Below are 57,671 nucleotides of genomic sequence, written 5' to 3' on the forward strand. Positions count from 1 at the left end.
TTACCAGAGGCCTTGCAAAATGCTCAAGTGGTCATCGACGTCGCGAATTCGCCTTCGTTCGACGACAAGCCAGCCATGGAGTTCTTCGAAAAGTCGGGGCGCAACTTGCTTGCGGCAGAAGCTAGCGCCGGCGTGAAACATCACATTGCCCTCTCGGTCGTCGGCACAGACCGCCTGCTGGCAAGCGGGTATTTCCGGGCAAAAATGGCCCAAGAGAACCTGATCAAAGCTGCGGCGATTCCCTACACCATCGTGCGCGCGACTCAGTTCTTTGAATTCGTTAACGCTATCGCCCAATCGGCCACTGAAGGACAAACGGTTCGCTTGTCATCTGCTCAGTTGCAGCCCATTGTTTCGGACGACGTCGCTGCCGCACTCGCTGAGTTTGCGGTCGAAACCCCATTGAATGACACCATCGAAATTGCGGGTCCCGAAAAGATTCCCCTTACCGATCTAGTCCAGAGCTACCTGAACGCAACCTCCGATTCGCGCCAGGTGATTACCGATGCCAAGGCACGTTACTATGGCTTGGAATTGAACGATCAAAGTCTCACTCCTGGCGAAAACCCGCGCCTGGGCTCGACACGGTTCGCTGATTGGCTGAAGAACTCAACCGCTCGATAAGCGAAGCAGCGACGGATTCTTGCCGAACCAACGAATCGCTTGGCGATCGATTCCATGGAGGCCGGCTTACGCGCCTCTGACGGCGCATCGGCCGTTTCGAGGTAACGCTTGCTTCGCTAGTTCTCCTCTGCCTATCGGCCGTTCTTACTACTTCATCCAGTTTGGGCCCGGCAGTGAGTTGGATCGGCCGCAGTAGTTGGCTACAATTAGCCTATGAAACACAACCTCTCTCTCAGCTTTGTTTTTGTCTGGCTCGCTTCACTAACGGCTCTGCAGGCGGCCGAATATGACCTCGTAATTTACGGAGGAACCTCCCCGGGGGTCATAGCGGCGGTGCAGGCCAAAAAGATGGGCAAGTCCATCATTATTGTCGGCCCCGACAAGCATTTGGGCGGCTTATCAAGTGGCGGCCTGGGTTTCACCGATACCGGCAACAAGGGAGTCATTGGCGGGCTGTCGCGCGACTTCTACCATCGCATTTGGAAGGAATACCAAAAGCCAGAATCTTGGAAGTGGCAGAAAGCCACCGAATATGGCAACAAGGGACAAGGTACTCCCGCGATCGATGGCGAGAACCGCACGATGTGGATCTTCGAGCCCAGCATCGCCGAACGCGTCTTCGAGAGTTACGTCAACGAGTTTGAAATTCCGGTCGATCGAGACCAATGGTTAGACCGCGAAAAGGGCGTTAAGAAATCCGGCTCGCGGATCACGAGCATCACCATGCTGTCCGGCAAGACTTACACCGGCAAGATGTTCATCGATGCCACCTACGAAGGTGATCTGTTAGCTGCCGCTGGGGTCGATTACCACGTCGGGCGCGAGGCCAATTCTGTCTACGGCGAGAAATGGAACGGCGTGCAGGTGGGCGTGCTGCACCACCGCCATCACTTCGGCGCGGTCAAAGAAAAGATCAGCCCTTACGTGGTTCCTGGCGATCCGAAGTCGGGCGTCCTTCCTCGCATCAGCACGGCACCGGTGGGCGAGTACGGCACGGGTGACAAACGCGTGCAGGCCTACTGCTATCGTTGGTGCGGGACCGATCACCCGGAAAATCGCGTGCCGTTTCCTAAGCCGGCAGGTTACGACCCTCAGCAATACGAACTGCTCGTCCGCATTTATGAAGCAGGTTGGCGCGAGACCTTCGACAAGTTCGATCCTGTTCCCAATCACAAAACCGATACCAACAATCATGGTCCGTTCAGCACCGACAACATCGGCATGAACTATGACTATCCGGAGGCAAGTTACGAGCGCCGCAAGGAAATTCTGGACGAGCATCGTACCTATCAGCAGGGCTGGCTCTACTTCATTGCCAACGACCCGCGCGTGCCGAAAGAGGTTCAAGAGAAGATGCGCAAGTGGGGTCTGCCCAAGGATGAGTTCAAGGACAATGGCAATTGGCCGCACCAAATCTATGTGCGCGAGGCCAGGCGGATGATCGGCCAGTTTGTCATGACCGAAAACGAACTGACCAAAAAGAAGCCGACTCCCGATTCCGTGGGAATGGGGAGCTACACAATCGATTCGCACAACGTGCAGCGGTACATCACGCCCGAAGGTTATGTGCAGAACGAAGGGGACATTGGCGTCGGCATCAAGCCGTATGAAATCGCTTATGGTTCGCTGGTGCCCAAGAAGGCGCAGTGCGAAAACCTGCTGGTCACGATTTGCGTCAGCAGTTCGCATATCGCTTTCGGCAGCATTCGTATGGAACCGGTCTTCATGATCCTCGGTCAAAGTGCTGCTGCGGCCGCTGCTATGGCGATCGACGGCAATTTAGCCGTTCAAGACGTTCCTTATGCCAAATTGCGCGAGCAACTGCTGAAAGATGGTCAAGTGCTGGAATACGCGGCGCCAGCATCAGCGCCCAAAGCAGGCCAGGAGTTTGTCGATCCGAAGAAACTGGGCGGCTATGTGGTCGATGACGATGATGCCAAACTGGCCGGCGACTGGACCAATAGTTCCGCTGCGACAACATTCGTAGGGAATGGTTATCGTCACGACGACAAAGTGAATGACGGCAAATCCATCGCTCGGTTCGAATTGACGCTGCCGCAGGCAGGCAAATACGAAGTGCGGCTGGCCTATCCGCCCAATGCCAATCGTTCTTCCAAAGTGCAAGTCGAAGTGCAGGGCGGCGGTTCGCCCAAGGTTCTGGAAATCAATCAGCGTAAAGATCCGCCGATCGACGGACGGTTTGTATCGCTGGGTGAGTTTCAATTCGACAAGGATGAGCTATCGGTCGTGATCGTATCGAATGCGGGTTCGGACGGCTACGTCGTGATCGATGCAGTGCAGTGGCTGCCCAAGTAAAGACTTCGGCTTGGTGCGTAATCTTAAACGAACAGTGACGTGAATTCGCCTCGTTGGCAATCGAACAGGCCGAGGTCGCTTAGCTTTAGTTCGGGTATGACGAGCAGCGCCATGAATGACAGAGTCATGAAGGGCGCTCGCAACAACGAGCCCAAGTGCTTCGCCTTGCGATCGAGGCGCGAGTAGTCGTCGGCGACTTTTTCATAGGGGTCCGTCGACATCAGGCCAGCCACCGGGAGGGGCAGCAGATCGCACTCCTCCCCATCAATGACGGCGAGACCACCACCAGCGGACATGATGGAGTTAATCGCCGCGGAGAGTGATTCATCGTCGACTCCCACAGCAACAATATTGTGCGAGTCGTGAGCCACAGACGACGCGATCGCTCCCCGCTGCAAGCCAAAGCCGCGGATGAAGGCAACAGCCGGTGGGGATGAGCGATAGCGATTGACGACGACCAGTTTAAGCAAGTCACGCGTTGGATCGGAAACGGCGCACCCCGCTTCAATGAGCGGCGCTTCGATCAAACTACGTGTGATGAGTTCGCCATCGATTGCTTCGATAACTCGCAGTTGACTAGTGAGTGCTGGTACGGCGTAAGCGCCGGGTTGTCGGATGGTGGGTGCAAAATGATTGATGATCGCCGACTCAACGCTCGGTAAGCAGGGCTGGCCCGCTTCGGCGACCAGGCGACCATTGATAAAGGTTCGCAGCACACGAAAGTTGATGAGGTTATCGAGTTCGATGAAGTCCGCCGGATCACCAACACGTAGCAGACCAACGGGTAACCGATAGTGCTCGACGGGATTCAAACAGGCGCACCGCAGAACCTTGAGCGGGTCATATCCTTTCGCCACCGCGCGGCGAACGAGCTTATCGATGTGCCCGGCGACGAGCGAATCGGGATGCAAGTCATCGGAGCAAAACATGCAACGGTCGCTGTGTGCCGCAAGCAAATCGCACAGAGCTTCAAAATTGCGCGCTGCTGAGCCCTCACGAATCAGAATCTTCACGCCGAGGGCTAATTTCTCGAGCGCTTCCTCGAGCGATACACATTCGTGATCGGTCGAAATGCCTGCCGCAAAGTAAGCCTTGGCATCTGCGCCACGCACTCGCGGCGCGTGGCCATCCACTGGTTTACCCACCTGACGCGCTACGGCAATCTTACTCAGGACATCGGCATCTCCCCGCAGCACGCCGGGATAGTTCATCATTTCGCACAAATAGCCGATGCGGTCGTCGGCAAGCAAACTCGCAATCTCTTCGACGCCGATGCTGGCCCCGGACGTTTCGAACCTGGTTGCCGGCACGCAAGGCGAGGCTCCGAAGCTGATTTTGAGAGGTGTTTGAGCTGCGCTGGCCAGCATATAGCGCACACCTTCCACGCCCAAGACATTGGCAATCTCGTGCGGATCGGAAACCGTCGCCACCGTGCCGTGAATCACTGCCGCGCGGGCGAATTCCGCGGGGACCAGCAACGAACTTTCAACGTGTACGTGGGCATCGACAAAGCCCGGCGTGAGATAAGTGACAGGCTCGTCGTTCGTGGGGTGAATGGCGGCAATGCGACCGTCCGCGACAGTCACTTCGGCCGGAGTAATTCGCTCCTGGAAGACATCGACGACATTGGCAACGAGGCGGAACGGGGCATGGCTCATAAGCTACTCGCGCCGCGGATGAAGCGGGCGCAATTGGCGTTGGTTATCGTTGGGAGTGAAGGTAATAATAGGACTCGCAGCGCCCGCTGCCAAACCCCTCCCAGTTTTGAGTTTGCATTTGCTTCAGCAGGCAGCCGGTTATGGACCAGGTTCAAGTAAGTATCGAGCTTCCCGCCTGGTTAGCGTCGCTCACTGCAGGGCCGGCTCCTCTTCCCGGCTCGTCCGACGCTGAACGCATGCAGTGGGCGATCGAACTCGCCGCGCGAAACGTAGCCGAAGGGACTGGCGGTCCCTTCGCAGCGATTGTGGTCGATGAAACGACGGGACTATATACTGCAGCTGGAGTGAATCTGGTCGTTGCCTCGGGGCTCTCAATCGCGCATGCAGAAGCGATCGCCATCATGCTAGCTCAGCAGCGGGCCGGTAATTTCGACTTAGCTGGCGACCCTCAAAAGCGATACTCGCTCTACGCGACTGGCCAGCCCTGCATTATGTGCTTTGGCATTCTGTGGTGGAGCGGCATCACCAAGCTGGTGTGTGCCGCTCGTGGTGAAGATGTCGAACGGATAACCGGCTTTCGCGAAGGTCCGCTGCAGGAGCATTGGCCGCAACTTCTCTCGGAACGTAGGGACCTACCCATCGAAGTAGTCCGCGATGTGAATCGCGCAGCGGCCTGCGATGTGCTGAGCGCCTACAAAGCTGCTGGACATCTGGTCTATAACCCAGGCTCGACCGTCAGCGAGTGATTCACTAGTTGCTGTGCGGCGAGTTAATCATCACAGCTGCTCTTGGTGCTACGGAGTTGGTAGCAGTTTCAACAGCATCGATCTCGGACTTCGCAACGTTTGCTCGCCGATACAGTTGCCGCAAGATCTCTTCACCGGTCGCGGGCAAACGGAGGTCTTCCGTTTCAACGGCTTGCGACAACGCCTGTTTGACCGCAGTCCAAACGGAGATGGCCAGCATTAGCGGTGGTTCGCCCACAGCCTTGCTGCGGGCCACATTTTCGTCGTTGTCGTTGTTTTCAAACAGATCGCAACGGAGTACCGGCGGCAGATCGGTGATCGCGGGAATTTTGTAGGTGGTGGGCGAATGCGAAAGCAATTCGCCGCGCTCGTTGTACACGAGGCATTCAGCAGTTGCCCAACCCATCCCTTGAATGAAGCCGCCGATGATCTGCCCCCGATCGACGGCCGGATTGATCGACCGGCCGATGTCCATTAACAGGTCAACGCGCGGCACTCGCAGCGAACCGGTGAAGCGATCAATTTCCACTTCGGCAACGGCGGCCCCCATGGTGTAATACAAGAATGGATTGCCGCGACCGGTTTCGCGGTTGTAGTCGACACCCGGAGTCGCATAAAAGCCGCGCGCACCCAGATCGATTCGCTCCAGCCTCGCTTGCAGGCAGAGTTGTCCAAAGGTCAGCTTTGCCGCAGGATTGCGGCGATCAAACACCAAGCCCGCTTCGAAGATGACGCACTCCGGCGATTCAGTAAGACCAAGTTCGACCGAAGCTAACTTCTTCGCCGCCAACTCGGCGAGTCGCCCGCGCAACGTTTCACAGGCTCGCACTGCTGCTGTGCCATTCAAGTCTGTCGACGCAGATGCCGCGGTGGGGGAGGTGTTCGGGTTCTTCTCGGTCGACGTCGGCATCAGCAACACGCGGTCGTAACCAATCCCGAACTCATCAGCCACGAGTTGGCGAATCTTCGTGTTCACCCCCTGCCCCATCTCCGTGGCCCCCGTCGACACTTGAATCGTGCCATCGGTATAGATATTCACGAGGGCGTTTCCCTGGTTGAGAAACTTCGTCGTGAATGAGATGCCGAATTTCATTGGCATGATCGCAATGCCACGCAGTAGGAGAACGTCGCTCTTATTCTGAGCTTCAATCGCCTGGCGTCGCTCACGATACTGCGAAGTGGCCGCCAGCTGCGACATGATCTCCGGCAGATGATTCTTCCGCACGAGTTGGCCGTACGGAGTCGTGTTGCGATCTTCGGTTCCGTACAGATTGTTTAGCTGGACCTCGTAGGGATCCACGTTCAGATCGCGGGCAATCTCGTGAATGATGTTCTCGATCGCGATCATTCCCTGCGGACCACCAAAGCCCCGAAAGGCCGTGTTCGATGGGAAATTGGTGAAACACACCTTCCCCACCATCTCGACATGCGGCAGATAATAGGAGTTGTCGAAATGAAGTAGCGATCGCTCGAGAACTGCGAGCGAAAGGTCAGCCGAAGCGCCGCCGTTGGAAAAGAAGTTGGCTCGGACCCCCTCAATCTTTCCCTGCAAGTCGAAGCCGACTTCCCACTCTACGCGATACTCGTGGCGTTTGCCGGTCGAACACATGTCTTCGTCTTTGGTCAAGACAAGGCGTGCGGTTCGTCCTGTTTTCTGGGCGACGAGTGCCGCCAGAACGGCTGGAAGTACTGCTTGTGTCTCCTTGCCGCCAAAGCCGCCCCCCATCCGTTTGCACAGACAAACGACCTGATGCTGGGCGACGCCTAAAGCTTCGGCAACCACGTGCTGTACTTCAGTGGGGTTCTGCGTCGAGGAATGAACGATCACTTGCCCCTGTTCGCCGGGATAGGCAATCGCTGCTTGCGACTCCAGATAGAACTGCTCTTGCCCGCCGCAGTGAAACACGCCAGCTAGCTTGCGCGGCGCCGCGGCAATTGCAGTCCTTGTGTCTCCGCGGGCAATGCGCCGGCCCGGACCAATAAATCGCTCTAACTTGATCGCGCGTTCGATACTGAGGATAGGTTCTTGCGCTTCGATGTTCAAAATGATCTGCGCGCGAGCCAGCGTAATCGCGTGCGCGGATTCCGCGGCAATCACTGCGACGGGCTGGCCAACGTAAAGCACCTGCTGATCGGCGAGCACAGGCTCATCGCGAAAGTGAGGGCCAAAATAATTGTGCCCGGGAATATCTGCAGCAGTGTAAATCGCCGCTACTCCCGGCACCTGCTTCGCTGCAGAAAGATCGAGCGAGGTGATCTTCCCGCACGCCACGGGGCTATAGACCAGACCAAGGGTCAGGGCATCGCTTGGCAGCGGTAAGTCTTCGAGAAAAGGAGCAGTGCCCGTGACATGCCCTTGTGCTGCGTCATGCTCGATCGATTGGCCGACGTTTTTCATGCTGACTTAGCCGCGGTTCGCGCTCGCTGGTGAAAGAACTTCAGGAAGACGTTGCGAGTCAACTGCCAGCGAAAATCGGCGCTGCCTCGTACATCGCTAATCGGCGAAATCTCTTTGACTGCAATCTCGCCCGCTGCCTGCATTACCGATTCGGTGAACGGTTTATTGCGCAAGTAGCTTTCGGTCTGACGCGCTCGCAGCACGGTTGGTCCCACGGCGCCCAAGGCGATTCGCGCTTCCAAAACTTGGCCATTTACCACTTCCAACAAGATCGCCGCGGTAAACGAGGAAATATCCAGATCTCGCCGTCGAGAAACTTTGTAAAGAGACAGCGACTGTGCGCGCGTCGGTAGCGGAATTTGCACTCCAGTTAACAACTCTCCCGCTTTCAAGTCCGTCTGGCGATAACCGTGATAGAAGTCGTTGATATCGACCGTCCGCACTCCCCGGGGACCGGCGATTTCAACTTGTGCTTCCATGGCGAACAAAAATGGGAGCGAATCGGCAATTGGCGAGCCGTTGACGATATTTCCACCGATGGTGCCAACGTGCCGAATCTGCGGCGAACCGAACACGGATACAATTTCGGCGAACTCTGGTGCATGCTCGTGACAGACCGGCTCTAGATCGACCCACCGCGCGCGAACTCCGCAGCGCAGAACGCTGCGCGACGAGCCGGTGGCGTCTTTGCTGCTGAGCGAGATCTCTTGCAGTCCCTGGAGGCGATTCAGGTCCAGGAAAATGGTAGGTGCAATCACTCGCTTATTGATTTGAACGCCAACATCGGTTCCACCCGCGACAATCTTGGCGGTCGGACTTGTTTCCAGGAATTCAATCGCCGCCTTCAGCTCAGTTGGACTGAACACGCTTCGCGAACCATCTCGAATCGCAACGGGCTCCTGTATAAGGAGTTGCAATTCGGCCGCGAGCGCTTCATTCGGATAACGTTCGGTCAAAGACTTGTGAGCTTGACTCGCGGCATGAGTTCCGGCGGCAAGGATCGAGGTGTAGCCCGTGCAGCGGCAGAGATTACCGGTGAGTCCGCAGCGCCAATCGTCTTCGCTCGGAGCAGGCTGGTTTTCCAGCAGCCCGGTCATTGCGACAACAAAACCGGGCGTGCAGTAGCCACATTGCGAGCCGTGGTGGGTCACCATTGCTTGCTGCACAGCCGACAGCTCGTGGCCGTTGCTCAACCCTTCGACGGTAACGATATGCGCGCCATCCAATTGAAAGAGAAATTGAATGCACGAGTCAATCGCTCGATAAACCAGCTTGCCACTCTCCGGTCGGCCAGCCAGCACGCTGCAAGAACCACAGTCACCCTCAGCGCAGACTACCTTCGTTCCCATTAGGCGAAGGCGGTTTCGCAGATAGTCGCTAAGCGAAGAGAACGCGTCGGCCCCCGCGACTTCGTGTCGCTGGCCGTTCACATAGAGCACCAGGTGCTGACGCATGGCGTGCCTCACGGTAGCCCGCCGCCAGGGAGCCACCGAATGGATTTCGTGGACAATCAGGATCGGCCTTACTATACTCCAGCCGTGCCCAATCACCTACCCGCGTCAGGTCGCGAGGCGTTCTGATTAGCGATGGACAACGCTCATCATGGAACTGACCACGAGTTGCTCGCCCAGCTGGCCCACCAGGCCTTTGCCCGCTGCCAGGAAGCAGCAGCAAATACGGAAATTCCAGGGCAGATCACGCGGACGTTTTGTTCTCCGGCTATTGCTCAACTGCACCAGCAATTGATTGGCTGGATGCAATCGCTGGGCATGACTTGCCGTGTGGATGGTGCGGGCAACCTTTGGGGAAAGCTCGCCTCGCACCCGCGGCCCGACGCCCCGTCTCTCATTATTGGCTCGCATCTCGACACGGTTCCCAATGGCGGTCGCTACGATGGCCTGCTCGGAGTGATCCTAGGTCTCGCACTCGCCGAAGTGGTCGTTCGCCGGCGTGCGACGCTACCGTTTGCGCTCGAAGTTGTCGGCTTTAGTGAAGAGGAAGGAGTACGTTTCGGAACTCCCTTCATTGGCTCACTGGCTGTTGTTGGCCAGTGCGACGACGCCTTGCTGCAGCGTACCGATGCCAACGGTCTTACCGTTCGCTCTGCCCTTCAATTGTTTGGCTGCCATCCCGATGAAATGAACTCCGCAGCCCTGCAGCCGGCTCGAGTCATCGCATATTTGGAACCGCACATCGAGCAAGGGCCCGTGTTGCAGAGCGCGCAACTGCCGCTGGGTGTGGTCACATCGATCGCTGGGCAGACACGTGCTATTGCTGAGTTCTGCGGCGTAGCTGGTCATGCCGGGACTGTTCCGATGCAACTTCGCCGCGACGCACTCGCCGCAGCTGCCGAATGGATCTTAGCAGTGGAACGAATCGGTCAATCAACCGCTGGATTGGTAGCAACCGTGGGGGCCATCGAAGTCAGTCCTGGTGCTGGGAATGTCATTCCCGGCGCGGCCCGAGCCAAACTCGATGTTCGCCATGCGGAAGACTCCATTCGTTCGACAGCTGTTACCCAATTGCGAGAGTTGGGTAATGAAATAGCCGCTCGACGAAATACCAGCTTCGAACTATCGATCGTACACGAGCATCGGGCCGCACCGATGAACGACGCAATTGCAGCCCTGATCGAGCAAAGCCTCGCCGATACTGGCATCGCCCCACTGCGCCTTGTCAGCGGCGCTGGTCACGACGCTGCCGTGATGGCCCGCCGCTTTCCAACCGGTATGCTATTCATACGTTGCCAAGATGGAATCAGTCACCATCCGGACGAAACAGTGACCACAGACGACATCACCGCGGCCCTCTCCACGCTGTGGTTCTTCGTCCAAAGACTGACTAGCCGGCAAGTAAACCCGTGATGAGAAGGACTCCTCGATGGAAGTTTTCGGCGCGACCCGTTCGCGCATCAGACGCAACTACGCTCTGATCACTCCCGATACACACGTCCCATCGCCACTGCTGGGCTGGGAAAGTGCGACTGCGTTTTTCCATATCACGCCCGAACTCGGAGCCCGGTTTACGCAATACACGGCCGTACTTGCACCAGGTGCCAAGAGCGCTCAGCCGCACGAGTCCGTTCAGCGTTTGATCTATGTGCTCGAAGGGGGCGTAGACGTTCATTGCTCGAGTGCGAGCAATGCGACCGCGCTGACTTCTGGCGGCTATGCCTATTTTCCTGCAGGAACTTCGCATTCGATCTCGGCAAGCGCGGCGGCGAAACTGATTGTTTTTGAGAAAGTTTATCGACCACTGAAGGGAACTGCGGCGCCACAAGTCGTCATCGGTCATGCGGCCGATGTCGAAGCGAAAGCGTTTCTCGGCGACCCCGATGCCCGATTGAAGACGCTGCTGCCGATCGAACCAGCCTTTGATCTGGCCGTGAACATTTTCACCTATCAGCCGGGCGCAACGCTTCCGTTTGTCGAAATCCATGTGATGGAACATGGGCTGCAGATGTTGGCCGGTGCGGGTGTCTATCGCTTGGGCGAAGACCACTATCCGGTGACTGCCGGGGACATTATTTGGATGGGATCTCACTGCCCGCAGTGGTTTGTGGCGATGGGCAAGCAGCCTGCCAGCTATATTTATTACAAAGACATTCATCGCGACGGACTTGAGGAGAAGGGATGACGGAGCTTCGGTTAGCGATCAACAGCGAGCGCATCGGCCGCAATCTCGATCGGCTCGCCGAGTTTTCTGACGCACCGTCCCCCGCGGTCACGCGCGTGCTGTTCACACCGACCGACATGCTCGGCCGCCAATTTATCTGCGACTTGATGCAGCAAGTTGGCTTGCAAGTTCGCCTTGATGCTGCGGGCAACATCTTTGGCCGCTGGCTGGGAACTAAGCCTGAATTGCCTCCCGTAGCAACAGGTTCGCACTGCGACGCAATTCCACATTCCGGTCGCTACGACGGTACGGTCGGCGTGATCGGAGCCATCGAAGCGATTGCTGCCTTGCGCGAAAGCGGCTTCCAGCCCCAGCGTTCGCTGGAAGTGATTATGTTCAACGCCGAAGAGCCGACCCGCTATGGCATCGGCTGTTTGGGAAGCCGACTAATGAGTGGTCGCTTAACCCCGCCAGCCGCCGCTGACCTGCGTGACGAGCAGGACGAGACGTTCGAAATCACACGCACTGCTGCTGGTTGCGTGGGATCGCTCGACACGGTTCCGTTGCCGGCCGGTTGCTATCGTGCGTTTGTCGAATTGCACATCGAACAAGGTCCATTGCTCGAGCAGCAAAACTTACCCATTGGCATTGTGACAGCCATTGCAGCGCCAGCGGCGCTACGAGTCACCTTTGTCGGCGAAGGTGGTCACGCAGGTGCGGTTTTGATGCCTCAGCGCAAAGACGCCCTCTTGCCTGCCGCTGAACTTGCACTAGCTGCGGAGCGAGCAGCCCGCGAACTTGGTGGTGCCGATACGGTTGCGACCGTCGGCATTCTGGAAGTTCACCCTGGGGCAATTAATAGCATTCCCAGCCGCTGCGAAATGACGGTTGATGTTCGCGATATCGATCTGGTGCGCCGCGATCAGGTGTTAACTAGCATTCAGCAGCAGGCAGCCAGTGTGGGTAACAGGCGAAATGTTGCGACCACGGTCACGCTCATCAATGCGGATCCGCCGGCCCGCTGCGATGAAACGGTCGTCGCCGCGATTGAAAACGCGACGCGTGCTGCCAATTTGCCGTCGTTAAAAATGATTAGCCGGGCCTATCACGATTCCCTCTTCATGGCCCTCATCGCGCCGACATCGATGATCTTTATCCCCTGCCGCGGCGGCGTCAGTCATCGTCCCGATGAATACGCGTCGCCCGCGGCCATTCAGGCCGGCGTGGAAGTACTCGCGCGGACCCTCGCCCAGTTGTCACAAGAGTGAAGATCCGATGACCGCTCATCTATACAGTCAACGCTATGGTAAGTCGCGAGTCCGCTTGTCGCGAATCACGCGCAATGGTCCGCGACACGAGTTCATCGAACTGACGGCGGCGATTTCGCTCGATGGTGACTTTGCCGCAGCTTTCACAGCCGCAGACAATCATCTGATTGTCGCAACCGACACCATGAAGAACACGGTGTATGCCTTGGCGAACGAGCATGGCGTTCCATCGATCGAAGCATTCGGTCTGCGGCTGGCCGCTCATTTTCTCGAAACCTACGCGCATGTCAGCCAGGTCACTGTTTCGTTGGAAGAGCGGCCCTGGACGCGAATCAATCTGGATGGCGAAGAAGAGGCACATAGTTTTGTGGCGTCTGCCGGTGAGGAATACTGCTGCGAGATTGCTGCGAATCGCCAGGCAACGACGATGCGCTCGGGCCTGCGGGGCTTGCGCGTGTTAAAGACAACGGGATCGGGATTCTCTGGTTTTCTGCGCGATCGGTTGACGACGCTGCCGGAAACGGATGACCGCATCTTCGCCACAGCGATCGAAGCGAGTTGGCCCTGCGCGAACTTGTGTACCGATTGGTTGGCTATTCGACAGTCCATTCGCGCCGAGTTTCTCCGCGTGTTCGCTCGCGAATTCAGTCCATCGGTACAGGCCACGCTGTTTCAGATGGCCGAAGCTGTTTTCGCACGCTGCGTGGAGATCGACGAAATTTCGATCACGATGCCCAATCAACATCACCTGCCGGCGAACTTAACGCCGCTGGGTTTGAAGAATGCCAACGTCACCTTCATCCCAACCGATGAACCGCATGGCCTGATCAGCGCCGTGGTGCGGCGTGGCAGTCAGGAAGCGTCGTGAACCCAGGGCCACGCAGCTTTGCGCTCCGCAGTACCCGGGTGGTGACGCCAAACGGTGTGGGCCCCGCCATCGTCGTCATTGAGTCGGGAAAAATTCAACGAGTGGAATCGATCGACGTCGAATTGGCCACCTTTGTTGTCGATGACCTTGGTGATTTGGTCATTTCGCCTGGCGTGATTGATGCGCATGTTCACATCAACGAACCCGGGACCAATTGGGAGGGCTTCGAGACTGCCACACGTGCCGCAGCAGCTGGTGGCGTGACAACCATCGTCGATATGCCGCTCAACAGCATTCCGGTTACTACGGACGCGATAGCACTGGCCGAGAAGCGAAGCGCAGCTGCTGGCAAGTGCTGGGTGGATGTTGGCTTTTACGGTGGGCTAGTCCCCGGTAACGCTGACCAATTGCCAGCACTGATCGAGGCAGGCGTCCTGGGCATTAAAGCATTTTTGTGTCATTCCGGTCTCGACGAGTTTCCGAATGCTACAGAGCAAGACCTGCGCGCAGCGATGCCACTCTTGGCCCGCGCTGGAGTGCCACTGTTGGTGCATGCGGAGTTGCTGACCTTGTCTTCGCCAGCTGTGACTGATGTTCGCTCATTTTCGCAATTTGTCACTTCCCGCCCTGAACAATGGGAACTGGATGCGATCGAACTGATGATTCGCCTGTGCCGCGAATATCGGTGCCCTGTCCATATTGTTCATTTGGCGACGAGCACAGCACTGCCGATAATAGCAGCGGCCAAGCAAGAACGATTGCCCATCACGGTGGAAACGTGTCCCCACTATCTATTCTTCGACGGCACGAAGATCAGCGATGGCGATACTCGCTTCAAGTGCGCGCCGCCGATCCGCACGGGGGAAGCGACGCTCCTCTTCGGTGGTCTACTGGATGGGACAATCGACACGATCGGCTCGGACCATTCTCCTTGTCCACTGGAAATGAAGTCCATCGACACGGGCAACTTCTCAACCGCCTGGGGCGGAATTGCTTCGGTACAGCTGACCCTTTCGGCGGTGTGGACGTTCCTGGGGAAGCAAGGCTGCCACGATCTATCGCTGCTCAGCCGATGGCTTGCGGTCGCACCTGCCGAACTGGTGGGGCTCGCGCATCGCAAAGGAAAGATTGCTCCTGGCTACGATGCGGATTTAGTCGTCTGGGACCCGGACCCTACTTGGACCATTCAAGGCGATGAACTGTTCCATCGCCACAATGTGACTCCCTACGACGGTTTTACTGTCAGTGGGAAAGTCACCCGAACCTATGTGCGCGGAAATCTCGTCTTCGCCGATGGTGTTCACCGCGAACAGCCAATTGGCCAGATGCTAAGCCGAACACCTACCAAGGTTCTTCGCATCTCCGTCGCTGAGAGAATCAATTCGTGGAGCGAGCAAGCCGCCCGAGAGGCGTTCGAGAACTGCTGCGCTGCACCAGGCTGGATTGAGCAGATGCTCAAACGCTGCCCATTTGCGAGTGATGCGGAAGTCGTTGCCAGTGCCAGCGAAATCTGGTGGTCCCTGCCGCGCGAAGAATGGCTGGCTGCTTTCGCCGCCCATCCGAAGATTGGCGATCTAGAAAGTCTGCAGAAGAAATATCGTAGCACTGCAGGCTGGGCTTCCGGTGAACAAGCGAGCGTTGCGCAAGCCAGAAACGATACCTTGCGCGATCTAGCGCGCTACAATCGTGAGTACGAAGAGCGGTTCGGCCATATCTTCATTGTCTGTGCTACCGGCAAGAGTGCGGACGAAATGTTAGCGCTGCTCGAATCTCGACTTTCGAACGAAGCCAGCACGGAACTCAACATCGCAGCGGCCGAACAACTGAAGATTACGTTACTGCGGCTCGAAAAGCTGGCCGCTTAAGCTCATCAATGAAAACGAAATCCAATGACCGCTAACAGTCCGATCACGACGCACATCCTTGATGTCTCCCGTGGCAAGCCAGCCGCAGGCGTGGCGGTTCGGCTGGAACTGTGGGAAAACACCGGGCAATGGCAGTTGTGCGGAACGGGGACCACGAACGACGACGGCCGCGTTGTGAACTTGCTGGATCGTGCTTCAATGGTCCAAGGTCGCTATCGTTTGACATTCGACACAGGCAACTATTACGCGGAGCTTCAGGCGTCGACGTTTTATCCGCAAGTAACTGTCGAGTTTATCGTGACGGCGACTTCCGAACACTATCACGTCCCGCTGCTGTTGAGTCCCTTTGGTTACTCCACGTATCGTGGCAGCTGATCTCCAATCCAACCGCAACAGTCGTAGTTCAGCACTTGGCAGAAGTTATCTTGCTAGAATTCAGCACTTAGTCACAGGCACCCTCACGAATTCCTCTCCAGTCCGCGCAGGTTACAACCATGAACCATCAGCCTCATAGTTGTTTGCGTCTGAGTTTCATGACATCACTTTCCACGATGTTGGCCTTCTTTCTCGGCGGGCACCTTGCCGCACTCAGCGTGGACGCTGCCGAACCGTCACTTCTCTACGGGAAGCAACTGACGGTGCCGCAAACGATGCGGCCGGAACTAAAGGCAGCGGTCGATGACTTGCGAGTTACGCTCAAGCAGATGACTGGCTCCGATTTCTCGTCATCAGCGGACGGTCCGCCCGCCGGCATCATTTTGATGAAAGCTGACGATCCTCAAGTTCCTTCTGATGCAATAAAGCTGCTGCCGCCCGATAGCCGCGAAGCGTGTGTGTTCTGGCCCGATGGCGAGACAAAGCTTTGGATCATTTCTCGATCGGACAACGGTTTATCGCACGCGGTCTACCTGTATCTGGAGCAGTTAGGTTGCCGCTGGTATTTTCCGGCGGAGCACTGGAAGATTATTCCTCAGCGTAACGACATCCGCATTCGCAAGCCCTTTGCCATTAAGCCAGCCTTCCGATCGCGAGTCTTTGCAGGATCTGGTGGGTTCGGCGGCAATTTGCCCCTCGACCCGAAGCGGCAACTCCAAGCTCGGTGGACTGAGTGGCAGCGGCGAAATCGCTTCGGCGGTGAGTTTCGCGTGGCCGGGCATTCTGGCGAAGCGTTTAACCTGAAGCATCGGAAGGAACTCGAAGCCCATCCCGAATGGCGGGCGATGGTGAATGGCGAGCGTGTCCCTTGGTCGCTGATCTCCAAGTTTTGCGTGGGGAACCAGGATGTCGTCGATCTCTTCGTCAAAGATCGTGTAGACGACTATCGACTGCGGCAAAAACGCGATCCGGCTGATCCTCACTCGTGGGCAGTTTCGGTTGAACCCGCCGATGGTGGCGGGCATTGTACGGCTCCCGAGTCCCTCGCTATTGGCAACACGAGCGATCGGGTGTTTCACGTGGCCAATCAAGTTGCTCGCGCAGTGCGGAAGGAGTTTCCGGACGGAAAGGTGAGCCTCTTCGCCTATCACGAGCATGCTGCGGTGCCGTCGATTCCTCTCGAACCTAATGTCTATGTTCAGGTAATTCCCTACGCATTCCAACGCACGGGACTGACTCCCGATCAACTGCTCGATGCCTGGAGCCAGAAAGTTTCGCGAATGGGAATCTACGACTATTGGTCGATCCCCGACTGGTCGCATGATCTGCCAACCTTCGACCCGCTGGAGTTTGGTCCCGACCGCATGCGGGGCTGGCATCGCCGGGGCGTTGATAGTTTTCTCTGTGAGTCGACGTTTAGTTCGGGCGCGATGGGGCCAGCCTGGTACATCGGTTCGCGGCTATCCTGGCAGCCTGATACAGATGTCGATGCCTTGTTTGAAGAGTTTCTGCGCGACTCCTTTGGTCCGGCAGCGCCGCCGATGCGGCAGATGCTCACTCGCTGGTCGAAGGGATTTCACCTTACTTCCCACGAATTAGGGCTGTCGTTCCGCGACATTCAAGACGCCGCGAAACTTGCCGAACGAGATCCAGCGGGGGCCGCACGCGTGGCCGACTACGGTCGCTATGTCGTCTACCTGCGCTTGTACTTCGAGCATCAGCTCGCCCCGCGAGGTTCGGCAGAGCAGCGTGTAGCTGCCGAACGATTGATGCGTTACATGTGGAGCATCTACGACTCATCCATGATTCATGCCTTTCGCTTGTCACAACTCTTAGCGCGCGACGAGCGATTGGCCGGCAATGTCGAATTGGCTAAGACGTTCGACTGGCAGGATCAGGCTGCTCCGGGCTGGAAGACAGTTCAGCGAACCACGGATGAGCAAATTAAGAAGATGGTTGACGAGGGAGTGGCAGACTTTCAGCCGCAAGACATTGTCGGCCGACGTTTCCAAGGCCCGCTGGTCCGACTCTCGACAACACCGGCTCAGATAAAGCCCGACAGCCCGGAACCGGTGCTATTTTTGAATAACACGTTGGAATTTCAGCTGTTGACGAATAGCAGGGATTTCGTCTTCCGTCCTCGCATTGCCACGGAACTGCCGGTGCAATTCCTGATCACCGCCCCCGATGGAAAACAAGTCACGGCACAGTCCATCGTCACCGGGGCTGAGTGGCGCACCGAATGGTCGACAACGGAAGTCAACTTGCCACTTGCTGGTCTCTATCGTGTGCAGATCATTAGTCAGAAACGGCCGTTTCGGTTTTCCGTGCCTGCGGACACGCCACTGACAATGAGCGGATGGACAAACAGCCAAGGAACGCCGACCCCCAAGTTGTATTTTTTTGTGCCAACCGAAACGACCCGGCTGGCGATCTACACCAATTACATTCCCGCTGGTCCGCCTCGCTTTTTTGACCCTGCCGGCGTCGAAGTAAAGCCAGACCTGATCGACAAGGGACACTTGCTGATTCTTCCTGTCCCCGCAGAGCATCGTGGTAAAGTGTGGTCGCTGGACCGAGCCAAGTCTCCGATTAGTCCGCTAGTCATGCTCAATGCCCCAGCTGCGTTTGCGTTCTCTCCAGAAATGTTGTCAGTTCCACAAGGGGCTCTGCCAAGTCCTAAGCCATGAGCAAAAAGACCGTTTGAGCGGATTCGGCACTCGATTCGCAAACGCTCTGACATGATTTCGGATCAGGCTATTGGTTGCGTTTTCGGCGAATCGCCGCTCGCAATTCGAGTGGGTAGTCGGTCAAAATACCATCCATCCCCACATCGGCCGCGCGCTGCCAATTGTCCGGAAGATTGCCGCTTACTGTTGTCCCGGCAATGAAGGCCCGCTTGCGAGCCTTATGCACGGCTGTCATCTGCGCTTGGGGCGGCAGATAGCGGAAATATACCCAGTCGGCGTTTCTTGCCGCGAGCGCAGCAGGGAATTCATCCTCGTCGTTGGCGACAACTGCGGTTTGGGCCTTGGGCGCAGCCAGCTTGATTTGCTCGCGCACTTGCGGCTCGGAAATCGTTCTGCCGATGAAGATCAGGCGGTCGAGAACCTGGTGTTCCTCGGCCAGGCGCACCACATCTTTTTCGACAAACGAGGCTTTAAGATCGACGGCAATCAGAACCTCATGTCGCCGATATTCCGCGACGAGCCTGAGAACCTCTTCGATCGTGGGCACTTTTTCGCCGGCGAATGACAGGTCGAACCAACTCCCGGCATCCAGTCGGCGGACTTGCTCCAGTGTCAGCTCGGAAACCTTGCCTGTACCGTTCGTCGTTCGCTCGACAGTGCTGTCGTGAATGCAGATCAGCTGTCCATCTTTCGTGCGTTCGACATCGAACTCGAACCCGCTGCGAAGTTCCAGGCAGGCCCGGAAGTTGGCAAGCGTGTTTTCTGGTGCGTGATGGAGGAGTCCGCGATGCGCAACGACGAGCGGGCGCGTCGGTTCGGCTCCCATCGAGGCGAGTGACTCGCCAAATTGGCAAAGTGAGAAGAGGATAAGGCAGATTCTGGTTTTCATGCAAGGTCCTGTAGTGAAGAGGCGATGGGTGCCGAGAGAGTGCTAGCCGTCCCCGGTCTAATCGTAATGGAGCCTATAAGCCATAGGTCCGGTACCAACCTCAACAAGCCAGCACGTCGCACCCGCGAGAAACCGCTGCCCACACGAGCATCTGGTCGTATGCTTTTTGTGTCTCGTGAACACATCGCGTGCCTGCGTGATTAAGTAGCCTTCAGATTTCAGCAAAGCAGAGTGTTTTCATGCTTCCCGCTAACTATCGCATCTCCCTCGTTGAACGGTCACATTGCCAGGCGATCATCGAAATCTGTCAACTGGTCTACCCCACGGAGAAGCCCTACACGCTCGAGGAGCTTGAGGACCACCTGCAAGTGTTTCCGCAGGGGCAATTCGTGGCAATCGACCAAACTTGCAACGAAGTTGCTGGCGTGCACTTTACGCTACGACTCCGCATGGCCGACTTCCACCTCGATGACTCGTGGGATGTACTCACCGCCGGCGGGACATTCCTGGACCACGTACCGAATGGTCCAACGCTCTACGGTGCAGATATCATGGTCCATCCCCGCCATCAACACCACGGACTCGGTCATGCTCTAACTGACCAGGCTCGCAGCCTCGTGCAGCAAGAGAATCTCTGGCGAATGGTGGGCGCAAGCCGTTTGCCGGGTTATGGCAAGTACCGCGGGGCAATGACCATCGAGCAGTACGTCGATGAGGTGATCAATGGCAAGCTGTTCGATCCTGTGCTCAGCGTTCACATGAAAGACGGGTGGTCGGTGGTACGGCCAATCCACGGTTATTTGCAACATGACGACGACAGCGCCGGCTGGGCCGAGGTGATTCAATGGGTGAATCCTGCTTGTCCACCCCCGCCCGAATTCGACCTGCGAAACGTTCCCATGCTGGTCTGATCGATCGTCATTCGCATAAGCCATCGCAGGCACTGCTGCGCACTGAGGCTTTGGAACTCGAGTCGGCCCCCGTTCAATGGCTAGTGGCGGCTCCGGGTGGCAGCTGATCAACAAGTCGCGCGCTCAGTAATTCACTGGCTCGAGCAAATCGACAATGATCGAAAGCGCAGAATCGTCGCGAAACTTCAGCGAGAAAGTTCTCCCCCGGCCGTTTTTGCGAGCTTCATAGGCCTGGATCTTGGTTCCGAAATCATGCTTGCCGTCGGCATTGGTTAAGTGAATCGTAAAGTCGTCCGAGTCTTCTCGACCGGGCTCCAGCATCTCTTCAAACGTATCGATATCAGGATTATTGTGCTCGCCATTTCCCGAAACCACGTAATGCCTCGCCCGCACACGGCGGAAGAACGTCTTCGTGACGTTGCGATTGCTGCCGTGGTGCATCAGCTTCAGTAGGTCGACGCTGAGCGTATCGCTACCGTTGTCGATCAACTCGGCGCTAATCAATCCTTTAAGCACATCGTCGCTGCGTGCATCGCCTGTCAGGAGCATGCTCTTTCCGCCAAACTCGGCCAAGACGACAATGCTGGAAAGATTGGGGACGGACAGATCTGCATTAGCAGCAAGCTCTGCGATGGTCTCCGGGGACGGATCATTTGCGATTTCTTGTTCCCACTTGTCGTGCAAATCGCTGATCCGCTTTTTGCTGGGGCCGATCACCGTCAGCGACAAGCCGTTGCCGAAGTCTAACTTTCGCGGGCCGTCATCAAGCGCTGCCACGAGAGCTGGAGATCCATCGGGATTCCGAAAGAAGAGATTCGGAGTGAGGCCCAACCGTTTGGCATCGGCGCGCAAGCGACGCCCCTGGGGGACACTGGCCAGCACATCGGAAATGAAGTGATCGCCGACGCTCGTCCCCAGAATCGGTGAATTGCGATCCGCCATCACCGACGCCACCACGCTCGCGATCTCGGCTGGCTTGTTCCCCAGGATTTCGTCAAAACTGTTGAACCAGAGAGTTCGAATGTCGTACAGCGGGCTGGACCCCTCATCGTCCCGCTCGATCGCCTCGCGTGTAAGTTCTAGCAGTCCGTCGATGTGGTCATCGTCGATATGGCTGACCATCAACATCTCGAGCGGCAACGGCACGTCTTCGTCGAAAAACGCAGCGTGAATCTCCTGCAGCCGCGCCTTGATCACATCATGATAGCCGGCCGCTGTCGGCCCGCCGTCGATCAATATGAACTTCGGATTGCTCGCATCGCCGTAGTGCAGAATCAACGCGTCGCCGTGGTCGGCCTGGAGCGCTTCCAATGAGAAGATCATCGTTCCTCCTGCATAATTAGTGATTTCCTGACAGGCAAAAAGTTAAACGGACTGTAGTGCACGCAGCACATCCAGCATTCCCGCCCCCTGGAACTCGCGAGTTCGTCCTAGGTCGGTCGCGGTCGAGCACAAAATGCGCTTGATGTCGGCGGGACGCCCGATTAATTCTGGATGACGCGCCATGAGGAGTGCTGCGGCCCCGCTGACGTGAGGGGCGGCCATACTCGTGCCATCGAGCGCTTTCGCATCCCCATTGGGAACGGGGGCCATGATTTTCTCGCCTGGTGCCAAGATGTCAGGCTTCGCGCGTCCATCGCCCGTCGGGCCGCGACTCGAAAAATACGATACGCCGTACCGGTGAGGATGGCTGCGATGCGTGGCACCGACCGTAATCGCCAATTCCGCATTTCCAGGATCCGTGATGCTAACCGCCCGATAGCCATCGGAGCGCAGACCCAGGTCGGTCGTGAACTGCGCGTAGCCAAGATTGCCAGCTGCTGCCACCACGACGACTCCCGAACCCACCAGTCGATCGCATTCATCGCAAATGGGAGTCCTGCCGCAGGCATAGTTAGCCACATCGTGCGGAATCGACATGCTGATGTTCACGCCATGAACAACCGGTTGATCTTTGCCAGAATTGATAAAGCGAATGAATTGCAGGGCGGCCAGCACGTTAAATTCAGCCCCTGTCGACCGTTCGTTAACGACCCGCAAGTCGTAAAGAGTGATATCGGGGCAAACTCCTTGCAGCACTCCGCCGGGTGGTCCTGGCTTATCGCCGGGGCGCCAATCGGCGGCCAGAATTCCCGCGACGTGAGTGCCGTGCTGAATCTTGGGAATCGAATTTTCGATTCCATTGGTGAGGTAGTCAACCTCGATACTGCTAGCGATCTGGTCCCACAACAGCATCTGCCCGTTCATAAGCGCGTCTTGAGTCGATTTGGCTTTCCTCTCGTCAACGGGATTGATTGAACTTGCTTCCGCGGTGCCCACAATCGGGATTTCGAGCAATTCTCGAAACTTAGTGAAATCGAACGTTTTGACGACGCGAGAATTGTGGACAGCCGTCTTCGGCTTAGCGCTTTGCTTTTTAGTTGGTTGCTCTTTGGTCGTCTTTGGACCGAACTCCGGCAGCTTCTTAACTCCAGTTTCATCGAATTTGCGAAAGGCAATGTGCGTGGCGTCAATTCCGCTGTCGATCACGGCCCAGCATAGATTATTGGATTTTGGTGTGAAGAGCAGGCGTGCCGCGTCGGCCTTAATTGTCGCCGTCGATTTGGAGGTGCTGATGGTGATTTGTCGATTCAATGAGACTGACCACAAATGAAAACCCAGTGGGTCGCTCTGTTTAGCTCCGTTCAGCAGGTTGCGCGTCGCTTCGATCAGCTTGGTTGGCGTGTGCTTATCGGTCTTTCGTTTTTCGACAACTTTTCTAGCGATGGTGCCGACAATGCGGATCATCCAAATCAAATCGTAGGAAATGGCATACGGTTCGGAGTCGGAATGCCGCGGGGCATCCGGGTTTTCCAGATGCTGAATCAATCTTTGCACAACGTCGGGATTGTCCAGCAAAGCGATAATTCGTTCCATTGTGGTTGGCGCGCTAACTTCCGACTCAGCATCCGATTCAGACTCGCCTTCCGCACTATCTTCATTCGCACCTTCGTCAATCGCCGCGAATTTGCAAACATACTGCTGCCACCACTTTGTCAGCGGCAGCGCCACGCGGATTAGTTCTGCAAAGGACAATCGCACGGCAACGTGAGTGTCGTTGAGCGACAGACGGTACTTTGGGACTGGTGAACCTTCAATGAGCTCTTGCGCAAGTCGCTTGCGAATCTCCTCGGCCAAGGCCGCCGCACTGGAATCGCGATGCGGATACAGCAGGAGATCAATCCGCTCATCGTCGGATTCGCTCTCTCGCTTCGACTTCTGGGGATCGGCCAGTGCGGCATAGGCCACCCAAACGTCGCCGAATATGGGTGAATCCTGCATGAAACGCTGAATCGACTCACTACGGAGCATCAGCGAACGAATCTCGTCGGCGAAGAGCGTTGGCAAGAACATCTCCTTCCCGGACTAGCATGGCAGCGAGATTGCTGGCCGTGCTCGGACTGAATTCAGCGAATGGCACTCCATAAGCTGGCAACAAAATGGGTATGAAGGCTAATAGCCGATTCCAACCGAGCGACCGCCTTGTTGGAGGACTATAGTTATGTCACAGCACACTACTAACCATCATTGCCATTCAAACCGATTGAACTCTAATGCATCGCACGTTATGAGGTCAACTAGTTTCTTGGTAATTGACACCTCACTGAAATAGACATTCATGCCCCCACACGTCTTATTATTAAGAACGTGTTTAGAATGGCGATTGCCTTTTCCGCTGCGAGCGCAAAAGCAAAAGCTATGGCGGGCAAAGGTTACCGCTTGAGTCGCAAGACTACGGCTTTCACGTAATTGGAAGTTGCGGACGCCATACATCGCCCGGGAAGAAGGACGAGGACGTTGTCGAATGCCCGCGAGAGAACAAGCAGTGTGCTAACTGGGCTACCAAACGGGCTCGTGTTTATTTCAATACGACGTGCTTGAGCTCCAGCCGAGTGTCTTCTGCTCTGTCGGATATTGCGATCCGGCCGGACCAGGTTACTTCGCCCGCTTTGCAAACGCCTTCGGCACCACTACGGCAATAGTAAAAGGCCAGTGAAATCATCACTGGACCGCCGGTAGCTTTCGCTTGCAATGGCAACTCCAGTTCGAAGTCCGACGCTGTCGCTTCGAGTGTTAACCACTTGCCGGTGGCCGCGGGGGCGACCACGGGGTTCTCCTCTGCGGCATGGACATAGTACCGAACCGGAGCCCCGGGATTCAGTTTGAAGTCGGCCGGTAGCGCCAGATTGATCGCAACCTTTAACTTGTCTTCTGTGGGTTTAATCGTTGCAGCTTCAAACGTGCGCGGCTTGCCGGAAACAGCGGGGGGCGAAACCACTTTTGCCAGAACTGGCGGGCCTAGACCTTTCAGCTCCAATTCTCTGGGCTGTGCATCTGCCGCCACCCCGATCACACGCACGGAGTGATTATTGGTGTCGGCGACAAATAATTGATCTCCGGCAATGCTCAGGCCCCCAGGCTCGTCAAATGAATTCGGGCCGCTCCCGGCCAGTGTGCGTACCGTTGCAGTCTTCAGATCGAGTTCTTTGATCTTGCTGTTGTAGGTGTCAGCAATAAACAGTTGGCCTTCGCGGTACGCCACGCCAAGAGGGTGTTGCAATAGAACCTGGTTGGCGGCCCCGTCCCGATCGCCAAACGTAAAGAGCCGATCGGCCGGCAGTCTCGCCGTGCCGAGGATTGTGGCTACGTCTCGACTGGCTCGCAAAGGAACTGCGCGAATCGAGCTTCCTTCGCTATCGGCCACAAACAGCACTTGCCCATCGGAGGCTAATCCGCTGGGCTGAGCAAATGAGGCATAGCCTTTTTGAAAGGGATTGCGCGCAAGCAATGGGCCGTCGATAATATCTTCGGCAGCGTTGCCCGCAAAGGGAAAGATTGCCCCGGAATCTAAGGTCATCCGCCAAATCTGATGCTGGCCGGCCATGGCGATGTATAAGTTGTTATCGTGCAGCAACAAATCCCAAGGACTAGCCAACTTGATGCCGAGCGGTCTGGCTGCGCCACGCACCGTAGGAACTCTTGCCTGCTCTCCACTTCCAGCCAACGTCGTGACGCGCCGAGTCTTCAGATCGACTTTTCGCAGCAAGTGGTTCTCGGTGTCTGCGACAAATAGTGTCTCCCCCTGCAAAGCCATTCCCTGGGGATGATCGAAAGAACATTGTTCGAACGTGCCATCTTCCCGCCCGATCGCGCCAGTGCCAATGATGTCCAGCACTTCGCCCGATAGTTTCGTGATAACGATGCGATTGTGTCCGCTGTCCGCGACAAACAGTCGGTCGCTGTCGGCGTCAGCCAATACCTTGCCGGGAAATCGCAACGGCAGGTCGGGGCGCGGTGGCCGGGTAGCATCGAAGCTGAGGGGCGTTTCGTCCAGCAAGTTGCGACGGCGATAACTGGGTATCGCTTGCTTAAGGAAGCGTGCGACCATTTCCGCAGCGAATTCGCCCTTATGATGCGCCACGAGGCGCCCTTCGGGATCGATGACCCGTAACGACGGCCAGGTGTCGACCGCATATTTCTGCCACAAGATCTGCCGCGGATCGTTGACAACCGGATGCTCGATCTCGTATCGCTCGATGGCCTCGCTCACGTTTTTGGCATCGCGTTCGTTTTCGAATTTTGCCGAGTGGACGCCGATCACTACAAGGTGCTTAGGGAACTCGTGTTCCAGTTGTTTCAATTCGGGCAGAATGTGCATGCAGTTGATGCAGCAGTAGGTCCAGAAATCCAGAATGACGAACTTGCCACGCAAATCGCGCAGTTCGATGGGACCAGCAGTATTCAGCCATTCGCCACCGCCGTCTAAGGACGGGGCGGGAATTCGGCCAGGAAGAAGCTCCAATTCCTGCGCTGACAGGGGAGAGGCCAGCACCATCGCGATGAAGCCGCCCGCCAACCAACAACGCCAAGTATTCAGAGTGGTAGTCATCGCCAGCCCTTCGCTATTGCACGCGACGACTCGTCATCGCGATTGGTACCCGTTTTCATCTGACAGCCGCGCTCGGCTACTTAGTCCATGCACCCCCCAGCCAAAACTCTTTCATTTTTGCTGGACAAGCTGTGGCCAAGCGAGGCAGTATCACGAACCAATTCAGTATACGAAAGAGGTCAAACCACCTGCGACCAAAATCGCGACAACCGAAGGTATCGCGAACTTAAGGAGCCAGCAGCCGGTCGAGCTTGGCACGCTCTTCAGCGGTCACTGGTTTCCAGTTGATTTGGATACCCGGAAGGAGCGTCTGTGCGCGTTCGATTTCCTGCGCCGGGAGGTCGACCTGGGACAGTTCCAGGCGTTTGAGATTCGGTAAGGCCTTCAGTTTTGCCAGGGCCTCGATCGAGAACTTCTGTTCGCCAAGCGTCAATGTGTCGAGCGATTTGAGCTGGGAAACAACATCGAGCGTACTGTCGGTCAAACTATGGGCGTTTGACGCGCCACCGTAGCGTCGCAATCGCTGCCCAAGATGCAGGCTCTTCAAATTAGTCAGCGATTTGAGCGACTCGTTCCCTGCCTCGGTTTGATAGGTGTGCCAGGTGCGGAAGTTTTCGAGTTGTGTGAGCTTGCCGACGGCGGCCATCCCTTCATCGTTAAATGGACATCCTGCGACCGTTAAACGGCGCAAGTTCTTCAATGAGGCAAAGGAAGCAAAGCCGCGCCCCGTGAAATCCTTCCGCTTGAGCGATGTGTGGAAGAACTTGATCTGCTTGAGATTCCCGAGCAAGGTAAGTTGCCAAAGTGCATCGTCGGAGAACTGGGCAGCGTTGGTAGATAGGTCCTCGAGTGCTGCCAAACCGGTCAGGTACGACAGAGTATTGTCGTTCAGCGCTTCGCCCGAAGTCGAGAGCGTCTTCAGATGCACCAGTCCGCTGAGGGCCTCGAAGTCGGCAATCGTGAACGTCGACAAGTCCTTAACCGCGACCCCGGTCACGTGCCCCTTGGTGAGCGTGACTTCAGCCCCCGCTTTGCGCAGTTGCTCGGCTGCTGCGCCCTCGTCGAGCGGTGCCGCTTGTTGGTCGGCCAGCTTCTTGGCAAACGTCACCTCCTTGAGCGTGACATACGCCTTGTAGCCTTGCGGATCGACAAACGGATTGCCCGGCAACTTCTTTTCCAGTCGCTCGTGCTTGGCAAGCATGTCGTAGTAGTTGCCATGAGCGCCTAAGAACACGTCGCAGGGGAGACTCTTGAGCAGGGAGAATGTCTGCTTGAAATCGTCGGTAATGGTGGGATAGTCCGTATTGCCAACCAGGCGATAACCGGGGTTCACGTTCGGACTCCCAATGACCACCACCCTCAGTTCCTTGTCGTCGACCGATTCTTTCCACGTCCAGGTTGTACACCCGCGAGTATGCCCCGGCGTGTGCCGGGCAATGAGCGTGACTCCGCCGAGTTTCACTTCGTCGCCATCCTTGAGCACGCGATCGACGGGGCATGCGGGCCAACGGCTATCGGCATACAGGTATTGTCCCGCACCACCGGCGGCAACCACCTTGTCATCCCCTACCATCACCAGCACCTTGGCCCCGGTCAACTCGCGCATTTTCGCGTGCCCGGCGACATGATCGGAATGCGCATGACTGGCGAGCAAGTACTTTACGTCGGACATCTTGAAGCCCAACGATTCAATTGCGCCCCGAATAAGCGGCACCGTTTCTTCGAAACTGCTGTTGATCAGAATGTGCCCTGCGGGCGTCGTGATCAGATAGCTGGCGAGTTCTGTCGATCCCACATAGTACGTATTGCCAGCCACGCGATGAGCGGGAAAAGGAGAATCGCCCCGTGCGGTAGCAACGCAGGCAAATAAGTACAACACGACAAACGAAAGAGAGCGAATCATGGAGAGGTCCTGGTCTAGAGGTGTGTCTGCAACTAAATTCGCGCGAAGCGAGTCATTCACCCGCCCGGTACACCCTGGGTATTCACAAACAATGAGTAAATCGACGTGCTGCCACACATGAAGAGCCGATTGCGATGCCTACCGCCAAAACACAGGTTTGCGCATCGCTCGGGCAGATCAATGCGTCCAATCAAGGTCCCTTGTGCGTTGAACACCGACACGCCATCGAGACCTTCTTTCCCCATTCCCCAACCGACCCACAGGTTCCCGTCGACATCGACCCGCAGACCATCCGGGGTGCCGTCCGGCTCAGCGGTCACTAGTGTACTGCCACCCGTTAATTCTTTGCCGCCATTAACGACGTCAAACGAGCGGATCACTCGCGGTGTAGCTCCGGCCTCCACGACATACAGCTTCATCTCGTCGGGTGAAAACGCCAGTCCGTTAGGACGTTTGACATCGCCCGCAACGACCGCCAGTGTTTTCGTGACGGGATCCCAGCGGTAGACATTCGTGGGTAATTCGATCGGGGCCGAATGTCCTTCGTAAAAGCCGAGAATGCCGAACGGAGGGTCAGTAAACCAAATCGAACCGTCCGACTTGCAGACGATGTCGTTTGGCGAGTTCAATGGCTTGCCGTCATAACTGTCCGCAATCACGGTAATCGAGCCGTCGTACTCCGTCCGCGTCACTCGGCGGGAATCGTGCTCGCAGGTAAGTAGCCGACCTTGACGGTCCCGAGTGTTGCCGTTGGAGTTGTTCGCGGGCTTGCGAAACACGCTCACGGTTTCCGTTTCTTCATCCCATTTCATGAGGCGATTGTTCGGAATGTCGCTCCAGACCAGATAGCGACCATCACCGAACCAAACCGGTCCTTCGCTCCAACGCATCCCCGATGCAATCTTTTCGACCTTGGCCAGATTCAAGCGGTACTTCGAAAAACTTGGATCGAGAATCCTGATGGCCGGGTCAGGATAACGCTGACTAGGTTGCCATTGCGCTTCGGCTGGTGCCGCGATGAGGAGCGTAGCAATCGCGCTGGCAGCAGCGGCTAAATCTCTGCGAATCATGTTCAATCGCCCAAGGTGCGGTTCGTTCAAATGTCCCAATAGGGCGAAGTATATCACGGCGCGAGCGGGCATTCCGCCAATTTTGACTCTGCTCCTGCACTGACCTTAGCGCCTGCATAATTCAGCCATAAGCTTTTCGAGATCGGCGAGGTTCACCGGTTTGACCAGATGCCCGTCGCAACCCGCCTTGCGAGATTCCGCTCGATCGTTTTCCTGCCCCCAACCGGTCAGGGCAATAATTGTCATCGAGCGTCCCCACGGTTGCTCGCGAATCTGCCGAGTGGCATCCAGTCCATTGAGTCGCGGAAGCCCGATATCCATGAGTATCACTTCCGGGCGAAAAGCTGACGCGGCTTCAATCGCTTCGAGGCCATCGTGAGCCGTGGTCACTAAATTTCCTAAGCACCTAAGCATCATCGACATCGATAGTGCTCCATCCCGGTTATCGTCCACGACTAACACGCGTCGCTGAGGATCGCGAGCAGCTTGGGCAAGTTCGGCCGGGGAAAGCGGGGCAGCAGTTTCCGCAATCGGTAAGCGGACGGTGAATGTGCTTCCCTGTCCTTCCGTGCTTTCGGCAGTGACTGAGCCACCGTGCATTTCGACCAGCCCTTTCACCAGTGCCAAACCAATACCCAGGCCACCCTTGCTCCGCTCGATGCTGCGGTCAACCTGGCTGAACATATCGAAAATCGTTGGCAATGCATTTGCTGGGATGCCGATGCCGGTATCTTGCACGGTGATGATTGCCTCTCCGCCCACGCGCAGCGCCGATAAGGAGATTGTGCCGCCCCGGTGTGTGTACTTCGCGCTATTGGCAAGCAGATTTGCGAAGACCTGCGCTAGGCGTGTCAGGTCGGCGTCCAGCACAATGTCTTCCGGCGGCAGCAGAACAGTCAATTGGTGCCCGGCCTCTTTGATGGTGGGGCCTGTTGCCTCCACAGCGCTGGCGACAACTTCGGCGAGCGTCACTCGACTCGGCCGGAGTTCCATCTTATTGCGGGTGATTCTCGAAACGTCCAGCAGATCGTCGATCAGGCGCACCATGTGTGAAAGTTGGCGGTCCATCATCTCTCGAGCACTGGCGATGGTGGCGGCGTCCCCCTCTGCCAATCGCATCAGTTGCAGGCCATTGCGGATCGGGGCCAACGGGTTCCGAAGCTCGTGCGCCAGTAGCGCTAAAAAATCGTCTTTTTTTCGATCCGCGTCGCGTAGCGCCTCTTCGGCCTCCTTTCGTTCGGTGACATCGCGTGTGGTACCGGCAACCGCCTCCACTTCGCCATTGGTTCCGAACACCGGAACAAGGATGTAGTCGTAAATCCGGCGACCAAAGGTACCGTTGAACGGCACTTCCCCTCGAACTGCCCTCCGTGTGGCGACTACTTCATCGATTTCTCGATCGTGCATGGCTGCATGCCACGGTTCGTAACCGATTTCCAGGCAGGTCTTCCCAATCGACTCGTCCCAGCTGCGGCCCCACATCTTTAGCAGGCCTTCGTTGGCATAGGCGAATCGATGTTCGAGGTCGAAGACGTAAGCGAGGTCGGGCGTGTTGGAGAGTATCGTCTCATACAGTCGTTTGCGCCGCTGCGATTCGCTGGTGACGCGAGCCAGGTCGTCCTCAGTGCGTTTCCAGTCCGTAACGTCGATGACGACACCGGGAAACCTGACAGGATGTCCCTTCGCATCGCGCTCGACCTTCCCTCGCGCAGTCACCCACTTCCATAAGCCGCCGGGTTGGGCAACGCGATAAGACGCTTCATAGCGATCTCCCGACTGAAGCACCCGTTCAATGAGCTTCTGCACGCGGGGCTGATCGTCGGGATGAATCGTCTCCATGATGCGAGAAATATTGCCACCGGCGACATCGCCCGGTGCCACTGCAAACATGCGGGCGAGACTGGCATCTCCATAGAAACGATCCGCCTGTACTTCCCAACTCCAGGTGCCAATGGCACCTGCATCCAGGGCTGCTTCCATTCGCGAGCGAATGTCGCGCAGTTCCTCTTCAGCTCGCTTGCGCCGAGTCACATCGCTGGCCGTTCCGAACCATTCAACAATGTTGCCGTCAGCGTCGAGAATGGGAATGGCCCGCGAAAACGTCCATCCCAGCGAACCATCGACACGCTTAACCTGGTGCTCCAATTCAAACGTTTCTTTCGCTGCAATCGCGGTCTTAATCGCTTCCTTCACACGCGCGTGCTCGAACGCAGGTACATTCAGATCCAACCAGTTCGCGATCGGCTCGGCATTGCTAGTGACGAAGTCGCGGCCGTCGAGCGGTTGCATTTGCGACCAGTCCGCGCTCATGCGGAAGACAACGTCTGATGTAGCAGTGAGTAACGCGCGATGACGCTCCTCGCTCCGTCGCAATGCGTCCACAGGCCCGTGATTGGCGGGGAGGCTTTCGGAGGCTTTGGCAGGAAATGATCCGGTCATGTCGATCCTGTTGGCCGCTGGGTCTGTTGTCCATTGACGCTACCAATCCTGCGCGTAGCAAATTCGCGAACGTCCCACCGCATCTTAACGAAAAAGCCCCCGACCGGACTAGGTTGAGCAGGGGCGATTGCAACACTTGTGCCGCCCCAAATATCTTCCGCGCCGCGGGGGTTGAAGTCGGGACATTTACTCGCTTTCGACCAACGTGGCTTTTGGCCAGCCAGCTAAGCGGATCGGCAATCGTTTGTGACGTATATTTTCGGGGGCATCTGCCTGCAGGGAAGCAACGGCAGAGCCGCTCGATGTTTTTAACTACGGTAAGGAAATGCTACATGCGTTCGCTCGACATTCGAACACAAACCACCCTTACTCGTGGCCCGCGTCCGCATTCAGCAGTCGTATTGTTCGCCTCAACTGCAATGTTGATCGTAGCCTTGCTTGGTACGGGATGTTCGCCATCGGCTACACCGGCGCAGGCAAGCACTTGCGATCATCACGTGGCATCCGATGCCAAGGACTCGCTCGTGCAGTTCTCGCTGCTGGCCGCTCTCGCGTCAGGCGATTACGAGAACGGTACTTCGCTGCGCGACGTTCTCGCCAGCGGCGACTTTGGCATCGGTACCTTTAGCCGTCTCGATGGCGAAATGATCGTCTTGAGCGGGCAGATGTACCAGGCCCTGGGTGACGGCACTATCCGACTTGCCAACCTGAACGGCTGCACGCCGTTTGCCGCAGTGACGTTCTTTGAGGAAGATGGTCAGTTCGAACACCTGGCTGCTGCCACGCTGGACGATCTCGATACTCAACTCGATCGCAAGCTGCCACGTCGTAATTCGCCGTATGCGTTACGAATCGATGGGGAGTTCGCTCAACTCACACTCCGCAGCGTTCCCGCTCAGTCGCCGCCATTCCAGCCTCTGGTAAGCGTCGTCAAGCATCAGTCGACCTGGGCACATCAAAAAGTACGCGGAACCCTGGTTGGCTTTCGTTGCCCTAGTTGGGTCGGCACGCTGAACGTTCCCGGCTATCACTGGCACTTCCTAAGCGATGACCGCAAACTTGGTGGCCATGTGCTGGCCTGCGAATTCGGTGACGGTACATTGCGTTTTGACGAATGCACTTCGCTGCTGATTCATCTGCCGCAGTCCACTGAATTCGATGCCTTCAACAACGACAGCGTCAAGCATCAAGACATTAATCAGATCGAACGTGAGCGGAAGTAACCTCTTCGTTTGTGACTACTTCAAGGCCGTTGCTACGGGGGCCAAAATGCGCGAGGCATGCAGCCGATTGTGATGCAGCGTGTTCACAGCTTTCACGGCATTCTTAGGAAACTCAATCGTCTGCGCGTCGCCTGTCTGTGGATTGGGTTCGTACAGTGGAGCGCCGGTGCTGGCGATGGTCACACGAATGCGGTGCCCCTTGGCAAAGATTTGACTTAGCCAGCCGATATCAAAGGCCAACTTGTGAACTTCTCCCGGCACCAACAGCGCTTCGTGATCCAAGCCTTCGCGATAACGGGCTCGCCACGGATACTCGACAATCACAATCGATCGCCCATCGGGATAGACATCGCTAATCCGCACCACAACGTCGGTATCGCGAGCTGTCGAGGAAAGCATTAATTCAGCCCGCACGCGGCCCGTCCATTCCACCGGTTCAGCCAGCGGCTCGGTCGTAAACGTCCGAACCTCGGCCTGCTTCTCGAATGGTCTCCCGTCCTTTGCTCCCAAAAATGCTGCGCCGGGCATTTGCATGGGGTTTAGCGGATCGCTCACGTAGCTCGTCGATCCCTGGATGCTGGTTGGTGGTACCGAACTTAGGGCACCTTCCGCTTGCAAATAGAGCGGAGACATTTCCACTCGCGGCGGCCAGTCGTCGGCAGTTCGCCAAACATTGCCCGGCGCACCTTCGTCACCGACGGCCCCCATGACGTAGTACCGCACGGCAGGCTCACGCTCGATGCCGTTCTCCTTTTCCTTGAGCCAATAATCGAACCAGCGAACCATGTGCTCGTGCTCGGGCCAGGTGGCATTCGCGGGATAAACCAGTTCGCCCACGCGGCTCCCTTTGTTCAATCGGCCATGCAGCCACGGGCCAATAATCAACTGCTGCTTGCCGCGCGAGTCGGGCCCGCCCTTGTGCTGACGTCCTTGAAAACTGGCAATCGAACCTTGATTCATGAAGTCGTACCAGCTGCCGATGGTGAAGCAGGGAACATTCATCTTGTCGAAGTGAAGCGAACAGTCTTCATCGCGCCAGTAGTCGTCGTAATGCGGATGGCGAAACCACTCGGCAACTAGCTGGCGATTGTCCTCCGGATTGCGACACACTTTTTCCATGGTGGCGAAGCGCGTGGGACGCGTGATGCCACCGAGGCGATAGCCTTCCTGAAATAGACTCAGCCCGGTATCGACCATGTATTGGCACTTCAAATGCGGCGGCTGAGTCACCGCCAAGTAGTTTTGTGCATAGCCTCCTTGCGAACTGCCAAAGGTTCCTACTTTGCCCGTCGACCACGACTGCGCGGCCAGCCACTCACAAGTGTCGTAGCCATCTTTCAGCTCTCCCCAAGCGAGCGCGCGATAGCCAACCCAAGTCCCCTCCGAAAGATGCGTCCCACGGAAGTTGACCAGCGCTACGACATAGCCACTTTCTGCGAGCTTGGCCGCTGCTTTGCGAGTGGCAGCGCCACGCAGGTCCGCGTAACGTTGTTCGAACACGACGGGCCACGGGCCCAAGCCCGGTGGAATATAGAGATAGGCGGACAGTCGCTTGCCGTCGCGCATCGGAATCATCTCATGCCGCTCGGTGATCGTTCCGAGATCAACAGTCGGTTGAGCTGCCGCAATAACAGGCCCCAGGCCGAGCAGAAATGCGATGAAGAGCAGATAGCGCTGGTTCATGATTCACGAGTCCAATTGCGAAAGGCTGTTTCATCGACATTGCGGCCACTGACGACCACAACCACGTCGCCATCGCCGCTCAGGTCAATCTGCCCGCTCAGCAGCGCTGCCGCAGTAATGGCGCCTGAAGGCTCCGTGCGAAGTCCATGCTGTTCATAAAGCCAGCGCATCGCCTGTTGCGTCGCCGCATCTGGAATGGCCAACGATTGCTTCACCAGCTTCTGCAAGATTGGCCAGTTATGCTCGCCAACGTCGTACGACAACAGGCCATCGCAGATGCTGCTCGGCCGTTCCAACCGCACTCGTGAACCCGCAGCCAGCGATTGGCGAAAATCATCGGCCCCAGCAGGTTCCACCCCAATAATGTTGGCCTGAGGAAAACCGTCGGCAATGGCAATTGCCTGGCCGGCCATCAGTCCTCCGCCGCTCACGGCACAGAAGAAATGGGAGATGCCGCGACCATCGCGTTGTAAGTCGCGCACCACTTCGAGAGCCCCGACGCCATTGCCGGCAATTACAAAAGGATCGTCGTAGGGCGAGGCCTGGATTGCCTGCTCTTGCTCGGCGATCTCCCGCGTAATGCGATCGCGTTCCCCCGTTTGATGGTCGCGCGCGATGTCGTAGGTTCTCACTTCCGCACCGAAGGAGCGAGTGCGTTCGAACTTGATGCGCGGGGCTGTTTCTGGCATCACCACAATCACGCGTTTCTGGTACCGCATGCCCGCGAACGCGATGCCCGAAGCAAAGTTGCCGGACGAGTGCGCGGCAACAGGACTGTCACCAATTCGTTCCAGCGAGTTTGCCATCCAATTCAGCGCGCCCAGCAGCTTGAAGGAGCCAGCTGGAGTCCAACCATAGTCCTTCAGCCAGACTCGCCTGCTTGCTGGGAGCTTTAGCTCGCGTTCCAACGCATAGGAGCGAATGAGAGGCGCGGGAGACACATGCTGGCGAATCACTTGTTCCGCAGCATGAACATCGGCAATGGTGGCAATTTTGAAAGACATGCGCAACTGCTATTTCTTGTGCTGCAGAAGTTTGTCTAAAAACTGATACGACTCTTCGCGCACGTCGGGAGGAAAGTCGTGCCCGCATTCCGGATAGCGAACCTGCAAACGATCGGGGACCTGCCATAATTCATACACTTCGCGTACCACGGGGATTGCCTTCTTCACGCCGGCCACATCAAAGTTGCTATCTCGCATGGGCGAGCAGGAAAAGAAACCGCGCGGCGCGAGGGCTGAAATCAGTTCGTAAAAGTCGAACGGCAGGCGACTCGCTTCAGCGCCGTATTCGCTCCGAATGCGCGGCGCGTATCGTTCGCCGGACCAGCCGCTGATCTTGCCGCCTTCATAGTCTGGCATGGGTGTCCAGCCGCAACTGGTGACGACCGCCTGCACTCGAGAATCGAACACACCGAGAAAGATCGAGTTGTGACCTCCGAGTGAATGACCGATAGCTGCAATCCGCTTCGCATCGACGTTCTCGTGCCTGGCGAGCAGATCGACGCAACGCATGTGATTCCAGATTCCCTTCATCGAGCCCGACAAATAGCGATCCTTACTGAAGTCATACGAATACTCGCCCAACGACGGATAGTCCGGCGCGATCACCACGTAACCGCGCTCGACCAATTCGCGCCCATAGTGCAAATTCTTCAGTCCACTGAGGCCAACCACCTCATCCTTGCCAAGTTTGCCGTTTGTCTGATGGATGGCAATGATCCCCGGTACTATCCCCTTCAGCCCCTTGGGAACCAACAGCCAGGCCAGCAGCGAATCTCCGTCATCCACTTCAATCTTCAGCTTCTCGCGGGTGTGAGTTTCGGTCTCTGCGCGACTCCCTGGTACCACTTCAAATTTCACTGGCCCCAACTGGCTCCGATCGGGCAGTGGGCCGAAGACCGCCTCGACCCCGACGATAATATCCTTGCGGCGGCGCTCCCAGTCGGCCCGCGATTGCACGGGCTGCTCCGTCCCTTGATCGTCGACGAAGTACATCACCCGTTGATGATTCTTGGCTCGCGGCGTGGGAAGTTCATGCGCCCAGCAGAGGCAAATTCGGCCAGAGCTTGGGGCCATCAGTGCCAGTGCCACGATTAATGGGAGCAGGCGATTGAACATGACCGTCTTGGGAAGGATAAAGATGGAAGTATCTCTTGGGCGAAGTTGACCGAGAGTCTACGCGGTGCGAAGTTCGCGCCACGGCGTGTGAGCGAGATTATATTGGTTCCTCCGCGCGGCCACTATCAGGCGGCACTCGTTTAGTCGTAACAGCAAGGAACTCCTGCGATGAATTCATTGGGTGTACGGCTGCTGTTGTTGTCCGTGGTGATGCTTAGCACTGGTACTGTCCTTCGCGCAGAAGAGCAGGCCTATGACGTGGTGGTGGTTGGCGGAACGCCGGGAGGGATCGCGGCAGCTGTCACGGCAGGAAGACTCGGCCGGCGCGTGGCACTGGTGGAGTACCACGATCATCTCGGCGGCATGTCGGCCTCCGGTTTGGGCAAGAGCGACGTCGAAAACCGGGCGATGATCGGCGGACTATTTCAAGAATTTACCCAGCGCATCTTCGCTCATTATGTGAAGACCTACGGCACTGATAGCGAAAACGCACAGCTTTGCCGCGAAGGCTACTACTTTGAACCAGCGGTCGCGGAACATGTATTCGAAGGGCTGATTCGCGAGCAGCCGACAATAGCAGTCATCAAGGGAGCCCGGCTCAAGTCGGCGGAAGTGGTCGAACAGTGTGTGCGGTCGATTGAGGTGGTTTCGCGGGGCGATGGAACCGCGCTCCGATTGGCTGCGCCGGTCTTCATCGACGCAACTTACGAGGGGGACCTATATGCCGCAGCCGGAGCCGAGTTTCGCCTTGGGCGCGAATCGCGCGCGGAATTCAAGGAGCCTCACGCGGGGGTTGTTTACTTTGACTATCAAAAGCACGAGTTTCTGAATGGGTCGTCAGGCGCTGCCGACGAGCGACTGCCGGCGTATACGTATCGACTTTGTTTGACGACAGACCCGAAGAACGCGCAGCCGCTAACGGAGCCTCCCGCCGATTACGACCGACGCAATTACCTCGGCTACTTCGACGACCTGGCTGCGGGTCGACTGGCTGGTCCGAAGGTCTTCAAGGCAGGCCGCGGTTACAACCCGGCTCATTTCGATACGCTGGTGCGAGCGCTATCGGTGACAGAGATTCCGAATGGCAAGACCGATGTGAACATCAATCCTCGTCCCTTGGGCTTTCCATTTTGCGAGGAAAATAAGGGCTATGTCGGCGGCGACGATGCTACCCGCCAGCGGATTTGCACTCGACATCGCAACCTGACGCTCGGGCTGTTGTGGTTTTTGCAGCACGACGAGCAAGTTCCTGCCGCACACCGCGAATTGGCTCGCCAATATCATCTCCCCAAGGACGAGTTCACCGACAACGGTCATTTTCCCTTTCAGCTATACGTGCGTGAGGCCCGGCGCTTAGTGGGTGAGTACACATTGACCGAGCACGATATTACGGGCGATGGCCGCGATCGTCGGCCGCGTCAGCAGCCGGACACTGTAGCCGTGGGTGAGTTCCCCATCGATAGCTTTCCTTGCCGGAAACGGCAGCCCGGCGACGACTTGGTGCTCGAAGGTTATCTTGGCATGCTGGACTACATCACGCGGCCTTATGAGATCCCTTATCGGATCATGATTCCGAAAAAGATCGACGGCTTGATCGTCCCCGTAGCTGCCTCTACCACGCACGTGGCCTACTCATCCATTCGGATGGAGCCAACCTGGATGTCGCTCGGGCAAGCTGCCGGAGCTGCCGCCCATTTGGCAATTAAAGGCGACAAATCGCCACGTCGAGTGTCGATTCCCGACCTGCAACAGTTGCTCAAGAGCCAGGGGCAGGTGCTCAAACATAGCGAGCCGAAGCAACCGTCGAAATGATCGGCAGGCTAGCACTCAATCGAATGTGCGTTGCCCCTTCGAGAGGACCTCGCTGGTCTCAATTCCTTTAGGCAGGTCGAACGGGAAGCCAGCATTCACCGGCTTCAGCGCTACCGCACCAGCTGGAAGAGTGCGAGAGATGGAAAGACCCCGGACGGGGTCGATCCAACGGAGTTGCAGTCGCGACGATGTCAACTTAGCAGTTTCGACATCCTCGAGCGGACCTTCGGTCAGATCCGAAGCCGCTTCGCGCTTTCGTAGTTGTGCCAATTCGTGCTGCAATTCATCAGGCAATGGAAGGCGATAGTCGGCGTTGTAACAGCCGCGTTTGACCGCTGCTACGTAGTACTTGCCCTCCAGGCAGAAGTGCCGGCTGACGCCGCCGGGCACATCGAGCAGCAAATAACACTGATCGTCAAGCAGGTAGACGGCCAGGACCGGCGCATTCTGTTGCGGCTTGGTATAGAACTCGCCGCGGGTCGCTTCCCATTGCACTTCCAGCAGGTCTTTCACGTGCTTGGGCTTCATTCGCAGTTTCGTCCGCAGCACGCTGTCGAAATACGATCGCAAATAAGCCCCGGCATCTTCCGGCCGCTGCAAGAAATCTCCCGCGAGCGAACTCTTGGGAAGAACCAGCCGGCATAGGTATAGGAGTTGTTCGGCATCTTCGGCCAAATGAAAGCGATCGGAATCGGGGACTTCATCGGCAAGCACCTTCGACGAAAGGAGCAGCATTTCCAACTGATCGCGGTGCAGATTCCCATTCAATTCGTCGCACAAGTCGTGGATCGTTTTGCGCAGGCGACTAAGCGAATCCAATTCGCGGGGACCTTTCGTCCCGCTGATGTCAGCAGATGCTGCAACAGGCGGAAGTGGCAACCGCGCTTCCTTTTCGGCAAACACGTCGACGATCGCCTCGGCAAGCTTGGCCAGGGTTCCATTGACTTCGACGGAGCGAAGGTGCAACGCATCGTGCAAGCCGTGAGCCTCTTGGCAATACTTCGTCGCCAGGTCAACGTCTTGAACCTTAGACGGCAAGCTCAAAGTAACCGCCAACCGATAGAGCAGGGCCATGCGCCGTTGATTACGGGTGGTGCCAGCCGGCATTGAAGCGCAGGCCTGCAAAGCGCGGCGATAATCGTCGGCCGCTTCGCGCAGGTCGCGTTCGGCTGCATCCCCAAACAGGTTGCAGTCAGCCAGTCGTTCCTGCGAATTAACCAGGCGCTCGAGCAGGCGTTTCTCGGCATCGCCAGTGACCTGAGCGTTAGCCGCCCCTTGTTTCAATTGCGACATCGCCTCGGCGGTCATCTGCACGATCAGCCGGAAGTCTTCGACCGCTTCATGCTCGTGCCCGCGGAAGCGCTTCGCCATTGCGAGTCCGTGCAAATGGTGGAGGTAACGGACGAGCGAGTGGTAGTCGTAGCCAAGCATCACTTTCAGATCGGCCCAGCGGGTATCGACAGTCGATGACTCTGGCAGAAGCAGCGGTCGAACAGGTTCGCTGCGGTCGACGTCGTTCGTGGTGCGACTCAAGCGGGCCAGAATCTCGTTGGCTTGGCGAAAATAGAGTTGCGCCTCAGAAATGCGCCATTGTTCCATGTTGGCCCAAGCCACTTTGTTCAGCACAAACACCATTAACTCGTGCTCCGCATCGAAGCCACGAGCCACGTGCAGCGCCGTGTTGAGCAGGTCGTTCGCGCGGCCCCAGCGATTTTGTCGCTGCCAGGCTTCAGCTTCGCTGCACAGGACAAACACTCGAAATGCTGGTGGTGCGCTACCGGCGATAATTCGCCGCGTCGCGCCGGGCAGTTCCGATTTGATGCTGGCCTGTGGCGCGACGCCTTCGGAGTCCGGCGGGGTAATAGGCTGGCCGAGCATATCGACCGTTTTTGCATTCGGGGTCAAATCGGAACCAAACAGCCCGAGTGCTTCGTGAAATTGAGTTGCAGCGCCCACGTAGTCGCGCTTCACCATGCTCAGGAACTGCCCGTAGTCGGCATGGCAGAGAGACTTGAGGGCCAGTTCGTTTCCAATGTTTACATCGAATCGCGCGAGGGCGGCGAGATAGGCCGCCTCAACTTCTTCCGTTTCGTTAGTCTCCTGATGCAAAAAGTGTTGAGCCACTGCGAGCAGATGCAAATCGCTGGCAGTCAAAGCCTGCTGTTCCTCGGGAGTCAGGCAATCGAAATCGTCCACGATCTGATTGACGGTGCTGCGCGAGTCCTTCGTTGTTTTAGTCAGCAGACTCTTGAAATGATTCAGCCGCAGTTGCAACAGCTTGCGTTTGATTGGATCGCCACTCGCGTCGCGCAACTTATTGAGTTGCTCTTGCAATTCGCGATGGAGGTCTTCAGCCAGTTTGTGGAGTTCGTCGCTACGAATGGCCGAAGATTGCAGGGCGGCGCGTTCAGGAATGGTCTTCTCCAGGATCATCAAACGCAAACTGGGGACGAACCACGGCATTTCATCGAACCACCAATTGCCGTGGTCGCCGGGGACCATGGCCTGCAACAGGCGGAATTCTTCTTTGCTGGTACGATGCAAAGCGAACTCGGCGACAGCTTCGGGAGTGGAAGCCGGGAAGAACGAAAACTCGCCGTCCACTTCGCCCAGCAGGCGGCAATCGGGACTTTGGCCGTTCGGCAAGTTCTTTAGTTCTGGCAGCATGTAGGTGAAGAGTTGATTGACGCCGATCCGGGCATGGTCGCTGTCTTCTCGGGCGGGAATGCGCCGCAGGCCTTGCAACAGGGCCGCCGTAAATGGTGAATTCGCCCCAATGCCGTCCGAAGCCCGCTGGCGATCGCGGCATGAGGCCATGGCTTGAATCGAGCCCTTGGCTTCGAACAAGGCATTCGAGCGGCGATCGTCGGCCTCGCTGCGCGAACGCGCCCGGAGCGAGAAGATTTCGCCTGAGTGGCAGCAATCGAGGACGAGCATTTTGTGTTTGGCCGGGCAAGCATCGAGCAGCGGGAGCAGGTCCTTGTGCATCCGCAGGCAGCCCCCCTTCAATTTGCCGCGTTCAGTGAACTCGACATTCGCGGCGTAGATGGCGCCCCGTTCGTCACTTTCGTTTTCGATGCGCGTGCCGTGTCCGGAGAAAAACACCAGCAAGCTGTCGTCGGGCTTAATCTTGGCTTCGTCCTTGAGATCGTTCAGGGCGCGTTCGATTTCTTGCTTGGTCGCAGTTGGGCCTTGCAGCAGCAGCACGCATTGCGGCTCGTAGCCGTACAACTTGATGAGCACTTCTTGCAATACTTGGGCGTCGTTCTCGGCATTCCGCAATGGTGGCACGAGGCTTCGGGCCGCTTCGGGCAGGACGGTCTTCTCGTAGTTAATGCCAATTACCACGGCCCACGAACGACGATAGCCGCCGGCCTTGGGTATACCGCTGACAATGTTAATTCCGGCTTCGTCGGGTTCAGCGGCAAAAGGTGTTGCAGGCTGCGCGCAGAGCAGACCATTGGCCAATGGACTGGTGAGTAAGCAGCTGCAAATCAACAGGACGATCCGGCGCAGGGCAATGGAGACCACTGTCTGGACTCTTTTTTCGAAAGGAATCAGCGTCATCCTGACGGGCAGGTCATCCTTGATCTTCTCAACACCAGCGGGCAAAACGCTTAGGGGTGACATCCAGGTAGCCACTTAATGTACTTAGGAGCAGTTGTCCTGAGCAAACTGATTTGGGGGCGATTTTTACGCGTTTCGGGCGGATTCAAGCAGTTCAACAGGACTGCACGCTTCCAAGCTGCCCGATCGTCACTCCTTAACATTTGCCGTAGCATTGCAGAAGTTGTTTTGTCTACTTCGTGGACGGATGAGTCACTGTCCACGAGCGCAATATCAAACTCGGATTCTGATCTGACGGGGTAACCGTGCCGCGAAATAGGCCTTTCTTTCCCGCAACAGCCAGGGCCAATGCTTCGAACGGCGAATTGCCCGCACGCTCGGCGACGATCGGTTTTCGCGCCGCGCGCCCCAAACCACTTTGGGCCAGAAATTGAAAATCTGGCTCCAAGCGATTTGCATCCGCCGAACTAGCAATAATCAACCAACTTTGGGGACCAGACGCTTTTGGTGAAATTTGAAACACGATGGGCTGCAGCGCCGCATCGAAGCCTCCGGCGCGGTTAAGTTGCTGCGTAGGGAGGACGACTACGCGAAAGTCGGCATCCAAAAACACCATGGTCACCCACTCGCGATTTGCTCCTTCATTGCTCACTCGCAGTTCCAGATAGTCGCCAGGCCGAACGGACGCTTGCGACAACAGCTTGCCGCCGCTCTTGTCATCGGCCCCCGCGAGCGATGCCAGTTCGACTTTCAAGTTGCTGTTCTCATCGGCCAGTTCGGTTCCATGACCTCCAGCAATGCGCCACAGGTTCTGCCAGGTGAAAATCTTGTGGATGTCGGCTGCCAGTGCTTCTTGAAACGCAGCGACATCACGCGGGTCGTACTGCTGCCACACTCGCCCCACGCTTTTCGTTTCGCCGCCAGGTGTGGCGCGACCAGGCAGAATCTCTCCTTGCCGAATGAGCAGCACCATTGGTTGAGCAATCGTGAGCTGATAATCGCGAAGCGCAGAGGCAGGCGAAACCGCCAGCAGTTGCCAAGGAGCAGCCGGATCGTCGGTGGCTTGGACCAATTCTGCACTCGAAGTGGAAAGAGCGCTAAGCGCGTTGCGGGCAATGGTCGTGATTGGTTGCAACTCCGCAACTGCGGGCGCGACACACAATTTGATCCGCAAGTCGCCCAGCTGGCGCGAGACAATTTCGCAGCGCATTGCTTCCTGCCACTTGGCTTCGGGAAGGGCTGCGACCATGTTGTGCTCGCAGGGTTCGATTTCTGCCGTGGCAGGCGTGACATTCGTCACACGTAGATAACCACTGGGTAATTGCTCGGCACCACTCCCCGGTGGAAAGAGGGCGAGAATCGAACCTGTCGATAAACCTTGCAACTCGCCTGCGTTGATTCCCCAGCCGGCGGCGCTTTTCAGCAACAGCATTTGCGATCGGCCGGGCCACGTGCGGAGGCCCAGAACTTCGCGATCGAGATCGCCAGCAAAATTCGGCGTTGGTCCGCGCGTGCCCCGTTCGGCGCGATAGCGTCCGACAATCGCCTGTCCCAACTCGCGGTAGGTCGTTTGACCGGCCGGTCGCTCGCGTAGCAGCGTCTGCAATGTCGAATAGGTAAGCAGGCCGAAGTAGTGCTTGTCAGTCTTCGGCGCGTTCGGTGGGCATGGTAAATCCGGCGCTGTCTCGAACGGTTGTGCCGCATAGAAAGTAACAAGGCTCCCTTTCGTCGCTTCACCTACCGGCGCATCGAAAATGTTGAGCGCATCCGCTGCGGGCATGCCATCCGCCGCCGCAACACCCTTCTCTTCGGCTTGCTTGATCGACTCCGCAGTTACACCGAGGTCGGCAGCCACGAGTTCGCGCGAGACCTCGCCACTGGCTTCGTCATCCACACCGCGAGACATGGTCCCCGAGTGACAGCAGTCGAACAAGGCCCACACATTCGCTCCTTGAGCCCGCAGTTTTTGCAATCGCTGGCCCAGTTCGTCATCGAGAATCAGATTCTGCATCTCGCCGTTCACTAAGCGGGCATCCGCGGCCACAAAGGCCTCATCAAAACCATCGGGCTCGGGGTTCTTAGGATCGAGTGGATGCTGCGCGGCGGGAATTGGCACGCGCGTGCCGTGGCCAGAAAAGCAAATTACAATCTGCGTTCCCTCAGCTGCCTTCGTGGCGAGTTGATCGAGTTCGCGGAGGATATTTTCGCGTGTGGGACGAAGTGCCACATCGTCGGGCCAGGCGAGCAGTTGTCGCACATCGGCGGGAGCAAAAGCGAACCGCGTAACGAGCACTTGGGCCAGTTCGCGGACATCGTTCTTAGGCCCACGCAAGTTCTTCCCGGGCAAGTGTTGATAGTCACTGCAGCCAATGAGCAGGGCAAACTTTGGTGAATTTACAGATTGCTGCGCAACCCCCAAACGCGAGCCAATTGCCAAAGCGATCACGATGCTGGCGAGTCCGCAAAAATGAAACTTCGTGTTCATGGCAGGAACTCGTTTCCAAGCGGCAGCAATTGGCCGTTCATCTACAAGAACGGAGCGAGGACAGAATGCGGACAGATTATCGCGAAAAAATCACCTTGCGCATTCCCAAATTGCTTTTTGACACATGCTAACTGCCACGTCTAGGATAAGCCCCGCATTGCTTGCTCCTCAAATACCTGCCCCCGGAAAGAGCCAGCATGACTGCGGTGGACCCCACATCAACAGCTGAATTTGCCGACCTGATCGGCCGCGTCCGTCTGGGCGACCAGCAAGCGGCGACGGTCTTGGTACGTCGCTACGAACCTGAGGTGCGGCGATTCATCCGTTTTCGTCTTTCTACGCCAGCTTTGCGGCGAACTATGGATTCTTTGGACATTTGTCAGTCCGTTCTGTGTAAATTTTTCGTTGAGATATCTGCAGGACGACTCGAGCTTCAAGAACCACGACAGTTGGCGGCACTTTTGATTACCATGGCCCGCAATAAGGTTTGCGACCGCGTCCGGGAGGCGCAAGCTGATTGCCGCGATGCGCGCCGACAAACCAATGGCGGCGAAGACGCCTTGCTCAGCGTCGCCGCGCCAGGAGAATCTCCCAGCGAAGCACTGATTGTTCGTGAGATTTTGGATGCCGTCGGCGAGCGCCTCAGTGCCGACGATCGCTATTTAGTACAGCAGCGGATGGGGGGCCGCAGTTGGGATGATTTGGCCAGTGAACTTGGGGGAAATGCGGACGCAATCCGCAAACGGATGACGCGGGCCATTGATGCGGCGGCGACCGAACTCGGAATCCGCGAGAGCTGACATGAAACCTGCGGATCAACAGCCTTTCAAGCCACTGAATAAAGGCGACGAGAGCCAGGTCAGCGCAAACGATACTGCGGATCTGCGCAGCGACGCCGCAGTGACTGGCGCACTTTCCTCGCGTACGCCGGCCGAGTTTGTAGGCCAAATCTGGGAACAAATGCGGGCCGGTTGGCTGCAAGGGCGGCCTTTCACAGCCGAGCAATTTCTCACCCCGGCGTTTCTCGCCGCCTGCGGTGAGGAAGGAGCAATCGATATCATCTATGGCGAATTCGCACTCGCCGAAGCACACGGCGCCCGTCCCTCCGTCGGCGCTTACCTGGAGCGTTTTCCTCTATTTGCCGAAGGTTTGGCGAAGCAACTTTCGCTCCATGCAGCGATCGCACTTGTGCCCGACGAGTTGAACGCAGAACAGCCCACGCTGCGGGTGGCTGGTACCGCACCGATCGTTTGCCCAGGAACCTTTGGCCGCTACATGCTCGTGGCACCGCTCGATTCGGGCGGGCAGTCGACCGTCTACCGTGCCATTCACCCCGACCTGGCGAAGGAAGTGGTGCTGAAGATCGCCCGCGAACCCGATGGCGCGCTCGATCTGCAGCACGATGCCAGCCTGGCTGCCGAGGCGAAGATCTTGTCTGGTCTGTCGCACCCTAACCTGGCTCAAGTTTTCGATGCCGGGGTTGCGCAAGGGCGCGCTTATCTTGCGATGGAATATGTCCGCGGCTGCACACTGGCCCAATTTGCAAGGCAACGACAAGTTTCGCCGCAGCAGGCCGCAACGATCGTGGCGAAAACGGCACGGGCACTTGCGCTCGTACATTCGCGTGGCATTTTGCATCTCGATATTAAGCCCAAGAACATCGTCATTGATGAGCAGGGCGAACCGCGGTTGATCGATTTTGGCCTTGCGCGCCAGGAGCATGCCTGGTCGCCAACCGCCGTTGACGAAGGACTCGCCGGGACGTTGGAATTCATGGCACCGGAGCAGGCCCGCTGCGAAGCCGCGAAGTTTGGCCCGGCGACGGACATTTTTTCATTGGGCGGCGTGCTCTATTTTCTGCTGACCAACGTGGCTCTATTTAAGGCGAAGTCGGCGCAAGACTCATTGCAACTGGCACAGCGCTGCGAGTGGCGGCGCGAACTCCTCGCTAGGTGTGCCGGCTCCGGTCGGCTTCGCCGCTGCTGCGAACGTGCGCTTGCTCGCAACCCGGCCGATCGTTTTGCCACGGCTGCAGAATTTGCCACGGCCTTGGATCAGTCGGCTGCTTTGCCCCGGCGACGGTGGGCAGCGATTGCCGCCGCGGTGGCGTTTGTTTCGGTCGTCACAATAGTGATTTGGGGGGCGACGAACTTTTTCAGTCCGCAGTCCGTGGTGGCCGCCTCGCCCGAATTGCGAATTCGCATCTGGCAAGAAGGGATTCACAAGGAACTATCTCACGCAGTTCCGCTTATCAACGGCGATCAATTGCGGCTCGAGGCGAGCGTTCCAGTTGGTTCGCGGGCCGCGTTTTGTCTGATCAATGGCCAAGGAGAGATTAGCTTACTCAAGGAATACTCCTCGGCCGAAACCGTTGCCAAAGTCGCCTATCCCGACATACAGTCGGCAGCTCCACTCACCGGCGAGACGGGGACCGAATGCGTGCTGGTGATCTCAGGAGATTTAATTCCTGCTGCGGAAGTGTTGCAGGGATGGTGGGTTAAAACTGACTCGCGCTGGCCAGCGCTGAGTGAGTACTCTGTCGTTCACATCACCGCCGAAATCGTCACGCTTGAACAGTCCGGGCGCGATCTGGGAGCAGCTGTTCTGAAGCGCGATCCGGAAGATGTGATCCGTGTCCGGCTCGACCGTTTTCGCCAGATTTTGCTTGAAAATAGTCTTCGGTTCGACGGCTTGGCGTTCAGCCACTCATCATAAGCCAGCCCGCAGATTACCTATTTTAACAGTAGCTTTTCCCCGGAATGGGCATTAATCTCTGGAGCCCTGCTGCGCGTTACCGCAATGGAGCTTAGATAGCAACGTTCTTTTTGGGGGATTTCTTGTCCGCTTAACTTCGCGAATTCGTTTGTGACTGCGTGATCCCTGCCTCGCACGGTGCTTTATGAGTTCCCCCCACTTTCAACACTTTTGGACAGCGTCCGTATTCGCGTTGGCTACTTGCCTGAACGTGAATTTAGCGACTTGCGCCGAAGGTTTTTTGATCCGGCTGACGCCCGCCGGTCAAGTCGAAGTAGTGCAGTACCGGGTACCAACAACCGGGCGCGATGAACAGAATTCGGGCATCGCTGTTTGGTCGACTGGCGGTCCCGAGCAATGGGCCGTGCTTCCCGGCAACTTGATCGCCCCTCATCCGCCGGCTGGCTTGGCGTCGGCTGCTCTGCGAAGTGCGACGCGCGGCGGTGGTTCAGCTTCGTCTGCCGGGCCCGAAGGAATGACTTTTCAGCCGGAGCAGTTGCTGGGACAAGTGGTCACCCGCGCCGCCAGTTTCACGTTCGTGACTCCCGTCGACCAAGGCTTTTTGCTGGAGGGAAAAATCACCCTGCGGCGTAAGCCCGATGCCGGCACGGAAAAGTTTCCTGCGGCCGAAATCGCGCTGCGGCGCGGGAATCAAAATCTGTTCACCATTCCCTTCTCCGCAGGTCAGACGGAAGTGAGTTGGAACGAAATACCCAAGCTTCCCACCGATCTGAAAAATGGCTTGCCGCCCGGAGCTTATACCTTACGCACGGGGAATGGCCCAGTGACCAGCTTCGTCGTGGTCGAACGAGAGGTGCATGACACCGTGCTCGCGCCCCTGCAGCGACTGGCGGTCGTTGCGGGCATTGATTCGCCCGCTTACTTGTTGGCGACGGCCCAGCATTTGTCTTGTCAGCCCGATGCGGATGGCGAACTTTGCACGTACGCGGCCGATGCCCTCGATCGGTTTGATGCCGCAGCCAAGCAGAAACCTGCTCTCGCAAAAGAAGCCTGGTTTTCGTCGCTGCGAGCCCGCATGCTCAAAAAGCTGACTGAAACCGACGCGAAGCCAAACAGCGACGTCGCCGCCACCGGAATTGAAATCATCGATGCGGCTCGAAATTCGATTCAGGAAGGGAACTGGGAAGCCGCGTTGCAAACCTTGGCGGATCCGCAAGCCGAAGCAACGCCTCGCTCACAGGCTCTTGCGCTGTTGTATCGCGGTGTCATTGCCGCCGAAGCGGGAGGCGCAAGTCTGGACTCGCCCGATGGTCTGTATCAAGAGGCCATTCAGCGATTGCAGGGTGGCGAAGCGAGCGATCTGTTTCGCGCTCACAATAACTACGGCAACATGCTGTTCGCACGGGCCCGCGACCAGGTTCATAATCACGCCTTTCAAATGGCCAGCGGTTCACCCGCTCCCATCTTGCGAGCGCTTCACGATTGGAGCGGAGCGCAAGCCAGCTACGAACAGGCTTTGGTGCATGCTGAGAAGTTAGAACCCTCGCTGGCCGCTGGCGTGCGGATTAACCTGGCTGGACTTTATTCACTGCTCGCCGATTTGATTCGCGTGCTCGACTATGCCAACGATGGAAACCGGCAATTCACTGCTGGCGAGAACGCTGCAACCAAGGCAGCTGCCGCACTGGCCGAACAAGTGGTTTCCCAAGCTAAGAGCTTAGACCCAATTACGATTGCCGCTGCCCAAGAATCCCTGGCTCAACTGGCCTTCCGAGCGAGCGATTCGAAAAGGGCCAATGAACATGCTGAACAAGCTTTACTGGCGTACGCTACAGCGGAATCGCTCACGGGTATCGAAGGTGCCGAACGTCTATTAGGCCAAATCGCTGCCCGCCCGTCTGGCAACAACGTGCCGCTCAGCGCGGAGCAAGCCAGTCGCGCGCTCCGCCATTTGCAAACATCGCACTTCCTCACCGAAATCCTCCGCGAACGCATTCCAGCCGACCGGGCCGGGCGAAGTCGCGCTGGTTTTTTCGCCCGCCGTGGTTACGTGAACGAGCGAATCATCGACTTGCTGCTGGCCCGCGGTGATAGTGCAGCCGCTTTAGCAATCGCCGAAGGAGCCAAGTCACGCTCGTTGCAAGATGTGCTCACCCAGCGGAACGTGGCCACACCAACAACCAGTGGCAGAGAGCTGGCCGCATTGCTTGCCGATTGGCCGAAAGACACCGCAGCAGTTGAGTACTTTCTCGGCACCGAGCGCGCCTGGGGTTTCGTGGTGAATCCGCAAGGCAAAGTGCAGGCGTGGCAACTCGCAGATGCTGACGGCAAGCCGCTCGCCTCCCGCGAGATCGTCCGCCGCGTGCAGCAACTGCTCACCGATTTCGAAGGTCAGGCGAACAAGATGTTTCGCCGTGCTTCATCGGGAAATGGTTTTGATCACAGCTGGCAGGATGAACTGAACCGTTTTGGCAATGAACTACTGCCCGCCAAGGTGCGCGACGAGTTCAAATCAGCCAGGCATGTCGTGCTGGTTCCACATCACGTGCTGAATTATTTTCCCTTTGCCGCGCTGGTCACGCAGGTTGATCCCACGGCCCGCGGCAAGTTGGAAATGCCGCAACCGAGATTCCTGATCTACGAGCCCTACTCCATCAGTCGCGCCCCCTCGCTGGCTGCTTGGGACGTGTTGCGGCAACGAGCCGGCACTTTCGCAGACGTGCGAGCGGTGGGCATCGTCGAATTTGAACAAGCCGATCCGCTCCCCGGCGTGGAACAAGATCTGAAAAACCTGAACGAAGCGTTTGGCAGTCGCATCAAGCAACTGGTCATCGGCCAGGATGCGTCGGAGAAGAACATTCGCGAAGCGCTGCGTCATCCGGGCATGATCTTCGTCGGTACACATGGCCAGAACATCGCTGAAGAGCCGCTGTTGAGCTATCTCCTTTGTCATGGTGATCGCGATGACGATGGTCACCTGACTGCGGGTGAGCTTTTTGGCGGCGAAGTGAACTCGTCCCTCGTGGTCATGAGTGCATGTTACTCCGGACTTGCCGATCGCAGTCCGCTGCCCGGTGATGATCTGTTCGGCTTGGAACGCGCCTTTCTGACTGCTGGGGCGTCGACGGTCGTCTCCGGTCTGTGGGATGTGTACGACGGCACCGGCCCCACACTAATGAAGTCGTTCATGACGGAACTGGTCGCCGGAAAATCGGCTGCCGGTGCCCTGGCCGATTCGCAGCGCAGCTTTCTCGCCGAGCGACGCAAAGAAGGCCCCGGCGACCCTTGGATTCATCCGTACTTTTGGGCCGTCTACACCGTTTCTGGCAACGACTTACTCGCGCTCGAACGTTCCGCTCAATGAAGATCAGCTTTCAAGACACAGGGAATGTTAGGACTAAACCAATGACTGTGGCATCGCCATTTTCTGTCAAACGCTATCGCGCCGTGGCGTTGGCTTTATTATTCTCAGTTCACTGGTTGCCAGCGAGCGCCGCAGATCCAATCAAGGCGGAGGCGGCTACGGTTGCCGTTGCTACGGAAGCAACGTTTGCTCCCGAAATCGCCGAAGATCCAGCCTTCAGCCGCTATCTCGATCTGCTGATGGTGGGTCGCGCGTGGGACAAACTCGACGCCGCTCTGCTTGCCGACTGCGCGTTGCAACTGGCCGAAGGTGAGCGAGTGCTCCACCGGACGCATCACGCTATCACCGCCGAGCAACTCCTCGCGCTGGCCACCAAGATAGCTGCCGACAAACGCGATCTGGCAACACTCGAGCGACTGGCCAAAGCATGCGAGGCAGCCAAAAACACAGCAGCATTGGAAAAGATCACTTTCGCGCGGAAGTTGGCCGGCCAATCGCGGGGCGCGGAGCCGGCAGCTTCTGTCTCTGCATTGGACACCAACCCGAAGCAACTGATTATTTATCAAAAGGCCCTCAAAGGGCTTCGCGCGGCGGATATTCTGGGCGATGCCAAGTACCTCGATCAACTGGATGCCGACCTCAAGAGCAAGCAGGGCCCGCTCAAGGATCTCACTTCGCAGCAGCGCGACAACTTGCAGAAACTCGTTGGCAAATCTCGCGCTGCATTGCCCACTGCCGACAATCAGGCACTTGTCGGTACGTTGTCGAAACTAAAGGCCTCCAGTCGCGGTTTTGGCTGTCGTTTTGGCTCGCTCTTCGGCGGCATGAGTTTCTTTGGTGATGACGACTTCGAAGAGGAGGAATACGAAGAGGAATTTGTTACTCCGCATCCAGTTGTGCGACCTGTTACACCTCAGCCCGCACCTCAACCGCCGTTGCCCCAGTGGCTGATTGGCGCGTGGCAGTTGATGGATGGTCGCACCGGCGGGGCAACCTTTGTCGAATTCACCCCCGATGGCAAGTTTATCACCATCGATACAGCTCAGACCGCGCAGGGAGTCCAAGAAACGGGTCGCTCCACGGCTTCTGCGCGCTATTCGACCAACGGCTTGCAATTGGGTGACAAGCTCTTTCAAGTTTCGAGCTCCACTCCCGGCATCTTGATGCTAACGCTCAACGGAACCGCGGTTCAAATCAAACGAGTGGATCAACCCGCCGCTGCGCCCGGCGGTGGAGGCCAGCCCAATGCGCCAGGGCAACCGAATCCTGGACCCGGCGGCAACAATCCGCGGCCAGGGGTAATTAAACTTCGGCCGCAAGTTCCTGGCGGGCCCGTGGTGGCCAATCAATTGCCAGCTTCGATGCAAGGCACCTGGTTCGAAGTGACCCGCAATCGCTTAGGTGACGAAATCCTGATTCGATACGACTTCAACGCGGATGGTACCTACGACTTGCAGCAGTTTGCCGTTTCGGAGGATGGCGAAGTCGACCTGAACAGTCCAATTGCTCAGCTATCGAAGAAGGTACCAGCCGCGCAGCGAACGATCGCGTTTGCCAACGGTCAACTGACGCTCGGTGCCGGGCAGCGATTCGCAGAAGGTCCCATGACTGCCACAGTGACGACGGATTCGAACGGCGAACCCGCCCTCGGCTTGGGCAATAGCGGAAGAGTTCTTACTCGCTCGCCGTAGTACCGCTTGGATTGACAGTAATAAGCACGCTGCTGTTTGGCACGCGTGATGAGTCGGTAAACAACATCTCGGAGTTTCGCACATGATGGTCCGAAAAGTGAATTACATCGCGCTGGGCGCGGTAGCGCTGCTGGTCAGCGTCCCCTATCTAATCTCAGGAGCTGCCGACGATGCAAAGGCACCGGCTGCGACTAGCGCAGCAGCACCTGCTGCGCCGGATCTGTTCGATCCTGCCTTCGAGCGCTATGTCGATCTGCTGCTGCTTGGTCAGGCCTGGGAAACGCTCGATGCCGTTCTGCTGACTGACTGCGCCCTGCAATTGGCCGAAGGCGAGCGGGTTTTGATGCGCAGCCATAAGGCCATCAGCTCGCAACAAGTGCTGGATCTGGCAGCGAAGATCGCCGCCGACAAGCGCGATACCGCTACGCTCGATCGCCTGGCGAACGTTGCTCAAGTGACCAAAAACACCGCTGCCAGCGAACAGATCGCCGCTGCCCGCAAATTGGCCTCGGCCAGCCGAAGCGTGAATCCCGCGCTGTCGGTTCCCGCAGCTGCCACCACACCCGATCAATTGGCCCTCTATCAAGAGGCTATTAACGGTGCGAAGGCTGCTACTGCGCTCGGCGATGCGACCTACTTCAAAAACCTGGAAGCCGGACTGGCAGACACGAACTGCATTCTCGTGAGCCTGTCTCCGACGCAACGGAGTTACCTCAAGACGCTGATCAGCGAAACTCTCCCTGCGCTGCCGAAGCAAGCCAATCCAGCACTCAGTGAGACGCTGATGAAACTGAAGGAAGTCAGCCGCGAGTCGCGATTTAACCCATTTACGAGCACAGGTGGATTTGACCACCAAGGTCAAATGGGCGGAGGAGCCGGCGGGTTCGGTCAACAGGGTGGCTTTGGTCAACCGCCTCAGCAAGGTTTTGGCGCAGGAGGTGGCCACGGATTCCAAGGGCAAACTGGATTTACAGGCAATTTTGGGCAAGGTCACAACGGCTACTATCAACAGCGTTATCCACAACAGTACCCACGCCCCTATCAAAATATTTACCAGTACCAGTTTCAGTATGGCCAACAAGGCTATCCGCGTCCCCCTTGTTATAGCCCCTCATTGTATGGCCAAGGTGGGCAGTCCCACGGTTGGTGCGGCAATCGCTAAGCAAACGTAGAAGGCCTTGGCCGTGCCTGAACTGTTTAATTCTGAAATCAACGCGAGTCAGTCTCGCGAACCAGTGTTTGTTATCACTAAGTTCTCTCTGGAGTATCCCCAAATGACTAAGAAGGTAAATTTTGTCGCCATCGCGGCGGCAGCGCTGTTAATCGGCGTGCCATTTCTGCTATCGACCGAGGCCCAGGAGGGGAAAGTCGCCCCGACAGCTGCTGCGGCCGTAGAAGCTCCGGCACCGCTGGACTTCGACCTGGTCGATCCCGCTTTCGATCGGTACGTCGACATCCTGTTGATCGGCCAGGCTTGGGACACCCTCGACCCTGTTTTGCTGACCGACTGCGCCATGCAATTGGCTGAAGGCGAACGAATTCTAATGCGCAGCCACAAGGCCGTCAGCAGCAAGCAACTGCTCGAATTGGCAGCGAAAGTTGCTGCCGACAAGCGCGACACCGCCACGCTCGATCGCCTCGCAAATGTCTGTGGAGCCACCAAGAACACTGCTACGCTGGAACAAGTTGCCGCGGCCCGCAAACTTGCCGGCAGCAGCCGCAAGGTTGATCCAGCCATGTCGGTCTCGGCGACCGAAACCACGCCCGATCAGTTGGCCCTTTACCAAGAGGCCATCAACGGGGCCAAGGCCGCCGGCATTCTGGGGGATGCGACCTACTTCGACAATCTCGAAGAAGGTTTGGCCGATAAAGAGAGCGTGCTCGTGACTCTTTCAGAGACTCAGCGCAGTCACCTGAAGAAGATCATGGGCGACGCGCGGGGCAGCATGCCAAAGGAATCGAACGCCCAGTTAACCGACACCCTAGCCAAACTCAAAGACGCCAGCCGTCAAAATATTGGCCACGGGATTGGTTCGATCATTCACGGCATTCGTGATTTGCAGAATGGTCACCATACGGGCCACGGCATCGGTTCAATCATTCACGGCATTAGTGATCTGGCCGGTCACGGTGGACACGGTCGTGGAGGTCATGGCCACGGCTATCGACCTTACAATCCTTATAACCCGTACAACCCGTATCGACCTTACAATCCTTATAATCCATATCGACCATACAATCCCTACAACCCCTATCGCCCTTACTACCCTGGCCATAATCATGGCTGGCGGCCATAGGGCTAGTTGTTGAGTAGATGCTTCTTTAAGGCCGGCGTAGTCAGGTGACTATGCCGGATCTTTTTTGCGCAGCGAGGTATCGACTATTGGGGCTTCAAGGACGACAACCGGTTCCGTAGGCTTTGATTGTTTTCTTTGCGGCAACCAACGGAACAAGCTTACCAGTAGTGCGTTAGCGAAAAGCGAGACAATCAGGATCGTGGGGCTGAACGGAGCATAGATCACATGGAAGAAGGCGAAAATCGCGGCCAGAAATGAAAGGCGGAAGAGCGGCTTCCAGATTTTCCAACGGACGAGCGACATCAACGGCTTGAAACTGCCGACGAGAAGCACGAGTAATACGAATAGCGCCAGCACTCCCCATTGCAAATAGGGAAGTGTGAGGACGATCCACCAATCGTGCTTGAGATAGGTCATCAGAGAAATGACCGTATGTAGCCCGGCAGCCAGGGCAGACGCTATTCCCGCGTTGCGGCTAAGCCGAGCAGAAAACTCTCGCTCCACCCGCAATCCAGCCAGCGAGGCGACACGCAACAGCGGTCCAGCACACAGCGAAACAGCCAGATAGGCGAGCGCTGCATAGCCACTCAACTGACAGGCGAACACATCGCGCTGCACGTAATAGCCCCCCGCGCGAAAAGAAACGACGCACCAGATCGCCAGGCCGATGCCAGCGGCCAGCAGCACAAGCGTATCGAGCGGCGTCTTTTGCGCTTGATCGGGAACTGGGCTCATAATTGCTCGAGTAAGTAGATCAGGTCGTTGAGTTGTTCATTCGACAAAATCTTCGTGTTGCCGTGCCTCCCCGCACGATTCCAGTCGCTGAGAACCGCCCGCAAGGTTGGTGCCCGGCCGTCGTGCAAATAGGGTGGCGAAAGAGAAATGCCGCGTAAGGTTGGTGTATCCAAAAAGTTATCGGCACCGGCGGCCGGTCCCATGGGGCCGTAATAATCGGGAAACAAACTTGCTGCCGATTGCTGCCCCAGGTTCGTGAGCGCTGGGGGAGCGTGACAAGTGGCACAGTCAGCAGCGAAGAAGGCCGACACGCCGGTCCGCATTTTTTCGACATCGAGCTTCTCGCGTTGTCGAGCATGCACATTCAGCGGCAAGCTCTGCAGGTAAGCATCGAGCGCCGCTGCCCGATCCCAAGGAACACGGTCCTGATAATCGCGATAGCCATCGACGGCCACATCGTGCAGATCGCGCAGTCGCCAATGACTGGCGTCGCGCAAGTAAGGCGAAGTGCCAATAACGCCACGCACGGAGAGGACATCGACCGGCTTACCTTGCCCGATATCATGCAGGCAAAAATCGGAATCGGCACCCAGATGGCAACTCTGGCAAGCGATGCCTGCCCGCGTCCCTTCAAAGAATGTTCGCTCCCCCTGACGCCGTGCGAGTTCAGCAGGATTGGACTTGGCGAGTTCATCTTCGGCAGCAGCGAATGAAATTAAGTGCTGCAGATTCCCCTCCAGGTCAAACAGGCCGATATTGCCATCGACCGGAGAAGAAACGGACCACAGGCCATTTCCCAAGTCGGCCAGTCCCTGCGGCGCGAAGAGTGGATAGGAATCCAGCGACAGATACTCCTTCGCGACACCATTTGGAGACAACTCCGAAACTTCATTGCTCCCCGCGAAGGCGGCATACAAGCGGTTGTCGATGACCCCGAGCGCTAGCGGCGAGATTCCATGTTCGGTATCGCCGGGCGAGTCCTGCTCCAGTCCGCGGCGGTCGGTGATTTGCGTCGCGACAATCGCCCATTGATCCAGATCGAGCGTGTGAACTGTATTTTCTAAAAAGTGATTCGCCAGCGGTTGACCGGAGGTCAAAAACGATGCAGTCGTTGCTAACGCAAGCCTGGTTGGCTCGGGCGTCTTGCCGAGCGTGGAGATTGGACGGGGAAAGAAAAGAGTCTGGCCTTTTTGGGCCCACGCATTTGCTTTTTCGCCAGATTCACTAGTTTGTTCGCGGGGTTGTTCGGCCAGTCGAACAATTCCCCGCCCGCGACGATCGGTCACAATGAGTTCATCGCGGGCCGAACCGAATTCCAGCAGATCGGGCGAGAACTTTAGCGGAACGAATGACAGTTCGGTCAGCGCGGGCAAATCGAACAGGCGTATACCAGGCTGCACGCCGTCCAAGGCGACAGCCAAACGCTGGCGGTCATCTGAAATCGCCAGCCGGCATTGAAAAGTACCTGCCGGAACTCGCGATAGTACCTTCGCTTGGGCAGTGTCAATTACCCACAGTTCGGGCTCAAAGCGATGCGCCACGACAATCTTGTGGCCACTATCGAACACAGCGCAGTCGGTTGGTCCATCGCCAACCGCTACCCGGTGATGGGTGCCATCGCGGCGCACTATTAATAATTCGTCGGTCTCTTCGCTGACCGTCGCCGCAATGCCGACGGTTGCATCGGAGCGCAGTTGCCGCGGATGGGCCTGCGGCTGAATCAGGCGAAGCACTCGCTGATGAGGCTTGCCACCAGCGATGATTGTGCAGGTCAGCGAATTGCCCGATAGCTTTGTGAGGGCGACATCGGACCTTGGATCAAAGTCCAGCAAATGGACGCCGTTGCCGAGATCAATGGCTGGCAATTCGGGTGACTCGGAAGTCCAACGAACCGAGACATTGTTCTCGCCCGGAGCATGAATCAAATATCGCTGCGGCTGATAAGTGACAAGCAGCCCCGGCGCGATCGAGGGGGTCTGCTCCAGCGCCCATCGGTCAGCAATGTTTTCGCGTAACGTTCCCAGTTGCTTGGCGGGATTCTGGCCACCGAGCATTCGACCGACGAGCACGGCAGGAACAATTGCCAGCAACGCCAGGCGAAACCAGCTGATTCCGCTCGCGGGCCACCGCGGCAACCAGGCGACACGAATATTTACCAGCAGCAGTGCGACCAGGTAGCAACCCAGCACGACCATCCAGCTGGGAATCGCAATGAGTGCAACCAAAAACAGGGCTACCAGCAGCACGAGTTGCTGTAGCGGAGGGGGTTGAGGTTTTGATTCCAATTTCGCTTCCATTCCCCAGTGGATACTCGCGCTTCAGGTCTTGGTGCTGGGACGACTATACCACGTGCTATGTGTTGCCTGCGAAATTATCACAGGCGGCATTTTCGTTAGCTTTGATAACGGACAACTA

At 57.2% G+C, this 57,671-nt stretch carries 36 protein-coding genes (1 of these 36 running past the window's edge); 19 read left to right on the forward strand and 17 right to left on the reverse strand.

Going from position 1 to position 57,671, the window contains the following annotated elements; genetic code table 11:
* Together ETAA8_RS16165 and ETAA8_RS16170 are read left to right on the forward strand one after the other, a co-directional pair.
* A protein-coding gene (locus ETAA8_RS16165; RefSeq protein ID WP_145090273.1) for an SDR family oxidoreductase crosses the window boundary here: on the forward strand, positions 1-624 show its 3' portion. 129 nt of this gene lie to the left of the window's left edge; 624 of the gene's 753 nt are visible here — the last part of the coding sequence; its start codon lies beyond the left edge, outside the window; the stop codon is at positions 622-624.
* 213 nt (positions 625-837) lie between these two features.
* Positions 838-2,940: an FAD-dependent oxidoreductase gene (locus tag ETAA8_RS16170; protein WP_145090276.1), complete on the forward strand. Its 2,103-nt coding sequence runs from the start codon at positions 838-840 to the stop codon at positions 2,938-2,940.
* 23 nt (positions 2,941-2,963) lie between these two features.
* On the opposite strand, the gene ade is transcribed toward ETAA8_RS16170, so the two are convergent.
* Positions 2,964-4,598, reverse strand: a complete 1,635-nt coding sequence (gene ade, locus ETAA8_RS16175; protein ID WP_145090279.1) for an adenine deaminase — start codon at positions 4,596-4,598, stop codon at positions 2,964-2,966.
* Between the two features lie 140 nt (positions 4,599-4,738).
* On the opposite strand from ade, the gene ETAA8_RS16180 reads away from it, so the two are divergent.
* Complete coding sequence (locus ETAA8_RS16180) at positions 4,739-5,344, forward strand: nucleoside deaminase (protein ID WP_145090282.1); 606 nt, start codon at positions 4,739-4,741, stop codon at positions 5,342-5,344.
* A 4-nt stretch (positions 5,345-5,348) separates the two neighbouring features.
* On the opposite strand, the gene xdhB is transcribed toward ETAA8_RS16180, so the two are convergent.
* The gene (gene xdhB / locus ETAA8_RS16185) at positions 5,349-7,742 is read right to left on the reverse strand and encodes a xanthine dehydrogenase molybdopterin binding subunit (protein WP_145090285.1); all 2,394 of its coding nucleotides are present in this window, start codon (positions 7,740-7,742) and stop codon (positions 5,349-5,351) included.
* Complete coding sequence (locus ETAA8_RS16190; protein WP_145090288.1) at positions 7,739-9,196, reverse strand: xanthine dehydrogenase small subunit; 1,458 nt, start codon at positions 9,194-9,196, stop codon at positions 7,739-7,741. Before ETAA8_RS16190 ends, xdhB begins: the two co-directional genes overlap by 4 nt.
* Positions 9,197-9,328: 132 nt before the next feature.
* Between ETAA8_RS16190 and ETAA8_RS16195 the strand changes: the two genes are divergently transcribed.
* From ETAA8_RS16195 to ETAA8_RS16225, 7 genes are all read left to right on the forward strand, one after another.
* Positions 9,329-10,606 carry an allantoate amidohydrolase gene (locus tag ETAA8_RS16195; protein ID WP_145090291.1) on the forward strand — a complete coding sequence of 426 codons (1,278 nt, stop codon included), beginning with the start codon at positions 9,329-9,331 and terminating at the stop codon, positions 10,604-10,606.
* Positions 10,607-10,622: 16 nt separating this feature from the next.
* Positions 10,623-11,378: a (S)-ureidoglycine aminohydrolase gene (gene allE / locus ETAA8_RS16200; protein ID WP_145090295.1), complete on the forward strand. Its 756-nt coding sequence runs from the start codon at positions 10,623-10,625 to the stop codon at positions 11,376-11,378.
* Positions 11,375-12,625, forward strand: a complete 1,251-nt coding sequence (locus ETAA8_RS16205; protein WP_145090297.1) for a M20 family metallo-hydrolase — start codon at positions 11,375-11,377, stop codon at positions 12,623-12,625. The genes allE and ETAA8_RS16205 overlap by 4 nt, the downstream gene beginning before the upstream one ends.
* Before the next feature lie 7 nt (positions 12,626-12,632).
* The gene (pucL, locus tag ETAA8_RS16210) at positions 12,633-13,493 is read left to right on the forward strand and encodes a factor-independent urate hydroxylase (protein WP_202921874.1); all 861 of its coding nucleotides are present in this window, start codon (positions 12,633-12,635) and stop codon (positions 13,491-13,493) included.
* The gene (gene allB, locus ETAA8_RS16215) at positions 13,490-15,358 is read left to right on the forward strand and encodes an allantoinase AllB (RefSeq protein WP_202921875.1); all 1,869 of its coding nucleotides are present in this window, start codon (positions 13,490-13,492) and stop codon (positions 15,356-15,358) included. Before pucL ends, allB begins: the two co-directional genes overlap by 4 nt.
* A 24-nt stretch (positions 15,359-15,382) precedes the next feature.
* Positions 15,383-15,733 carry a hydroxyisourate hydrolase gene (uraH, locus tag ETAA8_RS16220; RefSeq protein ID WP_145090302.1) on the forward strand — a complete coding sequence of 117 codons (351 nt, stop codon included), beginning with the start codon at positions 15,383-15,385 and terminating at the stop codon, positions 15,731-15,733.
* A 158-nt stretch (positions 15,734-15,891) separates the two neighbouring features.
* On the forward strand, positions 15,892-18,423 hold the full coding sequence (locus tag ETAA8_RS16225; protein ID WP_202921876.1) for a DUF4838 domain-containing protein: 2,532 nt from the start codon (positions 15,892-15,894) through the stop codon (positions 18,421-18,423).
* A gap of 67 nt (positions 18,424-18,490) precedes the next feature.
* Here ETAA8_RS16225 and ETAA8_RS16230 read toward each other — a convergent pair whose 3' ends face one another.
* Positions 18,491-19,312 carry a glycerophosphodiester phosphodiesterase gene (locus tag ETAA8_RS16230; RefSeq protein ID WP_145090308.1) on the reverse strand — a complete coding sequence of 274 codons (822 nt, stop codon included), beginning with the start codon at positions 19,310-19,312 and terminating at the stop codon, positions 18,491-18,493.
* Between the two features lie 239 nt (positions 19,313-19,551).
* Between ETAA8_RS16230 and ETAA8_RS16235 the strand changes: the two genes are divergently transcribed.
* Positions 19,552-20,223 (forward strand): GNAT family N-acetyltransferase, encoded by a 672-nt coding sequence (locus ETAA8_RS16235; RefSeq protein ID WP_145090311.1) that lies wholly within the window; start codon positions 19,552-19,554, stop codon positions 20,221-20,223.
* Positions 20,224-20,346: 123 nt separating this feature from the next.
* On the opposite strand, the gene ETAA8_RS16240 is transcribed toward ETAA8_RS16235, so the two are convergent.
* The 6 genes from ETAA8_RS16240 to ETAA8_RS16265 form a co-directional block, all read right to left on the reverse strand.
* A complete protein-coding gene (locus ETAA8_RS16240; RefSeq protein WP_145090314.1) occupies positions 20,347-21,546 on the reverse strand; it encodes a ComEC/Rec2 family competence protein in 1,200 nt (399 codons plus the stop codon).
* Between the two features lie 42 nt (positions 21,547-21,588).
* Positions 21,589-23,610 (reverse strand): S8 family serine peptidase, encoded by a 2,022-nt coding sequence (locus ETAA8_RS16245; protein ID WP_202921877.1) that lies wholly within the window; start codon positions 23,608-23,610, stop codon positions 21,589-21,591.
* Positions 23,611-24,121: 511 nt separating this feature from the next.
* On the reverse strand, positions 24,122-26,152 hold the full coding sequence (locus tag ETAA8_RS16250) for a thioredoxin-like domain-containing protein (protein WP_145090317.1): 2,031 nt from the start codon (positions 26,150-26,152) through the stop codon (positions 24,122-24,124).
* 226 nt (positions 26,153-26,378) lie between these two features.
* Positions 26,379-28,055 (reverse strand): subclass B3 metallo-beta-lactamase, encoded by a 1,677-nt coding sequence (gene bla, locus ETAA8_RS16255; RefSeq protein ID WP_145090320.1) that lies wholly within the window; start codon positions 28,053-28,055, stop codon positions 26,379-26,381.
* A 56-nt stretch (positions 28,056-28,111) separates the two neighbouring features.
* Positions 28,112-29,125, reverse strand: coding sequence for an SMP-30/gluconolactonase/LRE family protein (locus tag ETAA8_RS16260; RefSeq protein ID WP_145090323.1), 1,014 nt, complete (start codon positions 29,123-29,125; stop codon positions 28,112-28,114).
* 105 nt (positions 29,126-29,230) lie between these two features.
* Entirely contained in the window at positions 29,231-31,564 is a 2,334-nt protein-coding gene (locus ETAA8_RS16265) for a hybrid sensor histidine kinase/response regulator (protein ID WP_145090326.1), read from the reverse strand.
* 332 nt (positions 31,565-31,896) lie between these two features.
* On the opposite strand from ETAA8_RS16265, the gene budA reads away from it, so the two are divergent.
* Complete coding sequence (budA, locus tag ETAA8_RS16270; RefSeq protein ID WP_202921878.1) at positions 31,897-32,787, forward strand: acetolactate decarboxylase; 891 nt, start codon at positions 31,897-31,899, stop codon at positions 32,785-32,787.
* 15 nt (positions 32,788-32,802) lie between these two features.
* Here the strand turns inward: budA and ETAA8_RS16275 are convergent, their stop codons facing one another.
* Genes ETAA8_RS16275 through ETAA8_RS16285 form a run of 3 tightly spaced genes read right to left on the reverse strand, consistent with a single transcriptional unit; the run spans position 32,803 to position 36,590 of the window.
* Positions 32,803-34,470, reverse strand: a complete 1,668-nt coding sequence (locus ETAA8_RS16275; RefSeq protein WP_202921879.1) for a CocE/NonD family hydrolase — start codon at positions 34,468-34,470, stop codon at positions 32,803-32,805.
* On the reverse strand, positions 34,467-35,474 hold the full coding sequence (locus tag ETAA8_RS16280) for a threonine ammonia-lyase (RefSeq protein WP_145090333.1): 1,008 nt from the start codon (positions 35,472-35,474) through the stop codon (positions 34,467-34,469). Before ETAA8_RS16280 ends, ETAA8_RS16275 begins: the two co-directional genes overlap by 4 nt.
* A gap of 9 nt (positions 35,475-35,483) precedes the next feature.
* The gene (locus tag ETAA8_RS16285) at positions 35,484-36,590 is read right to left on the reverse strand and encodes an alpha/beta hydrolase (RefSeq protein ID WP_145090336.1); all 1,107 of its coding nucleotides are present in this window, start codon (positions 36,588-36,590) and stop codon (positions 35,484-35,486) included.
* 168 nt (positions 36,591-36,758) lie between these two features.
* Between ETAA8_RS16285 and ETAA8_RS16290 the strand changes: the two genes are divergently transcribed.
* On the forward strand, positions 36,759-38,402 hold the full coding sequence (locus tag ETAA8_RS16290) for an FAD-dependent oxidoreductase (protein ID WP_202921880.1): 1,644 nt from the start codon (positions 36,759-36,761) through the stop codon (positions 38,400-38,402).
* 15 nt (positions 38,403-38,417) lie between these two features.
* Here the strand turns inward: ETAA8_RS16290 and ETAA8_RS16295 are convergent, their stop codons facing one another.
* Both ETAA8_RS16295 and ETAA8_RS16300 read right to left on the reverse strand, forming a co-directional pair.
* The gene (locus tag ETAA8_RS16295) at positions 38,418-41,933 is read right to left on the reverse strand and encodes a caspase family protein (protein WP_202921881.1); all 3,516 of its coding nucleotides are present in this window, start codon (positions 41,931-41,933) and stop codon (positions 38,418-38,420) included.
* Between the two features lie 268 nt (positions 41,934-42,201).
* Complete coding sequence (locus ETAA8_RS16300) at positions 42,202-44,454, reverse strand: caspase family protein (protein ID WP_145090342.1); 2,253 nt, start codon at positions 44,452-44,454, stop codon at positions 42,202-42,204.
* Positions 44,455-44,651: 197 nt separating this feature from the next.
* Between ETAA8_RS16300 and ETAA8_RS16305 the strand changes: the two genes are divergently transcribed.
* The 6 genes from ETAA8_RS16305 (at position 44,652) to ETAA8_RS16330 (ending at position 54,521) form a co-directional block, all read left to right on the forward strand.
* Positions 44,652-45,254 (forward strand): RNA polymerase sigma factor, encoded by a 603-nt coding sequence (locus ETAA8_RS16305; protein ID WP_145090345.1) that lies wholly within the window; start codon positions 44,652-44,654, stop codon positions 45,252-45,254.
* A gap of 1 nt (position 45,255) precedes the next feature.
* Positions 45,256-47,169, forward strand: a complete 1,914-nt coding sequence (locus ETAA8_RS16310; RefSeq protein ID WP_202921882.1) for a serine/threonine-protein kinase — start codon at positions 45,256-45,258, stop codon at positions 47,167-47,169.
* 280 nt (positions 47,170-47,449) lie between these two features.
* On the forward strand, positions 47,450-50,533 hold the full coding sequence (locus ETAA8_RS16315) for a CHAT domain-containing protein (protein ID WP_202921883.1): 3,084 nt from the start codon (positions 47,450-47,452) through the stop codon (positions 50,531-50,533).
* A 41-nt stretch (positions 50,534-50,574) separates the two neighbouring features.
* A complete protein-coding gene (locus ETAA8_RS16320) occupies positions 50,575-52,224 on the forward strand; it encodes a hypothetical protein (RefSeq protein WP_145090355.1) in 1,650 nt (549 codons plus the stop codon).
* Positions 52,225-52,306: 82 nt separating this feature from the next.
* Positions 52,307-53,386, forward strand: coding sequence for a hypothetical protein (locus ETAA8_RS16325; protein ID WP_145090358.1), 1,080 nt, complete (start codon positions 52,307-52,309; stop codon positions 53,384-53,386).
* A 112-nt stretch (positions 53,387-53,498) separates the two neighbouring features.
* Entirely contained in the window at positions 53,499-54,521 is a 1,023-nt protein-coding gene (locus ETAA8_RS16330; RefSeq protein WP_145090361.1) for a hypothetical protein, read from the forward strand.
* 48 nt (positions 54,522-54,569) lie between these two features.
* On the opposite strand, the gene ETAA8_RS16335 is transcribed toward ETAA8_RS16330, so the two are convergent.
* Positions 54,570-55,256 carry a ferric reductase-like transmembrane domain-containing protein gene (locus tag ETAA8_RS16335; protein WP_145090364.1) on the reverse strand — a complete coding sequence of 229 codons (687 nt, stop codon included), beginning with the start codon at positions 55,254-55,256 and terminating at the stop codon, positions 54,570-54,572.
* Positions 55,253-57,541 (reverse strand): hypothetical protein, encoded by a 2,289-nt coding sequence (locus tag ETAA8_RS16340; protein ID WP_145090367.1) that lies wholly within the window; start codon positions 57,539-57,541, stop codon positions 55,253-55,255. The genes ETAA8_RS16335 and ETAA8_RS16340 overlap by 4 nt, the downstream gene beginning before the upstream one ends.
* Positions 57,542-57,671: the final 130 nt, after the last annotated feature.

Source organism: Anatilimnocola aggregata (genome assembly GCF_007747655.1).
In the GTDB taxonomy this organism is placed as follows: domain Bacteria; phylum Planctomycetota; class Planctomycetia; order Pirellulales; family Pirellulaceae; genus Anatilimnocola; species Anatilimnocola aggregata.

What these genes read in the sequence shown, in the direction of transcription:
- ETAA8_RS16170 (WP_145090276.1), top strand. Translation starts at nt 838, where the DNA reads ATGAAACACAACCTCTCTCTCAGCTTTGTTTTTGTCTGGCTCGCTTCA.
- ade (WP_145090279.1), bottom strand. Translation starts at nt 4,598, where the DNA reads ATGAGCCATGCCCCGTTCCGCCTCGTTGCCAATGTCGTCGATGTCTTC.
- ETAA8_RS16180 (WP_145090282.1), top strand. Translation starts at nt 4,739, where the DNA reads ATGGACCAGGTTCAAGTAAGTATCGAGCTTCCCGCCTGGTTAGCGTCG.
- xdhB (WP_145090285.1), bottom strand. Translation starts at nt 7,742, where the DNA reads ATGAAAAACGTCGGCCAATCGATCGAGCATGACGCAGCACAAGGGCAT.
- ETAA8_RS16190 (WP_145090288.1), bottom strand. Translation starts at nt 9,196, where the DNA reads ATGCGTCAGCACCTGGTGCTCTATGTGAACGGCCAGCGACACGAAGTC.
- ETAA8_RS16195 (WP_145090291.1), top strand. Translation starts at nt 9,329, where the DNA reads ATGGACAACGCTCATCATGGAACTGACCACGAGTTGCTCGCCCAGCTG.
- allE (WP_145090295.1), top strand. Translation starts at nt 10,623, where the DNA reads ATGGAAGTTTTCGGCGCGACCCGTTCGCGCATCAGACGCAACTACGCT.
- ETAA8_RS16205 (WP_145090297.1), top strand. Translation starts at nt 11,375, where the DNA reads ATGACGGAGCTTCGGTTAGCGATCAACAGCGAGCGCATCGGCCGCAAT.
- pucL (WP_202921874.1), top strand. Translation starts at nt 12,633, where the DNA reads ATGACCGCTCATCTATACAGTCAACGCTATGGTAAGTCGCGAGTCCGC.
- uraH (WP_145090302.1), top strand. Translation starts at nt 15,383, where the DNA reads ATGACCGCTAACAGTCCGATCACGACGCACATCCTTGATGTCTCCCGT.
- ETAA8_RS16225 (WP_202921876.1), top strand. Translation starts at nt 15,892, where the DNA reads ATGACATCACTTTCCACGATGTTGGCCTTCTTTCTCGGCGGGCACCTT.
- ETAA8_RS16230 (WP_145090308.1), bottom strand. Translation starts at nt 19,312, where the DNA reads ATGAAAACCAGAATCTGCCTTATCCTCTTCTCACTTTGCCAATTTGGC.
- ETAA8_RS16235 (WP_145090311.1), top strand. Translation starts at nt 19,552, where the DNA reads ATGCTTCCCGCTAACTATCGCATCTCCCTCGTTGAACGGTCACATTGC.
- ETAA8_RS16240 (WP_145090314.1), bottom strand. Translation starts at nt 21,546, where the DNA reads ATGATCTTCTCATTGGAAGCGCTCCAGGCCGACCACGGCGACGCGTTG.
- ETAA8_RS16250 (WP_145090317.1), bottom strand. Translation starts at nt 26,152, where the DNA reads ATGACTACCACTCTGAATACTTGGCGTTGTTGGTTGGCGGGCGGCTTC.
- bla (WP_145090320.1), bottom strand. Translation starts at nt 28,055, where the DNA reads ATGATTCGCTCTCTTTCGTTTGTCGTGTTGTACTTATTTGCCTGCGTT.
- ETAA8_RS16260 (WP_145090323.1), bottom strand. Translation starts at nt 29,125, where the DNA reads ATGATTCGCAGAGATTTAGCCGCTGCTGCCAGCGCGATTGCTACGCTC.
- ETAA8_RS16265 (WP_145090326.1), bottom strand. Translation starts at nt 31,564, where the DNA reads ATGACCGGATCATTTCCTGCCAAAGCCTCCGAAAGCCTCCCCGCCAAT.
- budA (WP_202921878.1), top strand. Translation starts at nt 31,897, where the DNA reads ATGCGTTCGCTCGACATTCGAACACAAACCACCCTTACTCGTGGCCCG.
- ETAA8_RS16275 (WP_202921879.1), bottom strand. Translation starts at nt 34,470, where the DNA reads ATGAACCAGCGCTATCTGCTCTTCATCGCATTTCTGCTCGGCCTGGGG.
- ETAA8_RS16280 (WP_145090333.1), bottom strand. Translation starts at nt 35,474, where the DNA reads ATGTCTTTCAAAATTGCCACCATTGCCGATGTTCATGCTGCGGAACAA.
- ETAA8_RS16285 (WP_145090336.1), bottom strand. Translation starts at nt 36,590, where the DNA reads ATGTTCAATCGCCTGCTCCCATTAATCGTGGCACTGGCACTGATGGCC.
- ETAA8_RS16290 (WP_202921880.1), top strand. Translation starts at nt 36,759, where the DNA reads ATGAATTCATTGGGTGTACGGCTGCTGTTGTTGTCCGTGGTGATGCTT.
- ETAA8_RS16300 (WP_145090342.1), bottom strand. Translation starts at nt 44,454, where the DNA reads ATGAACACGAAGTTTCATTTTTGCGGACTCGCCAGCATCGTGATCGCT.
- ETAA8_RS16305 (WP_145090345.1), top strand. Translation starts at nt 44,652, where the DNA reads ATGACTGCGGTGGACCCCACATCAACAGCTGAATTTGCCGACCTGATC.
- ETAA8_RS16310 (WP_202921882.1), top strand. Translation starts at nt 45,256, where the DNA reads ATGAAACCTGCGGATCAACAGCCTTTCAAGCCACTGAATAAAGGCGAC.
- ETAA8_RS16320 (WP_145090355.1), top strand. Translation starts at nt 50,575, where the DNA reads ATGACTGTGGCATCGCCATTTTCTGTCAAACGCTATCGCGCCGTGGCG.
- ETAA8_RS16325 (WP_145090358.1), top strand. Translation starts at nt 52,307, where the DNA reads ATGATGGTCCGAAAAGTGAATTACATCGCGCTGGGCGCGGTAGCGCTG.
- ETAA8_RS16330 (WP_145090361.1), top strand. Translation starts at nt 53,499, where the DNA reads ATGACTAAGAAGGTAAATTTTGTCGCCATCGCGGCGGCAGCGCTGTTA.
- ETAA8_RS16335 (WP_145090364.1), bottom strand. Translation starts at nt 55,256, where the DNA reads ATGAGCCCAGTTCCCGATCAAGCGCAAAAGACGCCGCTCGATACGCTT.